At 54.5% G+C, this 57,671-nt stretch carries 52 protein-coding genes and 1 pseudogene (1 of these 53 running past the window's edge); 34 read left to right on the top strand and 19 right to left on the bottom strand.

Annotated elements, in window-relative coordinates:
• From VH187_RS10210 to VH187_RS10160, 11 genes and pseudogenes are all read left to right on the top strand, one after another.
• On the top strand, positions 1–741 hold the 3' portion of the coding sequence (locus tag VH187_RS10210; RefSeq protein WP_329701331.1) for a BamA/TamA family outer membrane protein. Its footprint begins 381 nt before the window's first position; the window shows 741 of its 1,122 coding nt (coding positions 382–1,122); its start codon lies off the left edge, out of view; the stop codon is at positions 739–741.
• 30 nt (positions 742–771) lie between these two features.
• A complete protein-coding gene (locus VH187_RS10205; protein WP_329701348.1) occupies positions 772–1,764 on the top strand; it encodes a hypothetical protein in 993 nt (330 codons plus the stop codon).
• Positions 1,764–2,894 carry a BamA/TamA family outer membrane protein gene (locus VH187_RS10200; RefSeq protein WP_329701330.1) on the top strand — a complete coding sequence of 377 codons (1,131 nt, stop codon included), beginning with the start codon at positions 1,764–1,766 and terminating at the stop codon, positions 2,892–2,894. The genes VH187_RS10205 and VH187_RS10200 overlap by 1 nt, the downstream gene beginning before the upstream one ends.
• Positions 2,894–4,000 (top strand): DUF4056 domain-containing protein, encoded by a 1,107-nt coding sequence (locus VH187_RS10195; RefSeq protein WP_329701329.1) that lies wholly within the window; start codon positions 2,894–2,896, stop codon positions 3,998–4,000. The genes VH187_RS10200 and VH187_RS10195 overlap by 1 nt, the downstream gene beginning before the upstream one ends.
• Positions 4,001–4,177: 177 nt before the next feature.
• Entirely contained in the window at positions 4,178–5,353 is a 1,176-nt protein-coding gene (locus tag VH187_RS10190; protein ID WP_329701328.1) for an OmpP1/FadL family transporter, read from the top strand.
• Positions 5,354–5,645: 292 nt separating this feature from the next.
• The gene (locus VH187_RS10185; RefSeq protein WP_329701327.1) at positions 5,646–6,719 is read left to right on the top strand and encodes a YncE family protein; all 1,074 of its coding nucleotides are present in this window, start codon (positions 5,646–5,648) and stop codon (positions 6,717–6,719) included.
• Between the two features lie 58 nt (positions 6,720–6,777).
• The gene (locus tag VH187_RS10180) at positions 6,778–8,967 is read left to right on the top strand and encodes a TonB-dependent receptor (protein WP_329701326.1); all 2,190 of its coding nucleotides are present in this window, start codon (positions 6,778–6,780) and stop codon (positions 8,965–8,967) included.
• 105 nt (positions 8,968–9,072) lie between these two features.
• A complete protein-coding gene (pheP, locus tag VH187_RS10175) occupies positions 9,073–10,464 on the top strand; it encodes a phenylalanine transporter (protein WP_329701325.1) in 1,392 nt (463 codons plus the stop codon).
• Between the two features lie 95 nt (positions 10,465–10,559).
• Positions 10,560–10,916: a TehB family protein gene (locus VH187_RS10170; RefSeq protein WP_329701324.1), complete on the top strand. Its 357-nt coding sequence runs from the start codon at positions 10,560–10,562 to the stop codon at positions 10,914–10,916.
• Positions 10,917–10,918: 2 nt separating this feature from the next.
• Positions 10,919–11,251: pseudogene (locus tag VH187_RS10165) on the top strand (TehB family protein).
• Positions 11,252–11,261: 10 nt separating this feature from the next.
• Positions 11,262–11,600, top strand: coding sequence for a DUF1869 domain-containing protein (locus VH187_RS10160; protein WP_329701323.1), 339 nt, complete (start codon positions 11,262–11,264; stop codon positions 11,598–11,600).
• Positions 11,601–11,648: 48 nt separating this feature from the next.
• On the opposite strand, the gene VH187_RS10155 is transcribed toward VH187_RS10160, so the two are convergent.
• On the bottom strand, positions 11,649–12,893 hold the full coding sequence (locus VH187_RS10155; RefSeq protein ID WP_329701322.1) for a mechanosensitive ion channel family protein: 1,245 nt from the start codon (positions 12,891–12,893) through the stop codon (positions 11,649–11,651).
• A gap of 185 nt (positions 12,894–13,078) precedes the next feature.
• Here VH187_RS10155 and VH187_RS10150 point away from each other — a divergent pair, with 185 nt between their 5' ends.
• On the top strand, positions 13,079–14,107 hold the full coding sequence (locus VH187_RS10150) for a DUF2157 domain-containing protein (protein ID WP_329701321.1): 1,029 nt from the start codon (positions 13,079–13,081) through the stop codon (positions 14,105–14,107).
• 76 nt (positions 14,108–14,183) lie between these two features.
• Positions 14,184–14,387, top strand: a complete 204-nt coding sequence (locus tag VH187_RS10145) for a hypothetical protein (protein WP_329701320.1) — start codon at positions 14,184–14,186, stop codon at positions 14,385–14,387.
• Positions 14,388–14,449: 62 nt separating this feature from the next.
• On the opposite strand, the gene nfsB is transcribed toward VH187_RS10145, so the two are convergent.
• From nfsB to VH187_RS10130, 3 genes are all read right to left on the bottom strand, one after another.
• On the bottom strand, positions 14,450–15,103 hold the full coding sequence (gene nfsB / locus VH187_RS10140) for an oxygen-insensitive NAD(P)H nitroreductase (RefSeq protein WP_329701319.1): 654 nt from the start codon (positions 15,101–15,103) through the stop codon (positions 14,450–14,452).
• Between the two features lie 119 nt (positions 15,104–15,222).
• Entirely contained in the window at positions 15,223–15,591 is a 369-nt protein-coding gene (locus tag VH187_RS10135; RefSeq protein WP_329701318.1) for an MmcQ/YjbR family DNA-binding protein, read from the bottom strand.
• A complete protein-coding gene (locus tag VH187_RS10130; RefSeq protein ID WP_329701317.1) occupies positions 15,588–16,169 on the bottom strand; it encodes a TetR/AcrR family transcriptional regulator in 582 nt (193 codons plus the stop codon). Before VH187_RS10130 ends, VH187_RS10135 begins: the two co-directional genes overlap by 4 nt.
• Positions 16,170–16,362: 193 nt before the next feature.
• On the opposite strand from VH187_RS10130, the gene VH187_RS10125 reads away from it, so the two are divergent.
• Entirely contained in the window at positions 16,363–17,463 is a 1,101-nt protein-coding gene (locus tag VH187_RS10125; protein WP_329701347.1) for an MBL fold metallo-hydrolase, read from the top strand.
• A gap of 32 nt (positions 17,464–17,495) precedes the next feature.
• Positions 17,496–17,837 (top strand): RamA family antibiotic efflux transcriptional regulator, encoded by a 342-nt coding sequence (locus tag VH187_RS10120; protein WP_329701316.1) that lies wholly within the window; start codon positions 17,496–17,498, stop codon positions 17,835–17,837.
• A gap of 77 nt (positions 17,838–17,914) precedes the next feature.
• Here VH187_RS10120 and VH187_RS10115 read toward each other — a convergent pair whose 3' ends face one another.
• Both VH187_RS10115 and VH187_RS10110 read right to left on the bottom strand, forming a co-directional pair.
• Entirely contained in the window at positions 17,915–18,160 is a 246-nt protein-coding gene (locus tag VH187_RS10115; RefSeq protein WP_329701315.1) for a DUF1158 domain-containing protein, read from the bottom strand.
• A gap of 92 nt (positions 18,161–18,252) precedes the next feature.
• Positions 18,253–19,368: a YbdK family carboxylate-amine ligase gene (locus VH187_RS10110; RefSeq protein ID WP_329701314.1), complete on the bottom strand. Its 1,116-nt coding sequence runs from the start codon at positions 19,366–19,368 to the stop codon at positions 18,253–18,255.
• A gap of 118 nt (positions 19,369–19,486) precedes the next feature.
• Here VH187_RS10110 and VH187_RS10105 point away from each other — a divergent pair, with 118 nt between their 5' ends.
• Positions 19,487–20,188 (top strand): GNAT family N-acetyltransferase, encoded by a 702-nt coding sequence (locus VH187_RS10105; RefSeq protein ID WP_329701313.1) that lies wholly within the window; start codon positions 19,487–19,489, stop codon positions 20,186–20,188.
• On the opposite strand, the gene entD is transcribed toward VH187_RS10105, so the two are convergent.
• Together entD and VH187_RS10095 are read right to left on the bottom strand one after the other, a co-directional pair.
• Positions 20,159–20,821, bottom strand: a complete 663-nt coding sequence (entD, locus tag VH187_RS10100; protein WP_329701312.1) for an enterobactin synthase subunit EntD — start codon at positions 20,819–20,821, stop codon at positions 20,159–20,161. The genes VH187_RS10105 and entD overlap by 30 nt on opposite strands.
• Before the next feature lie 60 nt (positions 20,822–20,881).
• The gene (locus tag VH187_RS10095; RefSeq protein WP_329701311.1) at positions 20,882–23,107 is read right to left on the bottom strand and encodes a TonB-dependent siderophore receptor; all 2,226 of its coding nucleotides are present in this window, start codon (positions 23,105–23,107) and stop codon (positions 20,882–20,884) included.
• A gap of 177 nt (positions 23,108–23,284) precedes the next feature.
• On the opposite strand from VH187_RS10095, the gene fes reads away from it, so the two are divergent.
• The 3 genes from fes to entF are packed head-to-tail and all read left to right on the top strand — an operon-like array spanning position 23,285 to position 28,588.
• Positions 23,285–24,487, top strand: coding sequence for an enterochelin esterase (fes, locus tag VH187_RS10090; RefSeq protein ID WP_329701310.1), 1,203 nt, complete (start codon positions 23,285–23,287; stop codon positions 24,485–24,487).
• A gap of 26 nt (positions 24,488–24,513) precedes the next feature.
• Positions 24,514–24,729 (top strand): MbtH family protein, encoded by a 216-nt coding sequence (locus VH187_RS10085; protein ID WP_329701309.1) that lies wholly within the window; start codon positions 24,514–24,516, stop codon positions 24,727–24,729.
• Positions 24,722–28,588 (top strand): enterobactin non-ribosomal peptide synthetase EntF, encoded by a 3,867-nt coding sequence (gene entF / locus VH187_RS10080; protein WP_329701308.1) that lies wholly within the window; start codon positions 24,722–24,724, stop codon positions 28,586–28,588. Before VH187_RS10085 ends, entF begins: the two co-directional genes overlap by 8 nt.
• A 55-nt stretch (positions 28,589–28,643) precedes the next feature.
• On the opposite strand, the gene VH187_RS10075 is transcribed toward entF, so the two are convergent.
• Positions 28,644–30,290 carry a YadA-like family protein gene (locus VH187_RS10075; protein ID WP_329701307.1) on the bottom strand — a complete coding sequence of 549 codons (1,647 nt, stop codon included), beginning with the start codon at positions 30,288–30,290 and terminating at the stop codon, positions 28,644–28,646.
• 912 nt (positions 30,291–31,202) lie between these two features.
• Between VH187_RS10075 and VH187_RS10070 the strand changes: the two genes are divergently transcribed.
• A complete protein-coding gene (locus VH187_RS10070) occupies positions 31,203–32,042 on the top strand; it encodes a DUF817 domain-containing protein (protein ID WP_329701306.1) in 840 nt (279 codons plus the stop codon).
• Positions 32,043–32,076: 34 nt separating this feature from the next.
• Here VH187_RS10070 and fepC read toward each other — a convergent pair whose 3' ends face one another.
• From fepC to fepD, 3 genes are read right to left on the bottom strand one after another with little or no spacing between them, the layout of a single operon-like run.
• Entirely contained in the window at positions 32,077–32,877 is an 801-nt protein-coding gene (gene fepC, locus VH187_RS10065; RefSeq protein ID WP_329701305.1) for an iron-enterobactin ABC transporter ATP-binding protein, read from the bottom strand.
• Complete coding sequence (gene fepG, locus VH187_RS10060) at positions 32,874–33,866, bottom strand: iron-enterobactin ABC transporter permease (RefSeq protein ID WP_329701304.1); 993 nt, start codon at positions 33,864–33,866, stop codon at positions 32,874–32,876. Before fepG ends, fepC begins: the two co-directional genes overlap by 4 nt.
• Positions 33,863–34,873, bottom strand: a complete 1,011-nt coding sequence (gene fepD / locus VH187_RS10055; RefSeq protein ID WP_329701303.1) for a Fe(3+)-siderophore ABC transporter permease — start codon at positions 34,871–34,873, stop codon at positions 33,863–33,865. Before fepD ends, fepG begins: the two co-directional genes overlap by 4 nt.
• A 111-nt stretch (positions 34,874–34,984) precedes the next feature.
• On the opposite strand from fepD, the gene entS reads away from it, so the two are divergent.
• Positions 34,985–36,232 carry an enterobactin transporter EntS gene (gene entS, locus VH187_RS10050; RefSeq protein WP_329701302.1) on the top strand — a complete coding sequence of 416 codons (1,248 nt, stop codon included), beginning with the start codon at positions 34,985–34,987 and terminating at the stop codon, positions 36,230–36,232.
• An 83-nt stretch (positions 36,233–36,315) separates the two neighbouring features.
• On the opposite strand, the gene fepB is transcribed toward entS, so the two are convergent.
• The gene (fepB, locus tag VH187_RS10045) at positions 36,316–37,275 is read right to left on the bottom strand and encodes a Fe2+-enterobactin ABC transporter substrate-binding protein (protein ID WP_329701301.1); all 960 of its coding nucleotides are present in this window, start codon (positions 37,273–37,275) and stop codon (positions 36,316–36,318) included.
• Between the two features lie 175 nt (positions 37,276–37,450).
• Here fepB and entC point away from each other — a divergent pair, with 175 nt between their 5' ends.
• The 7 genes from entC to VH187_RS10010 all read left to right on the top strand — a co-directional run bounded on the left by entC (position 37,451) and on the right by VH187_RS10010 (position 44,782).
• Positions 37,451–38,626, top strand: a complete 1,176-nt coding sequence (gene entC, locus VH187_RS10040; RefSeq protein ID WP_329701300.1) for an isochorismate synthase EntC — start codon at positions 37,451–37,453, stop codon at positions 38,624–38,626.
• A 9-nt stretch (positions 38,627–38,635) separates the two neighbouring features.
• Positions 38,636–40,246, top strand: a complete 1,611-nt coding sequence (locus VH187_RS10035; protein ID WP_329701346.1) for a (2,3-dihydroxybenzoyl)adenylate synthase — start codon at positions 38,636–38,638, stop codon at positions 40,244–40,246.
• Positions 40,247–40,256: 10 nt separating this feature from the next.
• The gene (locus VH187_RS10030) at positions 40,257–41,108 is read left to right on the top strand and encodes an isochorismatase (RefSeq protein WP_329701299.1); all 852 of its coding nucleotides are present in this window, start codon (positions 40,257–40,259) and stop codon (positions 41,106–41,108) included.
• The gene (entA, locus tag VH187_RS10025; RefSeq protein ID WP_329701298.1) at positions 41,108–41,863 is read left to right on the top strand and encodes a 2,3-dihydro-2,3-dihydroxybenzoate dehydrogenase EntA; all 756 of its coding nucleotides are present in this window, start codon (positions 41,108–41,110) and stop codon (positions 41,861–41,863) included. Before VH187_RS10030 ends, entA begins: the two co-directional genes overlap by 1 nt.
• Complete coding sequence (entH, locus tag VH187_RS10020) at positions 41,863–42,276, top strand: proofreading thioesterase EntH (RefSeq protein ID WP_329701345.1); 414 nt, start codon at positions 41,863–41,865, stop codon at positions 42,274–42,276. The genes entA and entH overlap by 1 nt, the downstream gene beginning before the upstream one ends.
• Positions 42,277–42,426: 150 nt before the next feature.
• A complete protein-coding gene (gene cstA / locus VH187_RS10015) occupies positions 42,427–44,532 on the top strand; it encodes a pyruvate/proton symporter CstA (protein ID WP_329701297.1) in 2,106 nt (701 codons plus the stop codon).
• A gap of 52 nt (positions 44,533–44,584) precedes the next feature.
• Complete coding sequence (locus VH187_RS10010; protein WP_329701296.1) at positions 44,585–44,782, top strand: YbdD/YjiX family protein; 198 nt, start codon at positions 44,585–44,587, stop codon at positions 44,780–44,782.
• On the opposite strand, the gene VH187_RS10005 is transcribed toward VH187_RS10010, so the two are convergent.
• The 4 genes from VH187_RS10005 to VH187_RS09990 form a co-directional block, all read right to left on the bottom strand.
• Positions 44,779–45,186: a helix-turn-helix domain-containing protein gene (locus VH187_RS10005; RefSeq protein WP_329701295.1), complete on the bottom strand. Its 408-nt coding sequence runs from the start codon at positions 45,184–45,186 to the stop codon at positions 44,779–44,781. The two genes, VH187_RS10010 and VH187_RS10005, sit on opposite strands and share 4 nt — an antisense overlap.
• Positions 45,161–45,478, bottom strand: coding sequence for a type II toxin-antitoxin system RelE family toxin (locus tag VH187_RS10000; protein WP_329701344.1), 318 nt, complete (start codon positions 45,476–45,478; stop codon positions 45,161–45,163). Before VH187_RS10000 ends, VH187_RS10005 begins: the two co-directional genes overlap by 26 nt.
• 213 nt (positions 45,479–45,691) lie before the next feature.
• The gene (locus VH187_RS09995) at positions 45,692–46,435 is read right to left on the bottom strand and encodes a 3-oxoacyl-ACP reductase family protein (protein ID WP_329701294.1); all 744 of its coding nucleotides are present in this window, start codon (positions 46,433–46,435) and stop codon (positions 45,692–45,694) included.
• A 94-nt stretch (positions 46,436–46,529) separates the two neighbouring features.
• A complete protein-coding gene (locus VH187_RS09990) occupies positions 46,530–47,624 on the bottom strand; it encodes an oxidoreductase (protein ID WP_329701293.1) in 1,095 nt (364 codons plus the stop codon).
• Positions 47,625–47,785: 161 nt separating this feature from the next.
• On the opposite strand from VH187_RS09990, the gene VH187_RS09985 reads away from it, so the two are divergent.
• The 4 genes from VH187_RS09985 to VH187_RS09970 are packed head-to-tail and all read left to right on the top strand — an operon-like array spanning position 47,786 to position 52,621.
• Positions 47,786–49,288, top strand: coding sequence for a sugar ABC transporter ATP-binding protein (locus VH187_RS09985; RefSeq protein WP_329701292.1), 1,503 nt, complete (start codon positions 47,786–47,788; stop codon positions 49,286–49,288).
• Positions 49,285–50,283, top strand: a complete 999-nt coding sequence (locus VH187_RS09980) for an ABC transporter permease (protein ID WP_329701291.1) — start codon at positions 49,285–49,287, stop codon at positions 50,281–50,283. The genes VH187_RS09985 and VH187_RS09980 overlap by 4 nt, the downstream gene beginning before the upstream one ends.
• A 35-nt stretch (positions 50,284–50,318) precedes the next feature.
• Positions 50,319–51,383 carry a sugar ABC transporter substrate-binding protein gene (locus VH187_RS09975; RefSeq protein ID WP_329701290.1) on the top strand — a complete coding sequence of 355 codons (1,065 nt, stop codon included), beginning with the start codon at positions 50,319–50,321 and terminating at the stop codon, positions 51,381–51,383.
• Positions 51,380–52,621, top strand: coding sequence for an LVIVD repeat-containing protein (locus tag VH187_RS09970; protein WP_329701289.1), 1,242 nt, complete (start codon positions 51,380–51,382; stop codon positions 52,619–52,621). The genes VH187_RS09975 and VH187_RS09970 overlap by 4 nt, the downstream gene beginning before the upstream one ends.
• A 46-nt stretch (positions 52,622–52,667) precedes the next feature.
• Here VH187_RS09970 and mtnK read toward each other — a convergent pair whose 3' ends face one another.
• Complete coding sequence (mtnK, locus tag VH187_RS09965) at positions 52,668–53,867, bottom strand: S-methyl-5-thioribose kinase (protein WP_329701288.1); 1,200 nt, start codon at positions 53,865–53,867, stop codon at positions 52,668–52,670.
• Positions 53,868–53,986: 119 nt separating this feature from the next.
• Between mtnK and mtnA the strand changes: the two genes are divergently transcribed.
• Positions 53,987–55,012, top strand: coding sequence for an S-methyl-5-thioribose-1-phosphate isomerase (mtnA, locus tag VH187_RS09960; protein ID WP_329701287.1), 1,026 nt, complete (start codon positions 53,987–53,989; stop codon positions 55,010–55,012).
• A gap of 13 nt (positions 55,013–55,025) precedes the next feature.
• Here the strand turns inward: mtnA and VH187_RS09955 are convergent, their stop codons facing one another.
• Positions 55,026–56,675: a GGDEF domain-containing protein gene (locus tag VH187_RS09955; RefSeq protein ID WP_329701286.1), complete on the bottom strand. Its 1,650-nt coding sequence runs from the start codon at positions 56,673–56,675 to the stop codon at positions 55,026–55,028.
• Between the two features lie 422 nt (positions 56,676–57,097).
• Here VH187_RS09955 and VH187_RS09950 point away from each other — a divergent pair, with 422 nt between their 5' ends.
• The gene (locus VH187_RS09950; protein ID WP_329701285.1) at positions 57,098–57,568 is read left to right on the top strand and encodes an SRPBCC family protein; all 471 of its coding nucleotides are present in this window, start codon (positions 57,098–57,100) and stop codon (positions 57,566–57,568) included.
• Positions 57,569–57,671 lie beyond the last annotated feature (103 nt).

Raw genomic sequence — 57,671 nt, 5'->3', positions numbered from 1 at the left:
AGCGGCGATGTACTTGGCTTTGGCAATAATAAGGCCATTAACACCAACACCAAAGGCTACGGCGGCTTGCAAAAATTGCAGTTCCGCGTAGCGGATTCCCCGGTCTTTTTAGGGGTTTCGCAGTTTTATGCCCATACCGATATTTCCGCAGACAACAAAATTATTAATGCCGCCTGGCAGCGATACTTTGGCAATGAGAGCACCTCGTCTGCTGTCGGGCTGCTGGCGGAATATGATACGACGGATAATTTTTTCTACCCGCACAAAGGGTTGTCACTCAGCGCCGAGTACCGTTTTTATAGCTCGTTTCTGGGAGGCGATTACCGTTACAATCAGTTAACATTGGACGGGAAATACTTTTTGCCGCTTAGTTCGACCGTCACGCTGGCAATTGCAGGCAACTATCAGTCGTTGACCAACAGCGATCAGCATCTGCCGCCAATGGCGCGACCGGATATTAATTTGCGTGGGATCTCACGCTATCGCTATCAGGGCGATTATGTGGCGACGGCGCAAACACAGCTGGCCTGGCAGGTTACACCGCGCTGGATCCTGCAAGGCTTTGTCGGCGCAGGCAGTGTTGCGGATGACAACGACGATTTATTCACGACCAGTGAAGTGGCCTGGGGAACCGGTTTCCGCTATCTGGTAGCGCGCCAGTATGGGTTATACACCGGTATCGATGTCGCCTTTAGCGAAGGCGATCAAGCGGTCTATTTTAATGTTGGCTCCGGTCTGTAGTCGGGGCAGTGCTCAAATGAGAATAAGATGATGAGATGGCGTCAAACTCTGGTCCCGTTGCTGCTGGTGTCTGGGGCGGCCTGCGCCGCGAGTACCCCAACGGCTGATACGTCCACCAACAGTAGCGGCACGGCGGATTCGCCCTCCAGCGACAGCATGTTCCCTATCTGGGGCGATGAAGCCCGCGCCCGCGGTTACTCTATTCCGCTGCCGTTTGGCGTCAATGTTAGCTACATGAATATGCGCCAGAACATCAATGTCGACAGCATTTCGCTTACCGGGCTAAGCCTGGCGGGCAGGCCGTTGCCGGACGACATGTTTGATATCGGCATTGGTGATACTCGTCAACGCAGTGAAACCGAGAATTTGCGCCTCGATATGTGGGTATTTCCGTTCCTCAACGTTTACGGCATTCTCGGGCACACCAAAGGCTCGTCGGTATCGAACATTTCGGTGGACTCAGACCCGTCCCGATATGATGCCGGAACCATTCGTAACCCAAACCCGGACCACATTATTTCGCAGGCCGTCCATGCCGGTTATGAGAGTGGGGCGTTGCAGGATCTTGACTTCAAACTCAATTTTGAAGGCACCACTTACGGCGCGGGTGTGACATTGGCGGGCGGCTACGGTAACTGGTTTACCATTCTGGATACCAACTATACCCAGACCAGTTTTGATATCCTCGACGGCAAAATTTCTGCGCTAACCGTATCACCGCGTGTTGGCTATCGTTTTGAGATGCAAGGAATTTCCGGGCCTTCGCATTTGAGTATTTGGGTAGGCAGTATGTACCAGGATGTGCAGCAGGAGTTTAAGGGCAATCTCTCCGATTTAAACCTGCCTTCTGCCCTGGATAGCGTCGTAGATAACGGGCGCTTTGACGTTAAACAGCACCTGACCTCGCCGTGGAATATGCTGGTGGGCGCGCAGTATGAGATCACCCAGAATTTCAATGTGTTAACCGAATTCGGTTTTAACGATCGCAACAGCTTCTTTATCGCGGGTGAATACCGATTCTGATGAACAGATGGGGAATCATGCTGGCGGGGCTGGTGGGCGCAGGGTTGGCGACACCGGCTATGGCTGAGGTAAGCCAGCAATCTATCGATGATTTTCTCGGGAAACTCGGTGCCGATAACCACTACGATCCCAACAAAGGGATCGACTGGAGCGTGCTGCCGGGGCCGTTTTATACCCCGGAGCTTAAGCTTGGCTTAGGCACGGCGGTCGCGGGGATCTATCGCATGGATCCTCAGGATAAAAAGACGCAAAACTCGTCAATTTCCTTCACCGGCTTTGTCAGTACCAGCGGGGCGTTGGGATTGGGGCTGCATAATTACACCTTTTTCACCGACGATCGCTGGCGCTTTTTTCTGGATGGCGCGGTGGCGAAAGTGCCGACCAAGTTCTGGGGCGTAGGCTATGACGCCGCGCAGGGCAGCTCGCAAAAATACGACAACAATTCCATCGAAGTGCACCCACAATTGATGCGTCAAATTGCGGAAGATTTGTATTTCGGCGTCGGTTGGGATTTCTCATCCATGAACGCCAATGTGGATGAGCGTAAACCCGGAGATGAATTCTCGCAGTATGCGTCTGACACCAACCCGTTAAGTTCTGGGGCGACGGTTAGCATCAATTATGATTCGCGCGACGTCATTACTCAGCCGCATCACGGGCAGTTTATCAGCGTGGAATACAGCTATTTTGACCCATCGCTGGGGTCCGATACCCATTTCACCGCCACCAAATTGCAATATAACTATTACCATCCGATTGATGATAAACGGGTGCTGGCGTTTGATTTATGGGGGCGTTTCACCGACGGCGATGTGCCCTGGGACCGACTTTCTGAGGCGGGTGATGACAATCGACTGCGCGGCTATTATCAGGGGCGCTACCGCGATAACGACGTCGTCAGCGGCCAGGTGGAATACCGACAGAAACTGAACTGGCGACACGGTTACGTGCTGTGGGCAGGCGTAGGTGCGCTCGGAAGTTCGCCATCAAAATTAGATGATAATCCGTTGTTGCCGTCAGTCGGCGTGGGGTATCGTTTTGAAGTGAAGCCGGCGATGAATATCCGGTTAGATTTAGGCTTTGGCCGGGAAAGTGCCGGTTTCTATTTTCAGGTTGCGGAGGCGTTTTGATGCGGGGCTGGCTGTTAAGTCTGTTGTTGGTCACAGGAATGGCGGGAGCGAGCGATACGCTGCTGCCGGTGGAGCAAGCCAGACGCGTCGTGCCCGTCACCGATCATCTGGTGCCGCCGGAGTCGCTGCGTCCCTGCTGCGCTTTTGGCTATGATTTAAACGTGCGGGCCATTGGCGTGCCGATCCCGGTGTATCAAATTGGCAACGTGTTGACGCTCGATACGCTGGGCCACCATCACTACAACGATAGCGCGTTGGCGGCAGTGAAAGATATTGTCGGTATCAACGATGAGAAAAGTGGGTTGATTTATACTCATCGCGGCGGCTTTATTGATATTGCCCATGTGCGCGATACCGCCGATAACACCTTCTATTTGTTCTCAAAAATCTATCCAAAGCTTGGTCAGCAGTGGCGTTTCTTCTATAGCGAAGAACTCGGCCTGCGTCGTATTCAGCTCAAAGCATTCACTCCCCCAGCCGCAATGCCAGAACGTTTTACCCTCGCGGCATGGTTGGCGGGGAAAATCGCCTTTGAACTGGCGCAGTGGCACGAGATTGCGCAGTGGTACGGTTTCCAGTCTGTTCCCGGTTTTTCGGAGGAAATCTCTGCTTTTTCGCCGGAAGATCTCTACTCGAATCTACTCGGCGCGAGGCTTGCGATTAACGTCATTCTTCAGGGGAATGCCGGAAGCATTGATGCTTATAACAAGGCTATGGATGTGCAAATCCACCAGGCATTAGTGGGTCTTGGCGTCGTCACGCGCGAAGAAACGGAAAGAATGTTCCGTGAAGTAGATGGCGACTGGTGGAACAGCAAGCGCCGTGTACCGGATAAATTTTTGGTACTGAAACGCAATTATCATCTCAGCGATAATCGCCTGCCAACGGCAGTGCCGTTCGAAAAGGTTCAGCCGTATGAGCTACATATGCCAGCGACGATGGCCGGTTTTACCCTTTCAGATCTGGGTGAACTGCAAATCTATAGAGGCCACGATATGCAACGTCTGCCGCTGCCCGTAGGACATTACACGCCATCGCAATTCCAGCATCTGGCAGATAAAGCGCAGGCAGCAGACCAGACGCAACTTGATCGTATGCAGAAATAATTCATCTGTTTAATAATAAACAGATCTCTTGCTGAAGAAGTAACCACCCCTTTGCTATCCTTTCGCCCCTTCAAAATGAAGGGGTTATCGGCGCTTTTGCAGTGGCAAAATCACCGTAGATAACTATGCTCTTCTTACTAATAACAATGCATAAACGCTTATTTTGGCAGGTGGCAAATGAAAAAAATCGCCCTCGTATGCTCTGGACTGCTTTGCTCATCGCTTGCACACGCCAGCGCACTCTATTTCTATGAAATTGGTACTGAAGATACGGCACTCGCGGGAGCCGGTCAGGCTGCGCGTGCGCAGGATGCTTCAACAATTGCCACTAACCCAGCCGGGATGACACGTTTACCGGATCACATGATCACGGGTGGATTGCAGGGGCTGGGCGGTAATATTGATTATCAGCTTGATAACGATAACCGTAAAAGCCCGGGCAATGTGATGAACTTCATGCCTAACGGCAGCGCGTTCTACAGCCAGAAAATTAACGATAATCTGTACGCTGGTATCGGCATGTACGGTAACTTTGGTCTGGGTATCGACTTCGGTAACTGGGCTGGCGATGGCTTAATCAAAAAAAGCAGTCTGCTGGCGCTGACCGTCAGCCCCTCTATCGCTTATAAACTGAGCGATAAGGTGTCCATCGGTGCTTCCGTTAACGCTAACTATGGCTTCCTGAGCCTGACGCGTGACGTGAATGGCAGCGATGAAAAGCAGAAAGATCACGACTGGGCGCCAAGCTATCGTCTTGGCTTGTTGATGCAGTTGACTGACCAGACTCGCGCCGGGCTTACCTGGAACAGCAAAACGGATTACGATTTCAGTATCGATGGCAAAGCACGTCTGCCGCAGGGCGACTACAATCTGCCGATTACTGCACAGGTAAATGCGCCGCAGTCACTGATGTTCAGCCTGGTTCACGATATCGACAAGCAGTGGTCGGTGATGGGCGATTTGGGTTGGCAGGACTGGAGCCAGTTTGGCGCGCCTCAGATTCAGGTCAACGGTCAGCAGATGAGCAAAACCAACCGCCTGAAAGACACCTGGCACACCGCAGTGGGCGTACAGTATCGTCCAACGGAGTTGTGGCGTCTTAATGCTGGCGTTGCCTTCGATAGCACGCCGTACCACACACAAAGTGATGTGGCGATGACGCTGCCGACCGGCGACGAATGGCGCTTCGGGACTGGCGCGCAGTACCAGTTGACGCCTGCGAGCAACGTGGGTGTTGCGGTGGAATATCTGCATATGCAGTCGTCGAAAGTGGCTTCGCCTGGCGTGTTCTCCGGCAGCTATGATCATCCGTACCTGTGGTTTGCAAGCGTGAACTACAGCTACCAGTTTTGATGATTCTGCCCGGCGGCGCTGTTACCTGACAGCGTAATTTTTACCCGGCGACAAAGTTGATAAAGCCCGATGATTTTATATCATCGGGCTTTTTTATTGATTAAAGGACGGGTGATTCCGACACACGGAATGCCGCCGCTTAGGATCTCTCTTTACCGCGATATCCGCGTATATCCCCTTACACACACCGCTTTTCCGCCCAATATCCCCTGCATATTTATGCTTGAAGAAATAAAGATAATGCGTATAGTTCTCATTTCTTTTTTTATTTGTGTCTTGCAGGGAACTTTTCATGAAACGTCAACTCACCGCGATGGCCCTGGCTTTCGTGTTGGCGGGATGTGCTTCGCAGAGCACTTCCGTTGTACCAACTGCTTCACAAACTGCAGCGCCTGCTGCCGCTGAAAATCTGACACAACGCGATTTGGCCGCTGGCCTGTATGAAATGGCGTTAAGCCCGAAAGGCGATGCGCTGTATGTTTCCAGCGCCGAAGGTTTTAAAAACGTGCAGGGCGGGGTGGTTTATAAGCTCGATCCTCAGACCCTGAAAACGATCGGCAGCAGCCATACCGATCTGAAAAACTTCGGCATGGCGATTTCTGACGACGGTCAAACTGTGTATGTGACCAACTCACTGGACGGCGGGATCAGCGCCCTGAATACCGCTGATGGCAAAGTGAAAGCCCGTCTGCTGTTCCCGGAGCGGAACGAAAAAGGCCTGCCGTATGGCGCGCGCCAGGTTTTGATACATAACGACACGCTGTACGTCGGTGCGGTGGCTGATCCTGCGGTGATTTGGGTGGTTGATGCGAAAACGCTGAAGCTTAAAACGCGCATCAAAAACACCGGTAAGTGGATGACTGGCCTGCATTACTCCAGCAATACCCAGCGTATTTATGCAGCCAACGGCGGCGGCGAAATACTGGTGATTAATCCTCGTAACAATCGCATTGAACAACGCTGGAAGCCGCTCGGTGATAAACCGGCACTGTTGCTGAATATTGCCGAAGACAACGACACTGGGCGTCTGTTCGTGACCGATAACTCCAAAGCGAAAACCACGCTGGTGCTGGATATTCAGAGCGGCAAAGTAATTAAACAGCTCGATATCGGTGATTCTCTGGGCATCGTTTTCAATCCGAAACGCCATGAAATTTACGTCTCACAGCGCGAAACCGGCAAGGTGCTGGGCCTTGACGCGACCTCATACGCGGTAAAAAAGAGCTGGGATCTGAAACCGAACCCGAACAGTCTGCTGCTCTCTGCCGACGGCCAGACGCTGTATGTCACCGTCAAGCAGGCTTTCAACAAAGACAGCTCTACTGACGGGCCTGACCGCGTCGTGCGCATTGCATTGAATAACTAAAAAAGAGAGGCCCGGCGACGGGCCATTTGAATCACTTAGACTCATAAAAAAGCTAATCATGAATAACACCAACACAACTGCATTTCGTAAAACGCTGCTTGCCCTGGCGATCGGCGCTGTTTCTCACTCCGTTCTGGCGGCTGACGCGACCACCCCTAAAAAAGCTGAAGAAACGATGGTGGTGCAGGCCACCGAAGGCAGCGATTTTAAAGCTGGCGGCGATGACCTGGTGCCGGCATACCTCGACGGACAAATCGCCCACGGCGGGCGCATGGGGATGCTCGGTGAACAGAATGCCATGGATGTGCCGTTCAACGTCATCGGCTACACCTCGAAGTTAGTCAAAGACCAGCAGGCGAAAACCATCGCTGATGTGGTCAGCAACGATGCCAGCGTGCAGCCGGTACAAGGCTACGGTAACTTTGCCGAGACCTACAAAATCCGCGGTTTTGAACTCGACGGCGATGACATGACGATGGGTGGTCTGTCCGGCGTGGTGCCGCGTCAGGTGATGGATACGCAGATGCTTGAGCGCGTTGAGATTTTCAAAGGCGCGAACGGCCTGCTGAACGGTGCATCCGGCAGCGGCGTGGGCGGGATGATAAACCTTGAACCTAAACGCGCAGAAGACACGCCAACGGCCAGCGTCGGCGTGGATTACACGTCGGATTCACAGGTCGGCGGCACGGTTGATCTCGGCAAACGCTTTGGCGATAACAACCAGTTTGGCGCACGGGTAAATCTCGTACACCGTGAAGGCGAAACGGCGATTGATGATGACAAACGCCGCACCACCATGGCCTCGCTTGGTCTCGACTATCGCGGTGATCGCTTGCGCACGTCGCTTGACCTCGGCTACCAGAAGAAAACCTTCCACGGCGGCGAGATGGGCGTCAACATCAGCGGGATTGATTTCATCCCCGATGTGCCGGACACCAGCAAAAACTACAGCCAGAAATGGGGCTACAGCGATATCGAAAGTGAATTCGGTATGGCAAAAGCGGAATACGATCTGACCGATAACTGGACAACCTACGCGGCGTTTGGCGGTCAGCATTCGCATGAGGTGGGTACTTACTCTGCACCGAAGCTGATTGATGAAAGCGGTGATGCGACAGTAGGCCGTCTGGATACCAACCGTATTATCGACGCCTGGAGCGGCATGGGCGGCCTGCGCGGTAATTTTGATACAGGTCCTGTCTCTCACAAAGTTAACGTCGGCTATGCCGCGCAGATTCGTACTGACGCTACCGCGTGGCGCATGTCTGCCAATAACCCGACCACCAACATCTATGACAATCATGAGGTGGCGAAACCGGATAACGCCTATTTTGGCGGCGACTATTTTGACCCGCTGACCACCTCCCGCAGCCGCACGCAGGGCTGGTTACTGGCTGATACGCTCGGTTTCTTTGACGATCAGGTGCTGTTCACCGCCGCCGCCCGTCATCAGAAAGTGGTGGTGCGCAACTACAGCAACGCCACCGGTCTGGAAGACACCTCTTCCCGTTACACGGAAAGCCGCTGGACGCCTACCTACGGCATCGTTTACAAGCCGTGGAAAGAGATATCGCTCTACGCTAACCATACCGAAGCGTTGCAGCCGGGCGATAACGCCCCGAAAGGCGCATCGAACTACGGCGAAAGCATGGGCATTCTGCATTCCAAACAAAACGAAGTTGGCGTGAAGATGGATTACCAGCGCGTGGGCGGCTCGCTGGCGCTGTTTGAAATCAAAAAGCCTTCAGCGTTGCTCAACAGCGATAACAAATACGTACTGGACGGCGAGCAGCGTAACCGGGGTATTGAGCTGAACGTGTTTGGCGAACCGATGCTGGGTTTACGTTTGAACGGCAGCACCACCTGGCTTGATCCGGAGATGACCAAAACCGCAGGCGGCACCAACGACGGGAATAATGCCATCGGTGTTTCCCGTTTCTACATGGTGCTGGGTGGCGAATATGACATCAAACCGGTTGAGGGCCTGACCGCAACGGCGAAAGTAAACCACACTGGTTCGCAATATGCCGATGCGGCCAACACCAAGAAGCTCGACAGCTATACCACGCTTGATCTCGGTGTGCGCTACCGGATGCGCGTCAATGCTGACCAAAACGACATGGTCTGGCGTGTCGGTGTAGATAACGTCACCAATGAGAAATACTGGTCGGGTGTAGAGAGCTACGGCACTTACATTTTCCAGGGCGAACCGCGCACCGTGAAGGTGTCAATGAGCTACGATTTCTGAGTGTGACCGTCATTCCGGCGGGGCGGCTCGCCGGAACGAAACTTGCGACACCTCTTTCGAAGTGTTAAAAGGTGCCCCTTCTAAAAAACGCTACAGGGGAAAGACGTGAAAAACGCGTCATCGGCATCCGACACTTTGCCAACGGATGCGGCGTCGGAGACTCAACCGACGCTTCACCGCGGCCTGCAAAACCGCCATATCCAGTTAATCGCCCTCGGCGGTGCTATCGGCACCGGTCTGTTTCTCGGCATCGGTCCTGCCATTCAGATGGCCGGGCCTGCCGTCATTCTCGGCTACGCCATTGCCGGGATCATCGCTTTTCTGATCATGCGCCAGCTCGGCGAAATGGTCGTTGAAGAACCGGTTTCCGGCTCGTTTGCTCATTTTGCCTATAAATACTGGGGGCCGTTCGCAGGCTTTCTTTCTGGCTGGAACTACTGGGTGATGTTCGTGCTGGTAGGGATGGCGGAGCTGACTGCCGCCGGGATTTATATGCAGTATTGGCTGCCTGACGTGCCGACGTGGGTGTGGGCCGCTGCGTTCTTTGTCATCATTAACGCCGTGAACCTGGTGAACGTGCGGTTGTATGGCGAAACGGAATTCTGGTTTGCGCTTATCAAAGTGCTGGCGATTTTGGGCATGATCGGCTTCGGGCTGTGGATGTTGTTCAGCGGTCATGGTGGTGAGCACGCCAGTTTCGACAACCTCTGGCAGCACGGCGGTTTCTTTGCCACCGGCTGGCACGGCCTGGTGCTGTCGCTGGCGGTGATCATGTTCTCGTTCGGCGGTCTTGAGCTGATTGGTATTACTGCCGCCGAAGCGCGCGACCCGGAAACCTCGATCCCGAAAGCGGTGAATCAGGTGGTGTACCGTATTTTACTGTTCTACATCGGTTCGCTGGTGGTTCTGCTCGCGCTCTATCCGTGGGTGAACGTCAAATCTGACAGCAGTCCGTTTGTGATGATTTTCCATAATCTGGACAGTAACGTAGTGGCTTCTGCGCTGAATTTCGTCATTCTGGTGGCATCATTGTCGGTCTATAACAGCGGTGTTTATTCCAATAGCCGGATGCTGTTTGGCCTGTCTGTTCAGGGCAACGCCCCGAAATTCCTCACCCGCGTGAACCGTCGCGGCGTGCCGGTGAATTCGCTGTTGCTTTCCGGGGTCGTCACGTCGCTGGTGGTGCTGGTGAACTATTTGCTGCCGCACGAAGCTTTCGGCCTGCTGATGGCACTGGTCGTGGCAACGCTGCTGCTGAACTGGGTGATGATTTGCCTCGCGCATTTGAAATTCCGTTCAGCCCAACGCCGGAAAGGGCGTGAGCCGAAATTCCGTGCGCTGTGGGCGCCGGCCAGTAATTACGTCTGCATCGCGTTTCTGCTGATGGTGCTTTGCCTGATGCTGACCATCGATGGTATGCGACTGTCAGCCATCCTGCTGCCGGTGTGGGTCGTATTCTTGTTTGTGGCCTTCAAAATGCTGAGAAAGCGGGCCTGATAAAAAACGCCCCTTTAAGAGCACGGTACGGAAAACGGTGCAAAATAAGGGGCGTAGACTTATGTCTATCCCGTACAAACCCAAGGGGAAAGACAATGAAACTCACTATTCCTGCGAATTATGTGCACACTCGTGCGACCCAATTTTTCGATAACGATACCGCCCCTGCTGCGCTACTCAGCCACCACAACACCAAAGCGGGCGTCTATGGACGCTTATCCGTGATGCGTGGGGCGGTAAAGTATTATGGTTTTCCCGATGCCGAAAGCACCACGCCGGACGTTGAGCTTGTGATTGAGGCCGGGCATTTTGGCATCAGTCCACCACAAAAATGGCACCGTATTGAGCTGCTGACCGACGACACTTATTTCAATATCGATTTCTTCGCTGAACCTGATGCTCAGCTGAGCGGCAAAGGCTTTGGTCAGGTTGTGAACACGCACAAGGAGTAATCATGGAACAGATTCATATTCCTTCGCACTACATTCATACCCGCAGCACGCCTTTCTGGACCAAAGAAACCGCGCCTGCGGGTATCTGGCGCAGACATCTGGATGCGGGCACCCGTCAGGGCGTTTACCCGCGTTTATCGGTGATGAGTGGCGTAATTTTGTATGAGAATTTTGTCGATGAATTCAGTCCGGAACCACTAGAAATGCTGCGAATTGAAACGGGGTAGTTTGGCGTTTTCCCCCCGGAAAAATGGCATCTCATCATGCCGCTGACCGACGAAGTGCTGTTCAGCGTCGATTTCTACGTCGATCCACAAATTTTAACCGAAGAGTAAGGCATTCAGAATGGACAATAATGACGAAAACAAAGGTTACACCTTAGGAGTTCAGCATCGCGCGAGCAAAGCACTAGCCGAAAAAGTGTATCTGAAACCCATGGCGCTGTACGTACCGACTATGGCGAGTCAGGAGGTCACCGCGTTAGTCGAAAGTTTTGATAAAGCACAAGACGGCATGTATGTGCTGACCGTTACCAATAACAATAACGGCGTATCGGTCGATAAAGATTTCAACACGCTGGCAGATCTGATTGATGCGGATAACGCCGCCGATGCGGTAAAAGATCTGATCAATATCGTGCGGGGTTACGACGAAGATGTCGAGCACAACGTCTGCGGTTGGTGAGCGATTGTGCTGAAAAAAGGTCTGAGCATGGCCCAGACCTTTTGCTGTTTATTGTGCAACTGCGCCGGAAAGCGCGCGAATATCATTCCCGGTTGGTGCCTGGTGAATACGCAAGCCAAATTCTTCGACGACGGCAAAAATATGGTCGAAAATATCAGCCTGGATCCCTTCATATTCTGCCCACACCACCGTACTGGTAAAGGCATATATTTCCAGCGGTAATCCGTTCGCGTCGGGTGCTAGCTGACGCACCATCAGGGTCATATCTTTACGAATTTGCGGATGATTACGCAGATATTCATTCAGGTAAACGCGGAACGTACCGACGTTGGTCATTTTACGTCGATTAAGAATCGACTCATCACCGCCTTGCTGTTCATTCCACTGATTGATTTCCTGATGACGGCTGTCCATATACGGCTTTAACAGTTTGGCCTGAATAAGACGCTGCTGTTCGTGCTCATCGAGAAAATGAATGCTGGTGGTGTCGATATTAATGCTGCGCTTAATGCGTCGCCCGCCAGAGGCTGACATCCCGCTCCAGTTTTTAAAGGAATCCGACACCAGTGACCAGGTTGGAATAGTGGTGATAGTGTTATCCCAGTTGCGCACTTTCACGGTGGTCAGGCCAATGTCAGTCACCGCGCCATCAGCGCCGTATTTCGGCATTTCCAGCCAATCGCCTAGCCGCAACATATCGTTAGCAGAGAGCTGGATCCCCGCCACCAGTCCGAGCACCGGATCCTTAAACACCAGCATTAAGACCGCGGCCATCGCGCCGAGGCCGCTTATCAATATCGCTGGTGACTGCCCGAGCAGCAGCGAAATAATCAGAATGCCGACCAGAATGGCACTGACCAGTTTAATCCCCTGGAAAATGCCTTTTAACGGCATATGCGCGGAGAAGGTGAATTTCCGCGAAAGATTCAACAACACGTCGAGCAGCGAGAAAAATGACAGCAGAGAATAGAGCATCACCCACAGCTCGGCGCAGGTGGTCAAAATGTTAGCGGCATCAGTGCCTTTTTTCAGCCACAAGGCGGCCTGAGCCAGAACGACAATCCCCTGAAGCGTAAACGCCAGTCGATGAAATAATTTATTCTGCGTAATGATTTGCAGCCAGAAATGCTGGCTGGCCTGCGCGCGTTTTTCAAAGGTGCGAAGCACAACTTTATGCAATATAACGTGCAGAATAATGGCGGTCAGAAAAATAATACCGAAAACAATGATCAGCGATGTAGTTTGGTTTATCTCAAGGCCCCACTTTTTGAGGGCTACTATAATTTCCTGCATAACGTCTCCTCTTTATCAGCGGTCATGATGACCGCTGAGGAAATGAGATGCAACTTAGTAGGATCTCTGGCGAGAGCAGTGGGTTTCGGTTTTAATGGCGGTTCCGCTGTGTGAAGGCATAAGTCCGGGCACACGCACGCTCGATAGCCCTGTGCCCCAACTCTCTCGAATTATCAAGGAAAGCAATGAACGTTACCCGTAAGCAGGAACGCATTATTCGCCGGGCGTTGGCCAACTGGCAAAGTAGCGGGGCGCTCAGTACCGCTGAGGAAGAACGGCTTGCTGCCACGCTTAAAACACAGGCTTTCGACTGGCGACGTTTGAGCCGTTATGCCTTCTGGACCGCACTGGCCTGCGTGCTGATTGCCCTGGGTAGCCTGTTTGCTGACAGCTATCTGATAGCGGTGCTCTCTTCGCTGTTTTCGCATTCCGGCTTGTTGCGAATCGTCGTGCCACTCTTGATGGCCTTGGCCTGCTATCTCTGGGGATTCAGTCGCCAGCGGCGAGAGACGCAATGGCATTACAGCACCGAGGCGATCCTGTTTCTTGGCGTGGTGTTTACCGCGCTGATGCTCTGGCAAATTGGCGAACGGCTGGATGATGGCAGCGGTCACATTGCGCCGCTGTTTCTGCTCGGCTGCGCCATTTACGCAGCCGTCGGTTGGTTCGGGCGTTCTTCGCTGGTGTGGCTGTTCTTTTTGTTGGCACTGGGCAACTGGTTTGGCGCGGAAACCGGTTATGTATCCGGCTGGGGCGCGTATTGGCTGGGCATGAATTTCCCGATTCGTTTTGTGATGTTTGGCGGAGTATTGCTGGCGGCCTGTTTGCTGCTGAGCCGCATTTTGCAACCGCGAAATTTATTTACCGTCAGTAAAGCAATGGGGCTGACTTATCTGTTCATCGCCCTGTGGATCATGTCGATTTTTGGCAACTACGATCTCGATAGCTGGAGCAGTTCGTCGCATGCGTCACTCTTGCCGTGGGCGCTCTTGTTCGCCGTAGCTGCCGGGATCTGCATCTATATTAGTCTGAAAACCGATGATGGCATGCTACGTGGTTTCGGCCTGACTTTTCTCGCCATCAACCTCTACACCCGTTTCTTCGAATACTTCTGGGAGGGCCTGCACAAAGTGGTGTTTTTCCTGATCCTCGCGATTTCACTGGCGGCGCTCGGTAAATACGCCGAGAAAATCTGGCATGCAGGGCGCGCGTAAATATAAAGGGATTGAACCTCACAGGATCGTGGCGATGGATTATGCTTTATAGGGTTCTGTAAAACAGGCATTAAAAATGAAACTGACACCGTCGCTTATCAAGAAAATGCATCTGATCAGTGCGGGGGCATGGGTTGTACTCGCCATCCCTTCGGTTATCTGGTGGAAAAACAGCGTGCTGTGGGTCATTATCATCAGCATTTATGCCAACGTGGTGGGGCATTTGTCGGGTTACACCGCGGCGCGGGCAGATGAAGCCGCCGAGCAGAATAATGAGTGATCTGCTTATGGTGAATCAAAAAAGGCCGCCTGAACGTCAGGCAGCCTTCTGCTGCTTAAAAATTAAATTACCGTCATCGTGGTGCTCTGCGGCAGACGAGATTTTGGCAATTTCGCGTTAAAGTCTTCGACGCTGTGACGACCCACCGCTACTACAACCACGCTGGTGAAACCTTTTTCGCTCAGACCAAATTCCTGGTCCATAATCGCCGCATCAAACCCTTCAATCGGCACCGCGTCCAGACCCATTGCCGCGACACCCAACAGGAAGTTACCGACGTTCAGGTAAACTTGTTTCTGCATCCAGTGTGCGTCATCGTTCAACTCTTTACGGTGTAAATCGGCGAAGAATACGCGGCCTTTATGGTTACCCGCTTTCGCTTCCGGGGTAGCAAAACGACCATCAACATCTTCCTGATCAACCACTTTTTCCAGCCAGGCATCGTCCATCGCCGTTTTGGCACAGAACACCACGACGTGGGAAGCGTCGAGCATTTTGCGTTCGTTAAAGACGAAACCGCCAGCTGCGGATTTTGCCACGCGCGCTTTGCCTTCGTCGGTGCTGGCGACGATAAAGTGCCATGGCTGCGAGTTGGTGCTCGACGGGCTGAACTGCAACAGCGTTTTCAGGTTTTCGTCCTGCTCAGCAGTGAGTTTTACGCTGGCGTCGAAAGCTTTAGTTGAGTGGCGTTTTAAAGCAACGGAAATGATGTCCATGATAACTCCTCGAAAGATAACAGCCCCTTAGGGCGCATTCAATGGGAGCAGAGTACAGGGAGAAGGGGAAAATGATAAGGGTCAAAAATGCGATAACACTTGTTGTTTTAACGCGATAATCACGTTGGTCGCAGGCGTTTCTGATCGCGTTTCGGCAGCTTATCGACCACGTTGTGCCAGGAATCAGTGATGAGATCTTCCACCAGTTCCGGGCTGATGTCATCGCCGCCGTAAACGGTTATCCAGTGTTTCTTGTTCATGTGATAACCCGGCGTAATGCTTTTATAAATCTCCTGATGCAGCAGGGCTTTTTGCGGATCTGCTTTCAGATTAATCAATGGATTGCCGCGCAGTGTCATGGCGATCATGAAGATTTTACCCTCGACCCGATAAACATCGTATTCGGGGCCAAAAGGCCAGGTTTGCTCGGTGAAGGGCAGTTCCAGTGCGAACTGGTGCGCGTGTTTGACTAACGCGTCGCCGTTCATGCAGCGGTTTCTTCTGCCAACGCCAGCCACATGGCTTCAAAACCCAGCGCGGTTAAATCGTTGGCGCGTTCTGGCTCATGGCTGGCAAATTCAATGGTCGTCTCAGCAAGTGATAAGAACAGCGCATCACCAAAGGCCCGAAAAGCATCTGAGAGAAAAATAGTGCGCACAGAACGCTGACACAGATTGAGCAGTTCCGGGAACATGTCGGTCACTTGCTGTTTGGTCTCAGCGGTAATTTTCTCGCTGACCGCCATACGACGAATCGCTTTGTGGCCGATTGGGTTACGTACACCCCACGAGATGTAGCTGTTCCAGATGCCGCGCGTAAGATCTTTTGGCGTGACCGCCTCGCTAATGCCCGCGAGCATGGTTGCACATAACGAGCTTTTCAGATGCAGGTAAAGCGCGTTCAGCAGGTCGTCTTTGGTAGCGAAATAACGAAACAGCGTCCCCTCTGCAACCCCCGCATTGCGGGCGATCAGGGCCGTAGAAGCCGCAATACCTTGCTGAGCAACAGCAGCCGTAGCGGCTTCCAGTAACGCTTGTTTTTTGTCTTCACTCTTCGGACGAGCCACTACACTTTACCTCTCGGGCGGGGAAAAACAGTGATTGAAACATGCCCATTGCAGCACTTCAACGCTGAATGTCAAAAATTGAAAATCGCCTTGACGGCTTTCTCACTCTTTCTATAATGAGTGCTTACTCACTCATAATCAAGTTTCCCCCAACAGTGTCTCCATTTGGATGGAGCGTGTCGTCGGTCAGGATATGCAGCGTCTTCTTTTAAGTGTGGTCGTCATTATGTTAATTGCCAGTGCAGCAAGTTTACCGTTCGTGTTGAATGCCGGTTTCGGCAAGGCCCCGCAGGGCGCACAGTTGAATGCTGTCGAAGGCTCCGCGCATTATCACGACGGCCAGTTTCACAACCAGCAACCGACCCCGAGCTGGTCAGGGCAGAAAAGCATGCCCCGTGCGATGTGGGAATTTCTGACCACGAAGCGCCCAAATGCGCGCCCGGATGCGCCATTGCCGATGGTGAAAACCGATCTGGCGAGTCTGCCAATACAACAAGAAGTGATGATTTGGCTCGGACATTCTTCATGGTATTTGCAGCTTGCTGGAAAACGCATTCTTATCGATCCGGTGTTCAGCAATTACGCCGCGCCATTTTCTTTCCTCAACAAAGCCTTTGAAGGGGAGTATCCGTGGCAGCCGGAAACGATGCCTGAAATCGACCTGCTGATCATCTCTCACGACCATTACGATCATCTGGATTACGCCACCATTAAAGCGCTGATGCCAAAAATTAAACGTGTAGTGACGCCGCTTGGCGTCGGGTCGCACCTGCGTTATTGGGGAATGGACAGCGCGATCATCACTGAGGCTGACTGGCAGCAACAGGTGAAAATCAGCGACGAACTCACCGTACACGTGCTACCTGCGCGTCACTTCTCAGGACGTGGTCTCAAGCGTAACCAGACATTGTGGGGCAGCTTCATGTTTGTCACCCCTGAGCAGAATATTTATTACAGCGGTGACAGCGGTTACGGCCCGCACTTCAAGGCGATTGGCGAGCAGTTTGGTCACGTCGATCTGGCGATTATGGAGAACGGTCAGTACGACGAAGACTGGAAATACATTCATATGCTGCCGAATGAAACGGCGCAGGCAGCGGTCGATCTTAACGCTCGCGCTGTGCTACCGGGCCACGCCGGACGTTTTGTTCTCGCGAAACACACCTGGGATGACCCGTACAAACAACTGGCGAGTGCCAGTGAAGGGAAAAATTATCGCCTGTTAACGCCAGTACAGGGCGAGCCGGTATGGGTTGCCAACCGCGATCAACAGTTCCATGCCTGGTGGGAATAACCACCGTGCAGTCCAAAGTAGGGGAGGAAGGTATGACGATTTCTGTTCAGGTCATTGACACCATCGTCGAGTGGATTGACGACAACCTGCACCAGCCGCTGCGCATTGATGACATTGCCCGTCATGCGGGTTATTCGAAATGGCACTTACAGCGCCTGTTTTTACAGCAAAAAGGCGAGAGTCTTGGACGCTATATTCGCGAGCGTAAGCTCCGGTTAGCGGCAAAAGATTTACGCGACACCGATCAGCGCGTGTATGACATTTGCCTGAAATACGGTTTCGACTCACAGCAGACATTTACGCGGGTGTTTACGCGGACGTTCAAACAGCCGCCCGGTGCGTGGCGCAAAGAAAATCAGACCCGTGCTCATTAATGCACCGCTCGCAATAGCCCGATAATTCGGGCTTTTTTTTGAGCGTATTTTAAGCGATAAAGGTTATTGTGTCAGTTTCAATGCGTATTCAGGCGACGCCAGACGAAGCGTAGAACGAAGAATTCAATCGCGCCGAGCACTAAAAACCAGATGCAAAACAGAATGGTATACAGCTGACTGAGATCCATCAGATGGAAGGTGCTCACCATTTTCTGCGCTAGCGTCAGCCCAAGAGAAGGCGCTGGCAGCAACAGACAAGACAGAAAAGCCATCAGCAGAATGCCGCCAGCGGTGAGTAAAGATTCAAGCGGATGCTTAGTCATAATGTTCTTCAAAGAGTTCTGAATGGACTGGCCAGGTTCTAAAGTAAGTACGCATTTTCGCTCACCCAAGGAATAATGAACAGTCCAAAAAATCACGCCGCCCAAATCTCACAATGCTTTTCGACAAGCGAAATCAACGACCCGCCATCGGCTATAAACTCGCGCATCCGGTCGGCTTCGCTATGCCCCTGTTTCACTAGCCGGGCAAGATCGTCAACGGCACTGCTGGCCTGGAGCGTATCCGCCCATGGCGCAACATTGTCCAGCAAACGCTGAATGTCATCGGCAATCGTGCATTGCTTGCCGGTGTAAACGTCCGTCAGCATGCCCGTAAGCCCATAACGGCAGGCCTGAAAGCGGTTAAATTTATACAGCAGATAGTCTTGCTCCTGATGTTTGAACGGACGCGTTTCCAGCAACCAGCAGGAAATAGCCTGAATCAGCCCGGCAATATTCACCGCATGGGCGAGCGTCAGCGGCGTATCCATGACGCGCACTTCCACGGTGCCAAAATGTGGACTCGGGCGAATATCCCAATGAATATCTTTAATGCTGTCGATGGTATCGGTGTAGCAGAGGCGGCGAAAAAGCCCTTCGAACTCTGGCCAGTTGGACACCCACGGCATCGGGCCCATATCAGGAAAGGCAGAAAAAACGTTTAGACGCGAAGAGGCAAATTTGCTGTCAGCGCCTTGTAGATAAGGGGACGCGGCACTTAATGCAATCAGATGTGGCACATAGCGCGAAAACCCATGCAGCAGATAAATTGCGTCATCGCCGTTGGTACAGCCGACATGAACATGCTGACCAAACACCGTCGCCTGCTGAATGAGATACCCGAATTGCTCCAGTGTGCGCAGATAGCGCTCGTTATCGCACACCTCCTGACGCTGCCATTTCTGGAATGGATGCGTCCCGCCGCCGCAGATTTGCACATGCTGGCGCGAAGCGGCTTCCAGCACCGTCTGGCGAATCGCGGAAAACTGGGTGCTGGCCTGATGAATATCGTGACAAACCCCGGTGGCAATCTCCAGCATGCTTTCGGTGATATCGTGTTTGATCTCACCGACGCTCACCGCCTCTTTAATCTGCGCAATCAGCGCCGAAGAGTCCTGACTCAAATCGAAACCCGGCGGGTTCACCACCTGCAATTCCAGTTCAATGCCGAGAGTATAAGGATCGGAAACATGAAAATCGGGTAGCGACATGGCGGTATCCAATGATGGTTTTTTGTCAGTATAGGAGAGTCTCGCTTCGTTGCTGAATCTGGGCTGTCGTCGGACCTCCGTGCTATAACAGAGGCAAACAATAGCGTCAGGGGGTTGCGTGGCAGAACTTAATGAGTATGGGCAGTTGGTGGGCGATCCAGTGCCCAACTGGCAGGGCGCGGGACTGTTGATGCGCAAGCTGTTACAAGGCAGAAGTTGTCGACTCGAACCGATGAATACCACACAGCATGCTGCCGATCTATTTGATGCATTTGCTCAAGCCGAAGATGAACGCGACTGGACCTGGCTGGGCAGCGTACGTCCGATCTCTGTGGCGGCCACCGAAGTCTGGCTACAAGGTAAAATCGATGATGCCGGACTGGTGCCGTTTGCGGTGATTGATGTGCATACCGGGCGCGCGGTGGGTGTGGTGTGCCTGATGGCAATCGATCGCGCTAATGGCACGGTTGAAATCGGACACGTCAGTTGGTCTGCACGCATGAAGCGCAGTGTGATAAGCACTGAAGCAGTCTGGCTGTTGCTGCGCGAAGCCTTCGCCTGCGGTTATCGTCGTGTTGAATGGAAATGTGATGTGCTAAATACCGCGTCACGGCAGGCGGCGGAGCGCATCGGTTTTACCTTTGAAGGCCGTTTCCGTCAGCGCATGGTGCGCAAAGGCCGTAATCGCGACAGTGACTGGTTGTCGATTATTGATGGCGAATGGCCTGCGCTTGATGCCGCCCTTCAGGGCTGGCTTGCGCAAAGCAATTTTGACGCTAATGGACAGCAGTTACGCAGGCTGGAGAGTTTCCGTCAATAGCGTGATGACTCGTTGACCGTCCTGATGCCAGACCAGGTCAAAACAGTGTCTGCCAAGAGCGGGGGAGAAGCTCTCGTCTACATGCAGCGTAATGTGCTGGTCGTTTAGCGCAACGATTTGTGCCGAAGCAAATCCCGGCAGCCCGTCAGTCGCAAATGAGAGGGCTTTGTACAGACTCTCTTTTGCGCTAAATACCAGGGCTAGCGCCAGCGGAAAGGGCAGACTGCATTCTGTTAATACTGCACGTTCTGCCGAATTAATGATGCTATTGGCGATCTTTTTTGTCAGCTCCGTGCTGAATATTCCTTCCAGATCGATACCCACAGCTTCCCGTGCCACCACTGCCAACGCTGTTGTACCACTATGGCTGATACTGCCGTACCAGCCTGGTCGCCACAGGGGTTGACGGTTGTCGCCGATATTCGGGATCTGCCGAAGGCCATGCTCTTTCAAGGCATGAAAGGCTGCTAACCGACCCGCCAGATGTTCAGCTTTACGCTTTTTCCCTGCAGGCAGCAGTTTGATATGGTGAGGCAGCCAGAGAAGATCGGCGTCGGTAAACGTCGTGGGATCGAAATCGATGCGATGAACGGTAATGTTGGCGAGAGTAAACGTGCTGTGATGCGTTTGCATGTGTTAGCTTCCTTTCTTATTGGCCCTCCCCGATAAAGCGAGAGGGCCAGCCATTCAACCTTAGAAGTGTGTATTGACGCTCATATAGTACGTACGACCCGACTCGTTGTAGGTTTCGGCTCCAGCGCCATACATATAGCCCGTCGCGCCGCCTGTGGTCTGGGCGTTGCCCGCACGCCAGTGACGTTTGTCGAACAGATTATCGATACCCGCGGTGAAGCTGACGTATTTCGTCGCATCCCAGGTGCCGCTCAGACCGACAATACTGTAAGGGCTGACTTCGTTCAACTCGCTGCCCGTCGCTGGTTGGCCTTTGTAGTTGTACTTTTTCGGTTGCTGCTTGCCATACCAGGTGAAGGTCGACTGCACGGAGAAGTCCTGATACATCTGCCAGCTCAGGGTTGAGTTCAGTGTATATTCCGGAATAACCGACAGGCGATCGCCAGTCTCTTTATTCTTACTTTGCAGCATATAGGTGATGTTGTTGGTCCAGTTGATGCTTTCACTTACTGGCACATTCAACGTTCCTTCCAGACCTTCCACCACTGCTTTTGGCACGTTCTCCCACTTATAAACATCAGTGCCGTTGCCGTTGGTGTACACCGAGGCATAACCTGCTTCAATCTTGTCGCGATAATCGTTACGGAACCAGGTCGCGCCCGCCAGCCAGCCGTCATGTTTAAATTCCAGACCGACTTCTTTATTGATGCTGGTTTCTGCTTTCAGGTCTTCATTTCCTTGCAGATAACAGCCGCTGGTGCTGGCGTAGCAGCCCTGACCTTTACTGTAGAGAATGTAGTTCGGGTTGGTCTGATACAAGCTCGGGGCTTTATAGGCCCGCGCGATGCCCATTTTCAGCGTGAAATCATCGCCTAAACCTTGTGACAGGTTCAGCGACGGACTCCAGTTATCGCCAACGATACTGTGATGATCGAAGCGCAAAGCCGGCGTTAGCATCGTGGAATCGGTCACTTCGATATTGTCTTCCGCAAACAATGAGAAGATTTCCGCTTGTGAATACGGGCTGCGATCAGTGCTGCTATAACCCGGGATCGTGCCGCCCATAAAGGTCTGGGTATTAGAGCCCATATCCTTCATCTTCTGCTGGTTCCACTCGGTGCCGAGCGTCAGCGTCTGGTTGAAGACGACATCAAGAGGCAGGTTGATTTCGCTGTGCAGCAGCACATCGTCCAGATCGATATCAACAAACTTATCGGAGTTGAAAATCCCTTCGGTCCCGCCCGCCAGACCTTCGCCTTTACGCGAGTTGCGAGTGTGTTCGTACTGCGCCCAGGTGCTGGTGGTGATGCCGTTATCCCAACCGCCATTCCAGGTCAGCGCGAAGTTTTGACGGTACAGACGGTTGGTCTCTTTGCCGTAGTTTTCCTTCACGAAATTGTTGGTATTGGTGTTCTGCGTATCCCCGGCGTAAAGGTTATTCTGACGGGTATAGCCCGCTTCCAGCTCCAGCGACTGCATCGGCGCGAAGTCCCAACGCAGCAGGCCGTTAATGGCTTTGTTCTCAACCCCTTCGCGCCCGGCGGGCAGGGTGTTCTGGTAGATGCCGGTACGTTCAGATTGATGACCCTGGTTGATGTCCCAGGCGTCGGCCTGTGTTTTATCGAGGTTACCAAACAGGCGGAAGCTGAAATCGCCGCCCATCGGGCCGGTCAGGCTGAAGTTGGTACGTTTAGTGGAACCTTCTTCATTGTGTTCCGGCAGGTTCATGTAGGTGTCCCATGAGCCGTGCCACTCGTTGCTGGCTTTTTTGGTGATGATGTTCACCACGCCGCCCGCCGCACCGTTACCGTAACGCGCTGCTGCCGGGCCACGGATCACTTCAATGCGCTCAATCATTTCTGGCGGCACCCAACCCGTATCGCCACGTGTATCGCGCTCGCCGCGCCAGCCCAGACGCACCGAGTTACGGCTGGTGACCGGTTTACCATCAACCAGAATCAGCGTGTTTTCCGGGCCCATGCCACGAATATCAATCTGGCGGTTGTTGCCGCGCTGGCCGCTGGTGGAGTTCCCGGTCAGGTTCACGCCTGGCATGGTGCGGATAATTTCAGACACGTCACGAGCGGGCGGTCTTTTCCGAATTTCATCAGCGGTAATGGTGGAAACGCCCGGCGCCTGCAGGTTCTGCTGCGCGGCGGTGACCACCATCGTTTCTTCTGCTTCTGCTGTTTTTGCCTTTGCGGTCTCTTCTGCGTGCAGAGGGAATGCCACCCCGTAAATACCAAGATTAACCAGTAAGGTCAGGGACTTAAGTTTGTTATTCATTGTAAGCCAACATCCTGCTGTAAAAGTAAAAACCTCGTCATACGTCAGAGGTTACGAAGGGAAATAAAACGCGCGCCAATACGCTATTGCAAATGAAAATAGTTATCAATAATATTATCAATTAATTTTGAGGTGTAACAAAAAAACCATAAACAGGGCGGGGTTAAGGTGGGCGAAATGGAAAGAACAGGGAGTGCAGCCTGGTGGCATCGCCTTGACGGGCCGCAGTGGCGGCGGGAAGGGGATTTTTGTTATGTCACGTTTTACTGGCGAGATCCGGCAGGAACAGAGTCACATTCTGCTATCCAGCGCGTATGGATTTTCATCACCGGGGTTACCGATCATCACCAGAATGCGGTGCCGCAGACGCTGTCCCGTCTGCCTGGCACCGACGTCTGGCAATGGCAAACCCGGCTGCCTGCCAGCTGGCGCGGCAGCTACTGTTTTATTCCCACTGAACGCGATGATGATTTTGCATCGGCATTGTTTGACGCCGAATCGCCCGACCGCCAATTACTGCGCGAAGGCTGGGGAAAACTGCTGCCACGGGCGATTGCCGATCCGCTTAACACGCAGAGCTGGCAGGGCGGTCGCGGGCATGCCGTGTCTGCACTTTCGTTACCGGATGCGCCCGTGCAACCCGGCTGGGATCTGCCAGAAGTGCCCTCTACGCCACCTGTCTGTTTTCACTGGCGTAGCCAGCGGCTGGGCAATGTGCGGCGAGTATGGATCTACACCACGGGCGAACATTCACAACGCGATCGCCCACTGGCGTTACTGCTCGATGGTCAGTTTTGGGCGGAAAGTATGCCCGTCTGGTCGCCCCTCGCGCGTTTAACCCGAGAAGGGCAGCTTCCGTCGGCGGTGTATGTGTTGATTGATACCATAGATACCGCGCATCGCAGCGCAGAACTGCCCTGTAATACCGATTTCTGGCTGGCGTTACAGGAAGAACTTCTCCCGCAGATTCAGGAGATTGCCCCCTACAATGAGCGCCCCGAACACACTCTGGTTGCCGGGCAAAGCTTCGGCGGACTGGCGGCGATGTTTGCCGGACTGAGTTTTCCGCAGCGTTTCGGCTGCGTGCTAAGCCAGTCCGGTTCCTACTGGTGGCCCCAACGCGGCGGCCGTCACGGTGGCGTTATTCTCGAAAAACTTTCTCGTGGCGAATTTTCGCCGCAGGGTTTGCGAATCTGGCTTGAGGCCGGACGTCGTGAACCGCTCATCTTTGAGGCCAATCAGGCCCTCTTACCACAATTACAACACACACAGCAGCCGGTTTTCTGGCGTCAGGTTGACGGCGGACACGATGCGCTGTGCTGGCGCGGTGGGTTGACTTCGGGGCTGATTGCGCTCTGGCAGCCGCTGCTTAAAGCATAAAGCGCGCTTTACGACAGGAGTTTGGTATGCAAATCAGTAACCCTTTCGATGATGCGCAAGGGCAGTTCTATATTCTGCAAAATGCGCAGCGGCAGTACAGCCTGTGGCCGCAACAATGCGCATTACCTGCGGGCTGGACAATCGTCTGCGAACCGCAAAGCGCTGAAGTGTGCAACGCCTGGTTGTCGGCACGCTGGACCACCCTGAATCCTGCTCATTTCGCTGGAGTTCGTCATGACTGAACGTTTACCGCTGGTGGCCGCGCAGCCAGGGATCTGGATGGCAGAACAGCTTTCGACGCTCCCCAATGCCTGGAGCGTCGCGCATTATGTTGAGCTGGAAGGCGAAATCGACGCGCCATTATTACAGCAGGCGATAGCGCTTGGCCTGGCGCAGGCAGATACGTTGCGGATGCGCTTTTCCGAAGACAACGGCGAGCCGTGGCAGTGGATCGACAACAGCCTGAAACCCGGTGTTTCTGCGGTATTGGATCTGCGACATGAAGCCGATCCTCACGCCGCTGCGACAGCCCATATGCAGGCTGATTTAGCGCAAAACACCCGCGTCGACAGCGGCAACCCGTTGCTATGTCATCAGCTGTTCCGCGTGGGAAATCATCGCTGGTACTGGTATCAGCGTTATCACCATTTGCTGGTGGATGGCTTCAGTTTCCCGGCTATAACCCGTCAAATCGTGCAAATTTATCGTGCGTTATCCCGCCACGAAGCACCGCCAGAATCCCCTTTCACCCCCTTTGCTGAGGTGGTCGAAGAGTATCAACGCTACCGTGAAAGCGACGGCTGGAAACGCGATGGCGCATTCTGGGCTGAGCAGCGTCAGCAACTACCGCCTCCGGCTTCGCTTTCTTCCTCACCTTTACCAGGCCGCGCATCTACAACGGCTATTTGGTGGCTGAAATTAACCGCAGACAGAAGCGCATTCTCTCGATTAGTTACAACATCCTCAAGTCCGCGCACCGATCTGGCACTCGCGCTGGCGGCATTGTGGCTGGGGCGTTTGTGCGGGCGTAACGACTATGCGGCAGGCTACATTTTCATGCGCCGCATGGGTTCTGCGGCACTAACAGCTACCGGCCCAGTGCTGAACGTATTGCCGCTGGCGGTGAACATCAAGCCAGAAGAAACGCTGCCGGAGCTGGCTACACGTCTGGGTGCACAGCTGAAAAAAATGCGCCGTCATCAGCGTTATGATGCCGAACAGATCGTGCGTGATGCAGGCAAAGCGGCGGGGGAAGATCCACTGTTTGGGCCGGTGTTTAATATCAAAGTGTTCGATTATCAACTCGATATTGACGGCGTTCACGCCACAACGCACACGCTTGCGACCGGGCCGGTCAACGATCTCGAACTGGCATTGTTCCCGGATGAAGAGGGTGGGCTGACCATCGAAGTGCTGGCTAACCAGCAGCGTTACGACGAGCAGACGCTGCAACAGCATGTTGCCCGTTTGCAGGCGTTACTGGCGCAGTTTGCGGCAAATCCAGTTCTGCGCTGCGGTGAAGTGGACATGGTGTCGGGTGAAGAATATCAGCGTCTGGCGCAGATAAATGACACCGCCAGAATGCTACCGGAAACCACGCTCAGCGCGTTAGTGGCGGCGCAGGCGGCGAAAGCCCCAGATGCTCCGGCGCTCGCCGATGCACGCCTGCAATTCAGCTACCGCGAAATGCGTCAGCAGGTGGTAGCGCTGGCTAATCTGCTGCGTGAGCGTGGCGTAAAACCGGGTGACAGCGTGGCGGTGGCGTTACCGCGTTCGGTATTTTTAACCCTCGCACTGCACGGCATTGTCGAAGCTGGCGCGGCGTGGCTACCGCTTGATACCGGTTACCCGGACGATCGTTTGCAGATGATGCTTGAAGACGCGAAACCCTCGCTGTTGATCACTTCCGAAGATCAACTGAGCCGTTTTTCTGGCATCGAGACGCTGTGCTACAGCGCGCCGTTGGCGGCGGGCGATAATGCGCCATTGGCGCTGTCTCAACCGGAACATACCGCCTATATCATCTTTACCTCCGGTTCGACCGGGCGCCCGAAAGGGGTGATGGTCGGGCAAACGGCTATCGTTAACCGTCTCCTGTGGATGCAGGATAAATACCCGCTAACTGCCAGTGACGTGGTGGCGCAGAAAACGCCGTGCAGTTTTGATGTCTCGGTGTGGGAGTTCTGGTGGCCGTTTATCACGGGCGCGAAGCTGGTGATGGCCGAGCCAGAGGCGCATCGTGATCCGCAGGCATTGCAGCAGTTCTTCACCGATTTTGGCGTGACCACGACGCACTTTGTGCCGTCAATGCTGGCAGCGTTCGTCACTTCGCTAACAGAAGAAAATATCGGTTCTTGCCGCACACTGAAACAGGTTTTCTGTAGCGGTGAAGCGCTGCCGACCGTGCTGTGCCGTGAATGGGAACAGCTTACTAACGTACCGCTGCACAATTTGTATGGGCCAACGGAAGCCGCAGTGGATGTCAGCTGGTATCCCGCATTTGGCCCGGAACTGGCAGCCGTTTCTGGCAGCAGCGTGCCTATCGGTTTCCCGGTGTGGAATACCGGGTTACGCATTCTTGATACGCAGATGTATCCGGTGCCATTTGGCGTGGCGGGCGATTTGTACCTCACCGGTATTCAACTGGCGCAGGGATATATGGGCCGACCGGACCTCGCCGCCAGTCGTTTTATCGCCGATCCGTTTGCGCCCGGTGAGCGTATGTATCGCACGGGTGACGTCGCACGCTGGCTGGACAACGGCGCGGTGGAATATCTTGGTCGTAGCGACGATCAGCTGAAAATTCGCGGGCAGCGTATCGAGTTGGGTGAAATCGAACGCATGATGCTGACATTGCCGGATGTGGCGCAGGCGGTCGCTCATGCCTGCGTGCTGAATCAGGCCGCAGCGATAGGCGGCGATGCGCGCCAACTGGTGGGTTATGTAGTGTCAGATTCCGGACTCCCGCTGGATCGCGACGCTCTGCAAGAAAGTCTGCGCGGCAAACTCCCGCCGCATATGGTGCCAGTGACGTTAATTCAGCTGTCGTCATTGCCGCTGAGCGCTAACGGCAAGCTCGACCGCAAAGCCTTACCTTTGCCGGAACTGACGCAAAAAGCACCAGGTCGTGCAGTGGAAAGCGCCACAGAAATCAAGGTATCGGAGGCGTTTAGCGCGCTGCTGGGCTGTGAGATTAACGACGTGGACGCCGATTTCTTCGCGCTCGGCGGTCACTCGCTGTTGGCGATGCGTCTGGCGGCGCAACTCAGCCGCACTTTTGCCCGTCAGGTCACGCCAGGGCAGGTGATGGTGGTGTCAACGGTCGGCAAACTGAGTCATTTACTCGATTCGGTCGACGACGCGCAGGCACAGCGTCTGGGCTACGAGACCATTTTGCCGCTGCGAGAAAGCGACGGGCCGACGCTATGGTGCTTCCATCCGGCGTCCGGTTTTGCCTGGCAGTTTAGCGTGCTGGCACGTTGGCTGAACCCGCGCTGGTCGATAACCGGTATTCAGTCGCCACGCCCGGAAGGGCCAATGGCGAGCGCTGAAAACATTGATCAGCTTTGCGACCAGCATCTGGCGACGCTACTGCAACAGCAGCCGCACGGCCCTTATTATCTGTTTGGCTATTCTCTCGGCGGCACGCTTGCGCAGGGCATCGCGGCGCGACTACGTGCGCGCGGGGAAGCGGTCGCGTTTCTCGGTCTGCTCGATACCTGGCCGCCGGAAACACAAAACTGGTCAGAGAAAGAGGCAAACGGTCTGGATCCAGAAGTACTGGCAGAGATCAATCGCGAGCGCGAGGCGTTTTTGGCGGCGCAACAGGGGCAGGCGTCCGGCGAATTGTTCAGCGCCATCGAAGGCAATTATGCCGATGCAGTACGTCTGTTAACCACCGCGCACAGTGTGAAATTTGACGGCAAAGCGACGCTTTTTGTCGCCGAAAAAACACTCACCCCAGGTCAGGATCCGCATCGCGCCTGGGCACCCTGGGTAAAAGAGCTCGACGTTTATCGTCACGATTGCGCTCACGTGGACATCATTTCTCCACAGGCGTTTGAGGCGATTGGTCCGGTGCTTAAGGAAATATTGAGGTAAGACCGGTAAAAAAATGCCCCGCGATAGCGGGGCATTCATCAAGCACGGAAGAGAGTTACCAGCCGTAGCTTACGCCACCGCCAACAACAAAATTCTGTTGTGTGTCATCCGATACCGACGCTTTCACGACAACATGTTCAGTCGCGCGAGCGGAGAAGCCAACGGCTAACGCACTTTCGCCGTCAGTCGTACCTGCACCCGCACCGACGCTAAAGGTTTGCCCCTGAATCACCTGCGGAATGTTCGCCATCGCGGCTACGCCCGAAATAGCGGCTGAAGCACGTTCGCGGTTGTCATCAACCTGTTTGTTCAGATCCGAGAACCTGGCATTGGTGCTGGTTTGCAGGGACTGGATTTGATGTTCGTTTTGAGCGATAGCAGCACTGTTATCTGCCACCCGATGGTTGGTCGCTACCAGTGCCTGGCGGTTGGCTTCGGTATTAGCGAACGCTGCGTTTGCGCGAGACTCGGCGTAAGCTCCGGTGTTTTGAGCCTGCTGAATATCAGATGCCAGCTTCTTAACGTTATTGCTGGTTTCATTACTTTGCGTAATCTGATCTTCGCGGCTGCGTTCTGCAACCTGCGCATTCACGTTGGTGCGATAGGCAGATGCATTCACCGCAGGAGCCGATGAGGCCGCTTCTTTTTCTGCATCATTCAGGGCAACAATCTGTTCAGCGCTACGCGCCCGGTTTGCTGTTACCAGGGCATCGCCTTTCAGCTGCGCATAACGCTGTTGGAGGGAATTCTGCAGCGCGTCTTTTTGTTCAGCGGTACGTTCCTGATTGGCTTTGGCCAGTGCATCACCTTTCAGCTGCGCATAACGCTGTTGGAGGGAATCCTGCAGTGCATCTTTTTGTTCAGCGGTACGCTGCTGATTGGCTTTGACCAGTGCATCGCCTTTCAGCTGCGCATAACGCAGTTGGAGAGAATTCTGCAGCGCGTCTTTTTGCTCAGCGGTACGTTCCTGATTAGCCGCGACCAGAGATTCGCCTTTCAATTGTGCGAAACGCTGTTGGAGGGAATTATGGAGTGCGTCTTTTTGCTCAGCAGTACGTCCCTGATTAGCCGCGACCAGAGATTCACCTTTCAATTGTGCAAACCGTTGTTGGAGAGAATTCTGCAGCGCGTCTTTTTGCTCAGCGGTACGTTCCTGATTAGCCGCGACCAGAGATTCGCCTTTCAGAATCGCGTCGTTTTTCAGTTGCTGGAATTTAGCCAGACGAGCAGCGTTAAGGGCCTGCTTCTGTTCAGCAGTACGTTCCTGATTGCTTTTAATCAGGTCAGCACCTTTCTGTGCTGCCGCTGATTCACGCTGCTGTTTCTCGGCAGTTATCTCGATATAGGTATTTTCATCCTGGCGGTATTGTCGTGGATCCTGCTGATGAGCTGCAGCTTCATCAGAAAGAGTAGAGGCAACCGGTTGTTGCACTGGAACGGTGACAATAGGCACTGGAGTTAGCGGCGGGAGTGGAACATTTGTGTGTCCGTCGTAGTAAGTATTGGTTTTCATATAGTCTTCTACGGACTGCAGATCATTTCTGGAGCTGGCTTCCATCTCGTTGATTTTATCCTGAGGGACTTCAGGATGTGCCTGATGGTAGGCTTCAACAACAGCGAGATCGGCGGCGCTTAATTGCGCATGAGCCATACCAGAAGCAGCACTAGCCATAATAGCTAATGCAATCAGTTTCATTTTCATATTAAATAAGCCTGTTAATTCGATGTCTAGATCATTTAACGCCGGAGTCATCTGTTTTCGCGAACAAATGACTCCATCCTCTACGCGACTGATACTTGCCGGTATCAGTCGCGTAACTTTTTTTACTTTTTATTTACCTTTCCCACAAAAGAAATCCTGCACTAAAGTCGCTTTAGTCCATTCTTAATAAGTAATCTTTATCTTTCTGGCTAGCCGTGCATCAGAAAAGGAATGATTGTCTAAACATCATTTCTTGAGGCGCGTATCCGGGGCGAGTAAACAATTCTTCAACGACGCTGATATTACAACGTTGCTTACATATTTCAATAACTCACCGTGAATTATTTGTTCTGTTATTCTCATCTTGTTGTATTTCAACATTAATATTTTGAATTTTCTATTCATCATTATTTGTGTGGTGATTTATTTAGTTCTTGGTAATCATTATCACCTTATTTGTTTCTTTATGTTGAAATATTGTTTTGTTTTTATTTTTGAACTGTGTTTTTCTCCTTTATTTAACCCGGAGGAAAGTTTTGTGAATGAAATGAAAATTAAAGATGGGAGGCAATTGTTCAGGTTGTCTAATGTTTTTGGTGTTTTTGCTCTTTCAAATGAAATCGCCGCTTGCTGGAAGTTCTATTGAAATAATTTTTACTGTAGAAATTTAAAATCATTTTAAGCGTAATTAATGGAATTAATGCCTGCTTTAACGATCTTACTGTAGCGCTTAAGGTTGAGTAATCGTCAGTGTGTAGTCGTTTGTGATGATGCGCGGGAATATAAAGTGTTATTTGCTGGTGTAAGTGACGGAGATTTGACATTCCTCTGGAAGGGGGAAATCCCTGTTGCGGCTGTCCTTCTGCAGTGCTTATGGCAGAATGAGCGCTTTGGATTATGGAGTGAAGGGAAGTGCTCAATCGTATCGATCGGTTTTTAATCACACCGCCAGCAACAACAGTACGCGGTGCAAAACGGTTTGGACTGGAATTTCTTTGGTTCGGTGTAAAGGAGTTACGTGCCTGTTTGTTTGCAGGTCTCTTCTTCGTGGCGATGTTTTGCGTGCCGCACACCGGGCTGATTGGGATTTCGCGTTACGATCTGCTGTTGCTCATCGCGGTCGCCATTCAGCTCATCATGTTTATCACCCGCCTCGAAAGTCTCGATGAAATCAAAGCTATCACGCTCTTTCACGTGCTGGGATTTGCGCTCGAACTGTTCAAAACCTCTTCCGCGATTGGCTCGTGGCACTACCCGGAAGCGGGCTGGAGTAAGATTGGTGGCGTGCCACTATTCAGCGGCTTTATGTACGCGGCGGTGGGCAGCTACATCATCCAGTGCTGGCGACTGTTTGATTTGAAAATCCGTCATCACCCGCCGATTCTGCACGCTGTTCTGTTATCGCTGGCGCTGTACGCCAATTTCTTCACGCATCATTTTATCGGCGATTATCGCGGGTATATCGCAGCTGCGGCTCTGGGGATGTATGCGCGATCGACCGTGATTTTTACTCCGTACGACAAGCCGCGCAAAATGCCGTTGTTACTGGCCTTCGCGCTGATCGGTTTCTTCATCTGGCTGGCGGAAAATCTCGGCACCTTCTTTGGCGTCTGGCGCTATCCGAATCAATTAGGCGCATGGGCGACAGTACACGTCGGCAAGTGGGGATCGTGGACGCTGCTGGTGATGATGACCTTTACCATCACGCTGTTTTTGAAAGACATCAAAAAGCGTATTCATGTTGCGCAGTAGCGCTTATTTTCGCTTCACAAACATCGGCCTGATTTTAGGCTGATGTTCGTCCTAGCGGCACCACCAGCGGTGTGCCTGCCACTGGGTCGTCAATAATCAGGCTGCGCAGGCCGTAGATCCTCTCGATCAATTCCGCAGTGACAATCTCTCGCGGTGCGCCCTCGGCAATAATTTTGCCGTCGCGCAGCGCAATCAGATGAGTGGCATAGCGGCAGGCCTGATTAAGGTCATGCAGCACCGCCGCCAGCGTGTAGCTCTGTTCACGATTGAGTTCACTCAGCAGTTCCAGCAGATCAATCTGATGGCTGATGTCGAGCCAGGTGGTCGGCTCGTCGAGCAACATGATCGCCGTTTCCTGTGCCAGCACCATCGCAATCCATGCCCGTTGGCGCTGCCCGCCGGAGAGCGTATCCACGCTCTGATTTGCCAGCTCCGTTACGCCCGTCGCTTTCATCGCGCGGTTTACCGCGTCGTCATCTTCTTTACGCCAGCGGCTGAACAACGGTTGGTGCGGATAACGCCCGCGCGCCACCAGTTCCTGAACCGTAATATCGCCCGGCGTGGTGGCGTTTTGGGCCAGCAGGCCGATACGCCGCGCCACGTCTTTGCTGGCGAAACGCTGGATCTCCTCGCCATCGAGAAATACCTGCCCGTGCTGCGGTGTCATCAGACGACTGAGCGTGCGTAACAGCGTCGATTTTCCGCAGCCATTGGGGCCAATAATCGCCGTAAAATGGCCGTCAGGAATGGCGACGTTCAGCTTCTCGGCAATAATTTTTTTGCCGTAACTCAGCATGAGGTGTTCGCCGTGCAGGCGGGCAGTGGATGCGGTCATTTTTTACGGGACTCCTGAATAAGCAGGGCGATGAGATACAGGCCGCCGAGGCTGACGGTCACCACGCCCACCGGCAACTGATAAGGCATAAACAGTTGTTGTGCGCCGAAATCAGCCAGCGCTAACAGGAGTGCGCCGCACAATGCGGATTGCGTTAATCCCCATCTCGCGGTGCCGCTGATGCGCCGGGCGATGTGCGGAGCTACCAGCGCAATGAAGGAAATCGGGCCAGCCAAAGCCGTTGCTGCGGCGGTTAAAACCACTGCCACCAGCATCATCAATAAACGTGAACGCTCAACGCGAACACCTAACGCGCAGGCACTGTCATCGCCCATTTCGAGCAGCCGTAATCGCCGAACCAATAGTGCGGCAAAAACCAGCATCACCAGCAGAATAGGGGCCGACGGGAAGATTTTCGCCCACGTCAGGCCGTTGAGCGACCCGGCAAACCACAGGCCAGCCGACTGCGCGGTTTCAAGCGTTGCACGCAGCAGCAGCCAGGTATTGAACGCCATCAGCATCGCGCGGATGCCAATGCCGATAATGATCAGCCGGAAGGTGTCGATGCCATTGCGCCACGCCAGCAGCCAGACCAGCAGCGAGGTGATGATCCCGCCCGCCATCGCGGCAAAAGCAATGGCCGTTTGATGTTGACCGAACAGCACCATTGCGACCAGTACGCCGCTCCACGCCCCAGTGTTGAAGCCCATTACGTCTGGGCTGCCGAGCGGGTTGCGCATTAAAGACTGGAAAATCGCTCCACTGACGCCGAGCGACGCGCCGATCAGCAGCGCCATCAACACGCGCGGTAATCGCCATTCGGTGACGACCATCGTCACGTTACGCGGGGCATCGCCAAACAGTGCGGCGATCACCTGTGGGGCATCAAGCGTTACTGCGCCGCTGCGTAGGCTCCAGAGCGTAATGAGCAGGCTTGCCAGAATTAACAGTAAACAGCTGAGGATCAGCCGACGGGAAGGGGCAGTCATGCGACACCTCCGCGCGACGGCTGACGACGCACCAGCCAGATAAGCACAGGCGCGCCGATAAACGCGCTGACGACTGACACGCGCAGTTCGCCCGGCACCAGCAGGCGGCCAATAATATCGGCAAACAACAGCAGGGCAGGCGTGGCAATCAGCGTCACCGGCAACGACCAGCGGTGATCGCCACCCACTAACCAGCGTGACATATGCGGCATCATCAGCCCGATAAAGGCAATCGGCCCGACCAGCGCAGTCGCACACCCGCTCAATACGGTGATAGTCAGCAGGCCCAAAATTTGCGTACGCGCGACTTTGTTCCCGAGCGCGGTGGCGGTGTCTGCGCCGAGGCTCAGGCTGTTGAGCGAACGGCTCAAACCCAACGCCACGGCGGCGGCAATCGTGATTGGCACCAGCACCACTTTCAGGGTTTCCAGCGAGCGAATATCAAGCGAACCGGCCTGCCAGAAACGCAGCTGATCGTAAACGTCCGGGTTGAGCAGGGCGATACCGTTGGATAATCCTTCGAGCACCGCGCCAAGCGCCACACCTGCCAGCGTCAGGCGAACCGGACTGAGCTGCCCGCCGCCCTGACTGCCGGTGAAAGCGACTAACAGAGAAGCGATTAACGCGCCGCAAAAGGCGAGTAATAACTGTTCTTGTGGCAGTGTCAGCCCAAACAGCGCCGCGCCGAGTACGATGGCAAAACTGGCTCCGGCGTTAACGCCGAGAATACCGGGATCGGCGAGTGGATTACGTGTGAGGGTTTGCATCAGCGCGCCCGCGAGGCCCAACGCGCCTCCGGCTAAAATGCCGGCCAGCGTGCGCGGCAAACGGGCGTCGAGAATAATGGTGCAGTCGGCGCTCTGGCAACTGCCTGATAGGGCGTCGAACACCACGTTCAACGGCAGCGGTTTTGCGCCAATCAACAGACTGAGTGCGGCGGCAATCACGAGCAGAATGAGTAATCCGGGCACGGCGACGGCGCGCAGCGTGGCGGGAGAAAACGACATAGCAACGTCCATGATGTGATAATGATAGTAATTATCGTTCTCGATCTTATTCTCTCATGTTAGCATGTGCGACCACAAAAATGGTATCGAAAGTTCGTTGAAGGCCCTGTGATGCAAAGACAATCCTGGCTGTTGAACCTCAGCCTGCTGAAAACTCATCCGGCGTTTCGCGCCGTCTTTATCGCCCGTTTTATCTCCATTCTTTCCCTCGGTTTGCTCGGCGTTGCAGTGCCTGTGCAAATTCAACATCTGACCCAATCCACCTGGCATGTGGGGCTTGCGGTGACACTGACCGGCGGGGCGATGTTTATTGGCCTGATGCTCGGCGGCGTGCTGGCTGACCGAGTCGAGCGCAAAAAACTCATTTTGCTGGCGCGTGGCACTTGCGGAATTGGCTTTCTTGGCTTGTGGCTAAATGCGCTGTTGCCAGAACCGTCGCTGCTGACGATTTATCTGCTCGGCGTCTGGGATGGTCTGTTTGCCTCGATTGGCGTGACCGCGCTATTAGCGGCAACGCCTGCGCTTGTTGGGCGCGAAAACCTGATGCAGGCGGGCGCGATCACCATGCTGACAGTGCGCTTAGGTTCGGTGATTTCGCCAATGGTCGGCGGTCTGCTGCTGGCGAGTGGCGGGTTCTCCTGGAACTATCTGCTGGCGGCGATAGGCACGTTTATCACAACGCTCACGCTCTTGCGTTTGCCAAAGCTGCCGCCACCGCCGCAGCCGCGTGAACATCCGCTGAAATCGTTAATGACTGGTCTGCGCTTTTTGTTTAACAGCCCGCTAATTGGCGGCATTGCGCTGCTTGGCGGTTTGCTGACGATGGCGAGCGCGGTGCGGGTACTTTACCCAGCGCTGGCGATGGGCTGGCAAATGTCGGCGGCGCAGATTGGTTTGCTGTATGCGGCGATCCCGCTCGGGGCTGCGTTTGGCGCGCTGACCAGCGGCAATCTGGCGCGCAGCGAAAGGCCGGGGCAGATCATGCTGATCTCGACGGTGGGATCCTTCGTGGCGATAGCGTTATTCAGCGTAATGCCCGTCTGGGCACTTGGCGCGCTGTGTCTGGCGCTATTTGGCTGGCTGAGCGCCATCAGCTCATTGTTGCAATACACCCTGATTCAGACCCAAACCCCGGAGGCGATGCTCGGGCGAATCAACGGCCTGTGGACGGCGCAAAACGTCACGGGCGATGCCATTGGCGCAGCGTTGTTGGGGGGATTTGGCGCGATGTTAACACCGGTTGCAGCGGCGTCGGTCAGCGGCTGGACGCTGGCGATTATTGGCGCGGTGTTGGTTGTGTTGCTCGGCGAGTTACGTCGATTCCGTCGGGTTCCAGTGAAAGTGGAAGAAGTTGCCTGAACGCCCGGCGGTGCTTCGCTTGCGCGGGCCTGCGTGAAAAAACGTAGGCCGGGCAAGGCGGTAGCCGCCACCCGGCAAGAGGGTTAGCTGAACAGTTTCTCAAGACGCTGCAACACCAGCATGGCGCTGTAGTAATCCAGGCGGAACGTTTCGGTGCCGAGTGCGTATACGTGTTTATTTTGCACGGCAGAAAGGTGCGCCAGCAGCGGATTCGCGCTAATCGCATCGGCGTCTTTCTGGTCTCCTGCGAACACGAACAGCGACTGACCGTTCAGACCCGCAGCCAGATTTTCACCGCCAAGCTGAATGATGTCATGCCGTTTGCCCTGGCTCTGGCTAGTGTGCAGTCCGGCCGGCAGCGGGGCGAGGGTGAAGCCTAATTGTTCAAGCAATTTGCCCTGCGCGGACTCCGGCGTCCACAGATTGGCGCTGTGCGCGGCGGCGGTGTAAACCAGCGCGCTGACCGGCTGCGGCGGGAGCTTCATTTTCTGTTTGAGTGTGGCAAGTTGCGTATCGAATTCATGGATGCGCGCCGCCGCCTGTTTTTCCTGGCCTGTGATAGTCCCGAGTTGAGTCAGCAAGCCCTGCCAACTCTGATCGTCGTAGTTGATGACAAGCGTCGGCGCGATGGTGGAGAGCTGATCGTACAGCGCTAACGCGGAATCGCCACCTGTGGCGCTTATCAGGATCAAATCCGGCATTTGTGCGGCAACAGTTTCGGCGTTCGGTTCGCCGATATACAACCGCGCGAGCTGGCGCTGTTTCGCCACATCACCCCACTGGCGCAGAAATCCTTGTGCATCCGCCACGCGGTTGTTCGGCGTCGTGGCTCCGCTGGCTATAACCGGCGCGTCAATCGCCAGCAATGAGCCGGTGAGCGTCACGCTGGTGGAGACGATACGCATCGGTTTGTGTTCAAGCGTGTGGCTGCCACGGCTGTCGGTGATCTGACGAGGCCAGTCGGCGGCGCTGGCTGAGGTTAATCCTAAAAGGCAAAGCCCGATAAACAACAGGGTGTTACGGAAGAAAGCAGGGGATTTCACGACGTCAGCGTCCTGTTTTGTTGATGTTAATGAATCTCATTTGCACTGTAGCACGACGCAACGGTAAGACGGAAGATGCGTCCGACATTGACAATCGCAGCAATAACTTTTAGCTTACCGAACCAAAATATAAATGATAATTATTCGTAATATCTTTATCGTTTTGGAGGATGATATGGAAACGTCACTGGCTGAGGCCGTGCAGGAAGTTGCCCCAACGCTGTCATCCGACAGCTTCTTTTTTATGTCGCCGTACCGCAGTTTCACGACTTCGGGCTGTTTTCGTCGCATCGCGCAGCCGGTTGAAGGGGGTGAAAATCTGGCGGGGGAGTTTCAGCAAAACATCGCTAAAGCTTTTGCTGACGCCAAAGCGGCGGGTATTGCGCGACCGCTGCTGGTTGGCGCGATCCCGTTCGATACCACGCAGCCTTCCGCGTTGTTTATTCCACAGCACAGCGAGGCGTTTTCCCGCACCGCCAAACAGCACTCGGCTCCTTATGCCGCCAGCATGAAGCCGATGCAGGTTCAGGCGCGTCAGGAGATTCCGCAGCAGGATGTGTTTATGGCGATGGTAGAACAGGCCGCTGCGCTCACCGCCACGCCGAAAGTCGATAAAGTGGTCTTATCGCGGCTGATTGAACTGACTACTGACGTGAAGGTGGACACGGGCGCGCTGCTGGAACGTCTGATTGCTCAGAATCCGGCGAGTTTCAATTTCCATGTGCCGTTGCCCGACGGAGGCGTGCTGTTGGGCGCAAGTCCGGAATTGCTGCTGCGCAAAGAAGGCTCGCATTTCAGCTCACTGCCGTTGGCGGGCTCGGCGCGTCGTCAGCCGGATAGCGTACTGGACAGAGAAGCGGGCAACCGTCTGCTGGCGTCGCAAAAAGACAGACACGAGCATGATCTCGTTACGCAGGCGATGAAAAACGTGCTCACGCCGCGCAGCGAAGCGCTGTCTTTGCCGTCTTCACCGCAGCTCGTCACCACGCCAACGTTGTGGCATCTGGCGACACCGATTGAAGGTGAAGCGAAAGTGGGCGAAAACGCCTTGTCGCTGGCCTGCCTGTTACACCCAACCCCTGCGCTGAGCGGTTTCCCACACGACGTAGCCAAACAATTGATTGCCGAACTTGAGCCGTTCGACCGCGAACTGTTCGGCGGCATCGTCGGCTGGTGCGACGCCGAAGGTAATGGCGAATGGGTAGTGACCATCCGCTGCGCTAACGTGCGCGCCAACCACATTCGTCTGTTTGCGGGGGCGGGCATCGTGCCAGCTTCTTCTCCACTCGGTGAATGGCGTGAAACCGGGGTGAAGCTCAGCACCATGCTGAACGTGTTTGGTCTGAATTAAGGATTGATGATGAGTGTTGCATTTACGCCCTGGCCGGACGATTTAGCGGCCCGCTACCGGGAGAAGGGCTACTGGCAGGATCGGCCGCTGACCGACATTCTGACGCGCCGCGCCAACAGTGATGCGGTTGCGGTCATCGACGGCGAGCGTCGTTTCACCTATCGCCAGTTGAATGAGCGAGTGGATAACCTGGCTTCATCGTTGCAGCGTCAGGGGCTGAAAACCGGTGAAACCGCGCTGGTGCATCTGGGCAACGTCGCTGAGTTTTACATCACATTCTTCGCGTTGCTGCGCATTGGCGTAGCCCCGGTGAATGCACTGTTCAGCCATCAGCGCAGCGAATTACATGCCTATGCTGCGCAAATCGAACCGGCGATCCTGATTGCCGATCGTGCGCATGCTCTTTTTGCCGACGATACGTTCCTCAACGGTTTTGTCGATGTGCACCGCTCTTTGCGGGTGGTTTTGCTGCGCAACGATGAGGGCGAACACAATCTGGCGGCAGCAATGGCGACACCGGCAGACAATTTTGTTCCGTCGAACACGAATGCGGGAGACGTCGCTTTCTTCCAGCTTTCCGGTGGCAGCACCGGCACGCCGAAACTCATTCCTCGTACGCATAACGATTACGACTACAGCATCCGTCGCAGCAATGAGATTTGCGCGTTTGATGCGAGCACTCGCTATCTCTGCGCATTGCCTGCCGCGCACAACTACGCCCTGAGTTCACCGGGTGCGCTTGGTGTGTTCATGGCGGGCGGCTGCGTCATTCTGGCTTCTGACCCGAGCGCCACGCTCTGTTTCCCGCTGATTGAGCAGCATCACATTACGGTCGCCGCGCTGGTGCCTCCGGCAGTGAGCCTGTGGTTGCAGGCCATCCACGAAGGGAACGGCAACGCACAACTGGCAACGCTCACGCTGTTACAGGTGGGCGGCGCGCGGTTGTCTGCCACGCTGGCAGCACGTATTCCGGCGGAAATGGGTTGTCAGCTTCAGCAGGTGTTCGGCATGGCGGAAGGGCTCGTGAACTACACCCGGCTTGACGATCCGCTGGAACGCATCATCCACACGCAGGGCTGCCCGATGTCGCCGGATGACGAAGTGTGGGTCGCCGATGCAGACGGTAATCCTTTGCCGCGCGGCGAAGTGGGCCGTCTGATGACGCGTGGCCCGTACACCTTCCGTGGCTATTACAAGAGCCCGCAGCACAACGCCAGCGCCTTTGATGCCAACGGGTTTTACGGTTCCGGCGATCTGATTTCGATCGACGAACACGGCTACATCACCGTGCAGGGGCGCGAGAAAGATCAGATCAATCGCGGAGGCGAAAAGATCGCCGCCGAGGAGATCGAAAACCTGCTGCTGCGCCACGAGGACGTGATCCACGCCGCGTTGGTCAGCATGGAAGACAGTCTGCTCGGCGAAAAGAGTTGCGCGTATCTGGTGGTGAAAACACCGCTGCGAGCAGTCGTCGTTCGTCGTTTCCTGCGCGAACAGGGCGTCGCCGAATTCAAACTGCCGGATCGCGTGGAGTGCGTAGACGCATTGCCACTGACGCCGGTCGGTAAAGTCGATAAAAAACAATTACGTCAGTGGATTGCGGATCGCGCCCTGGCCTGAGGAGAAGAGTATGGCAATTCCAAAACTGCAGGCCTACGCACTGCCGACCGCCGCAGACATTCCTGCGAACAAAGTCGACTGGGCGTTTGAGCCACAGCGTGCGGCGCTGTTAATCCATGATATGCAGGAATATTTCCTCAATTTTTGGGGCGAAAACAGCGCGATGATGGAAACCGTAGTCGCCAACATCAAAGCGCTGCGTGATTTCGCCAAACAGCACAACATTCCGGTCTACTACACCGCACAACCGAAAGAACAGAGCGACGAAGACCGCGCTTTGCTGAACGATATGTGGGGGCCGGGATTGACCCGTTCGCCGGAGCAGCAGCGTGTGATTGCCGCACTCGCGCCAGACGACGCCGACACCGTGCTGGTGAAATGGCGTTACAGCGCGTTTCACCGTTCGCCACTGGAAGAAATGCTCAAAGAGACCGGGCGTAATCAGTTGATCATCACCGGGGTGTACGCACACATCGGCTGCATGACGACTGCGACCGATGCGTTCATGCGCGACATCAAGCCGTTCTTTGTGGCCGATGCGCTGGCGGATTTCAGCCGCGAAGAACATCTGATGTCGCTGAAATACGTTGCCGGGCGCTCCGGGCGTGTGGTGATGACCGAAGAACTGCTGCCGTTGCCTGCGTCGAAAACCGCGTTACGGGCGATGATCCTGCCGTTGCTGGATGAATCTGACGAACCGTTGGATGACGAAAACCTGATTGATTACGGCCTGGATTCGGTGCGGATGATGGCACTGGCGGCGCGTTGGCGTAAAGTTCACGGTGATATCGATTTTGTGATGCTGGCGAAGAACCCGACAATTGATGCCTGGTGGGCGTTGCTGTCACGTGAGGTGAAGTGATGGCAGGCCTGGATTTTCACGGTAAAACGGTATGGGTGACGGGTGCTGGAAAAGGCATTGGGTACGCCACCGCGCTGGCGTTTGTCGAAGCCGGGGCAAGCGTGACCGGTTTCGATCTGGCGTTCGATAACGCGGATTATCCTTTTACCACGGTCAAAATGGATGTGGCCGATGCGCAGCAGGTGATGCTGGTTTGCAAGCCGCTGTTGCAGGATTTAGCTCGTCTGGATGTGCTGGTTAACGCCGCCGGTATTTTGCGCATGGGTGCGACGGATGCGTTGAGTCTCGCCGACTGGCAGCAGACGTTTGCGGTCAACGTTGGCGGTGCGTTCAATCTGTTCCAGCAGACAATGGCAACATTTCGTCAGCAGCAGGGCGGGGCGATTGTCACCGTCGCGTCTGATGCGGCGCACACGCCACGCATCGGCATGAGCGCTTACGGCGCGTCAAAAGCGGCACTGAAAAGTCTGGCGTTGACCGTCGGACTGGAACTGGCGGCCAGTGGCGTGCGCTGTAATCTGGTTTCGCCGGGGTCAACCGACACCGACATGCAGCGCACACTGTGGGTCAGCGATGACGCGGAACAGCAGCGCATTCGCGGCTTTGCCGAGCAGTTCAAGCTCGGCATTCCGCTGGGCAAAATCGCGCGTCCGCAGGAGATCGCCGATACCATTTTGTTCCTTGCGTCTGATTTAGCCAGCCATATCACCTTACAGGACATCGTGGTGGATGGCGGCTCAACATTGGGGGTATGATGATCTGGGTCCGTCATTTAAATCTTGAAGCGTTAAATGCCACCAGTGAGGCCACGATGGTGGCGCATCTGGGGATCGTTTACACCCGGCTCGGCGACGACACGCTGGAAGCTGAAATGCCAGTAGATGCCCGCACTCATCAGCCGTTCGGTCTGCTGCACGGTGGCGCGTCGGCGGCGCTGGCGGAAACGCTCGGCTCGATGGCCGGTTATCTGATGACTCGCGAAGGGCAGTGTGTGGTCGGCACTGAACTGAACGCGACGCATCATCGCGCGGTGTCGCAGGGTAAAGTGCGCGGCGTGTGCCAGCCGTTGCACCTCGGCAAACAAACGCAAAGCTGGGAAATTGTAGTGTTTGATGAACAGGGGCGGCGCTGCTGCACCTGCCGTTTGAGCACTATGGTGCTCGGCTAATCTTGCTTTAACCAGAGAGTGATCCGCTTAACAATGTCATGTAAATCCCGGGCATAAATCCCTTTTTCTCGGTTATCAAGTTGTTAAATTCAGAAGGGGTGTTATAGATACAAAATGTAACATCTCCCCCTTCACTGATGGAATTTGACCATGAATAACCCAGGGAAATACCTGATATGGGCCATCCTCTCTGTCGTCGGCGCGTTTGCCCTCGGCTACATTGCACTCAACCGTGGTGAGCAGATAAACGCGTTATGGATTGTCGTTGCGGCGGTCTGTATCTATCTCATCGCTTACCGCTTTTACGGTCAATTTATCGCGAAGAGAGTGCTGTCTGTTGACCCGACGCGCATGACGCCAGCGGTGCGTCATAACGACGGGCTTGATTACGTGCCGACCGACAAAAAAGTGCTGTTCGGTCACCATTTTGCGGCGATTGCCGGGGCGGGGCCGTTGGTTGGCCCGGTGCTGGCAGCCCAGATGGGCTACTTGCCCGGCATGATTTGGATCCTGGCAGGCGTGGTGTTAGCCGGTGCGGTGCAGGACTTTATGGTGCTGTTTGTCTCCACTCGCCGCGATGGGCGTTCGCTCGGCGAGCTTATCAAAGAGGAAATGGGCACGACCGTCGGCGTGATTGCGCTGGTGGCGACTTTCATGATTATGGTCATCATCCTCGCGGTGCTGGCGATGATTGTGGTGAAAGCCCTGACCCACAGCCCATGGGGGACCTACACCGTGGCGTTCACCATTCCGCTGGCGATTTTCATGGGAATTTATATTCGCTATCTGCGTCCGGGCCGTATTGGCGAAGTGTCAGTGATTGGCCTTGTTCTGCTGATTTTTGCCATTATTTCCGGCGGCTGGGTGGCGGCGAGTCAAACATGGGCGCCGTGGTTTGATTTCACTGGCGTACAGTTAACGTGGATGCTGGTGGGCTACGGTTTCGTGGCGGCGGTGTTACCGGTGTGGCTGCTGCTGGCCCCACGCGACTACCTCTCAACCTTCCTGAAAATCGGCACCATTGTCGGACTGGCGATCGGCATATTGATCCTGCGCCCAACATTGACCATGCCCGCATTGACCAAATTCGTTGACGGCACTGGTCCGGTCTGGACCGGCAGCCTGTTCCCGTTCCTGTTTATCACCATCGCCTGTGGCGCGGTTTCAGGTTTCCACGCGCTGATTGCCTCCGGCACCACGCCAAAAATGCTCGCTAACGAAGGCCAGGCCTGCTTTATCGGCTACGGTGGCATGTTGATGGAATCTTTCGTGGCGATCATGGCGCTGGTCGCGGCTTGTATCATTGATCCGGGCGTATACTTCGCGATGAACAGCCCGATGGCGGTACTGGCTCCGGCGGGAACCACTGACGTGGTGGCGTCTGCCGCGCAGGTGGTCAGCAGTTGGGGCTTTGCGATAACGCCAGATACGCTCACGCAAATCGCCAATGAAGTGGGCGAGCAGTCGATAATCTCGCGCGCAGGCGGTGCGCCGACATTGGCTGTCGGAATGGCGTACATTCTGCACGGCTCGCTCGGCGGCCTGATGGATGTCTCGTTCTGGTATCACTTCGCGATCCTGTTCGAAGCGCTGTTTATTCTGACGGCGGTCGATGCCGGGACGCGTGCGGCACGCTTCATGTTGCAGGATTTGCTCGGGGTGATCAGCCCGAACCTGAAACGCACTGATTCGCTGCCAGCGAACTTGCTGGCAACAGCGCTGTGCGTGCTTGCGTGGGGCTATTTCCTACATCAGGGCGTGGTGGATCCGCTCGGTGGCATCAACACACTGTGGCCGCTGTTCGGTATCGCCAACCAAATGCTGGCAGGTATGGCGCTGATGCTCTGCGCAGTGGTCCTGTTCAAAATGAAACGCCAGCGTTATGCCTGGGTAGCATTGTTGCCCACCGCGTGGCTACTGATTTGTACCCTGGCGGCGGGCTGGCAGAAAGCGTTCAGTGCTGACACCAAAGTCGGTTTCCTCGCCATCGCTAACAAGTTCCAGGCGATGATCGACAGTGGTAAAATTCCGGCGCAGTACACCGAATCGCAGCTCTCACAACTGGTGTTCAACAACCGCCTGGATGCCGGATTGACGATATTCTTTATGGTGGTCGTGGTTGTCCTGGCGCTCTATTCGTTGAAAACGGCGTTGGCCGCGTTGAAGGAAGACAAACCGACGGCGAAAGAAACGCCATACGAGCCGATGCCGGAAAACTACGAGCAGATTGTTGCTCAGGCGAAAAGCGTGCATTAAGGATGTGTATGCCTCTCCTTACAAGGGGAGGCTGATATCCACTGGAGTTCTTATGTTTGACACACTCTCGAAAGCGGGAAAATACCTCGGTCAGGCCGCCAAAATGATGATTGGCGTGCCGGACTACGATAACTACGTGGCGCACGTGCGTCTGACCCATCCTGATCAGACGCCCATGACTTATGAAGAATTTTTCCGCGAGCGCCAGGACGCTCGTTACAGCGGGAAAAACGGCGGGCGCTGTTGTTAACCTTCTTTTGGCAGATACAGGCTGATTTGTTCCTGGGTGCACCCATAGATGGCCGCCAGCTTTTCGCGGGTACGTTTTTGCGGTCGTGAGTCCGGGGATTCCAGCTGTGAGATTGCAGACTGGGTCACGCCAAGTTTATCCGCCACTTCTTGCTGTGAGAGACCACGGAAAAGGCGCCAGGCAGCTTGCAGGCTGACCTCGTCTCTGTCCATCAGGCGCGCGACCTCATGGGGAATGGGCACACCGTCATACTCATCGTGTTCGGAGGGGATCTCCTCCCAGTTATTCTCTTCGCCTTCCGCTTCAACGGGTACGCGGTCAAGCATCATGTTGAACCAGACGTGGTAAGGCACTACGACGTATTGGGTGTTGCCCTTTTCATCTTTGATAAATTGTATATTCATAGCGTGCTGGCTCCTCCTGGAAGGAATAGGTTTTCGAGGTTCTTCGCCGTACATCGACGATATAACAGGCCTCGTTGTTCTCACCCGTCCGGGTAAAAATGATCCGATAATCCCCGACCCTTAACCGGTAAAGCTCGTCTTTAACACGTAGCCTTTCGATATCCAGTGGGGGAGCACTGATATCCCCGAGCATGTCTAATTTTTCGATGATCCGCTGCCGGTCTCGCTTCTCGAGCCTGGGGAAATGTCTTCTCGCTGCCCTCGACCAAAGGATCGTTAATTTCGACTGCATCTGCATGATACGCCTCATTGGGTATTAGTAAATAATTAGTTTATTAGGTGCTGTTGTATTAGATAATTAAGGCAGAGTGTAAAAGAGGTCGTGGACAGGAGAAAGGCACGATTGTTTAGCTTGCGAGGCAGGCTGCAAGCGCCTCTGTCGGGTGACAGAGGCTTGCAGTGAAATTCGAAGGAAGGCAGCAAAAGGAAATGTACGGATTCGGACTCAGGCGTTAACGCCCCCGTCAACGTCGAGTCCGGTGCCGGTGATTTGCCCGGCGGCGGGGCTGGCGAGGAAAGTGACGGCGGCAGCAATATCTTCCGGTTTACCGTAGTGACCGACGGCAATTTGTTTGACCTGTTCTCTGCCCTGTTCGCTGTCTGCCGGGTTCATGTCGCTGTCAGTTGGGCCCGGATGCACCAGATTCACGGTGATGCCTTTCGGGCCTAAATCACGGGCCAGCCCACGAGTGAACGAATTCAGCGCCGATTTACTCATCGAATACACCGCAATTCCTTCGAACGCCACGCGGTTTGCCAGACAGCTCCCGATGTTAATAATGCGTCCACCTTGCCCGAGGTGCGCCAGTGCCGCCTGGGTGGCAATCACTACGCCGCGAATGTTCACGCCAATCACCGCATCAATATCTTCCAGCGACATCGACTCCAGCGGACCGCCGCGTGCGATCCCGGCGTTGTTGACCAGAATATCCAGTCCACCGAGGGTTTCAGCCGCCTGATTGACGGCTTGCACGATCGCTTGCGCGTTGCCGCTGTCAGCCTGAATAGCATGGGCTTTGCGATCCAAAGCGCGGATTTCATCCGCCACCGCCTGCGCCTTATCGGCTGATTTTTCATAAGTAATGACCACATCAGCGCCAGCTTTCGCCAGTGAAATCGCTATTGCACGACCAAGACCACGGCTGGCGCCGGTCACCAGCGCGCGTTTACCCGTCAAATCGATATGCATAGATGCCTCAGAGTTATGGATAGGAGTCATCATTAGGTATAGAGGGCGAAAACCCCCCGTCAATGGACGGGGCGGGGGATTTTAAACGAGGCGTTCAGAATGAAGCGCTTAGGGATTCAACTTTTACAAAGGCGGCGTGTAGCGACTCGGGCGTGACGGCAACGGGCAGGGCGTGAATGGATTCCACCGGGCGCAGGGTATGTGCAATCACTTTGTTGAGCGCCGGGCGGTCATGAATATCAACTTCAAGCTCGGCGAGAGTCGTCGGTAGATGAAAGCGCTGATACGCCGCTACCAGTTGCGCGAGCACGTCATCCTGACCGAGTAATGCGCTTTGCACCAGAATGCCGTAGGCGACTTTGGTGCCGTGAAGGTATTTTTCGGTTTGCGGTAGCACAGTCAGCCCGTTATGCACCGCATGTGCGGCGGCAACGCGGGTGTAACGCTCGCCCAGCCCACCCACCATGCCGCCCCCGGCGATGATGGCATCCACGACATCGAGAAACGCCTGGCTCAATTCCCCTTGCTGTTGATTTGCCAATGCCGCTTCGCTGTTTTCCAGCAGAACATCGCGAATGGCCTGTGCACCGTTCAGCCCGAGCCGAACCGTCAGCGGAAGTTGTTCAGGATTCGCTGCCAGCACGACAGCCTCATACCATTTCGCCAGCGTGTCACCGATGCCAGCCAATAAATAGTCTGCCGGGGCGTTGAGGATGATTTCTGGTTCGACCAGTACCAGGAAATTGGCGTCATCGAAAATTTCAAACTGCAATGCCTGTCCGGCCTCGTTGTACCACACCGACAGCGGCGTCCACGCGGCGCAGGTGGCGGCAACCGTTGGCAATCCGACAAATGGCACACCTAAACGTCGCGCTACTGCTTTGGCCGTATCAAGCACTGTTCCGCCACCTACACCCATCACTACCGCCGGATTTTCGCCCGCACTGTCTGCAAGGGTCGTCACGTCACGCTCGCTGCAATGGCCCGTGAAAAGCAGATGTTTCGCCCCTTCAGTATCAAAAGATTCAGGCAGAAAAGGGCGTGCGCCAGCGATGGCACGTTCGCCGTAAATCCAGACCGCGCGGGAAAGTTGCTCCGGGCTGAAGAAGTCATTCAGGCGCTGAAAGCTGCCACGGTGCGAGAAGTAATTGGCAGGGCCGACCACCACACGAATATCGGTGTTGCTCATTTGTTATTTCCTTGTGTATTATCGCTACCCCGATGGTATGTCTGGACATCTGGATGGCTAATATTATTTTGCTTTATCTTATGCCTTTTACGCCGTTGTCAGTCAAGCACGGCTGTGGAAGAGTCCACAAATCAGACGATTAACGATAAGGGTTTCAGCGGATGGCAGCCAATCGCCTGGAGATGCGCGGCATCAGCCTGGCCTTCTCCGGATTTAAGGCCTTAACGCAGGTGGCGTTTACGCTCAACGGCGGGTCGGTGCACGCTCTGACGGGCGCTAACGGCGCGGGGAAATCCACGCTGATGGCAGTGTTGTGTGGGACTTATGGTCATTACGAAGGTGAGATTGTTATTAACAATCAGCCGGTGGTGATCCGTTCACCGCGCGACGCTAAACAGCTGGGTATCCATCTGGTGCAGCAGGAAGTGGATGTGGCGCTGGTGCCGGGATTGTCGATTGCAGAAAACATCATGCTCGATCGGCTGGCTGAACCGGGATACCGCTTCAACTGGCAGCAGGTGCGCCAACAGGCGAAAGCGGCGCTGGCACAACTGGACGTTACGCTCGATGTAAAACGCGCCATCGACGGCTGTACATTGGCAGAAAAACAGCAAATTTTACTCGCGCGTGCGCTTTCGCATCACTGCCGTTTTCTGATCCTCGACGAACCGACCGCGCCGCTCGACAGTCACGAAAGCGAACGCCTGTTTGCGGTAGTGAAACGCTTGCAACAGCAGGGGATTGGCGTGGTGTTTATTTCCCATCGCATTCACGAATTAAAAGCGATTTGCGACACCCTGATGGTGTTGCGTGACGGCAAGCTGATTGAAAGCGGCCCGATGGCGGCGCTGAGCGGTGAGCAGATTGTGGAGAAAATGCTGGGGCACGAGTTGACCGATATCTTCCCGCCTCGCCGCACTGCGCACAGCGATGAGGTGGTGTTGCAGGTCGATGGTCTGCATGACGAACATCTTTTACAGGATATCTCGTTGCGGCTACGCAAAGGCGAAATTCTCGGCATCGCGGGGCTGGCGGGAGCCGGAAAAACGGAACTCTGCAAAGCACTGTTTGGCGCGAGTAAAAGCCGCGTTGGCAGCGCCGAGTTGAACGGGCAGCCGTGGCGACCACGTGACCCGGCAGATTCAGTCACTCGTGGGCTGGCGCTGGTGCCGGAAGAACGCCGCAAAGAGGGCATTTTTATCGATGAGTCGATCGGCATGAATCTGGCGATCGGCGCGGACAACAGCTTTTCACGCTGGAGCCTGTTCGGGCATCGTCAGGCATGGCGCTGGGCGGAAGAGGTGATCGCCCGCGTGGGGATCCGCACCACCGGTCCGGCGCAGACACTGCGGCGTTTGTCCGGCGGTAATCAGCAAAAAGTCGCCATCGGCAAATGGCTGCGCGGCAATGCCAATGTGCTGATTTTTGACGAGCCAACCAAAGGTGTGGACGTCAAAGCCAAAACCGATCTGTTCAACCTGATCGACGGCCTCGCCCGTGAAGGCAAAGGCGTGATTTATGCCTCCGGCGAATTCGCCGAACTGGTCGGTTTATGCGACCGCATCTGCGTGTTGTGGGATGGCAAAATTGTGGCAGAAGTGGCGGGCGCTGAAGCCCGCGAAGAAACCCTACTTTATTACTCCACCGGAGGAGCGGCGTCGTGAGCAAGGCCCTGACAGTAAAGGCGACGGCATCAGGCCGTCAGCAGTTTTTCGATTTTCTCTATAAGTGGGGCATGTTGCTGACCGTGGTGGCGCTGGTGGTGATTTTCGGCCTCGCGTCGGACAACTTCCTCGATCCGTTCAACATCATCAACATTCTGCGCTCGATTGCCATCGTGACGGTGATTGCCATCGGCGTGTCAATTTCGCTGACCGTTGGCGGGTTCGATCTTTCTGTCGGATCCACCGCGTCGCTGGCGAATGCGCTGGTGATTTCATTGTTCGTCTGGCACGGCTTTGGCACCACAGAAGCGATTGTGATTACGCTTCTGCTCTGCACGCTGGTCGGGCTGTTTAACGCCTTTCTGATCGTCATTCTGCGTATTCCCGACATGCTTGCGACGCTTGCGAGCCTGTTTGTAGTGCAGGGTGTGGCGGCAACCTACAGCTTTGGCGGATCAATTACCGAAAACATGGTGCTACCGAGCGGAGACATGGCTGAGGGCACGATCCCGGCGGCGTTTGGCCTGCTCGGGCAAGTGCCGACGATTGTGATCATCATGCTGGTGGTGACGGTGGTCGCGCAGTTGGCGCTCTCGCTGACGACACACGGACGCCGGATGTACGCCATCGGCGGGAATCCGGAAGCGGCGCGCCTTTCCGGTTTACGCACCACTCGCTACAAAGTCGCGGCCTATGTGATTGCTTCGCTGCTCGCCGGACTAGGCGGCATTTTACTGGCATCGCGCATCGGTTCTTCGCAGGTGAATGCGGGCAGCGGTTATCTGATGGATGCGGTTGCCGCGGCATGGATTGGCTTCTCACTCGCCGGTTCCGGCAAGCCTAATGCGCTCGGCACGCTGGTCGGGGCGGTGATCCTCGGCGTGCTGTCGAACGGGCTGGTGATGCTTTCAGTGCCGTACTACGCGATGGACATTATCAAAGGTCTGGTGCTGGCTGGCGCGCTGGCTCTGACCTATTTTCAGCGCCGAACATAACAACATCGTACATAACAACAATCAGGGTAAACACAATGAAAAAAATCACGCTGTCGCTCATTGCTTTGGGATTGCTGAATTCCGTTGCCGCCTTTGCTGAAACGCCCACGCCAGTTCCTGCAGCCATAGCTAACCACAGCGGCCCCATCCGCATTGCGATTATTCGTAACCTCGGTTCGGACGATAACACCACGCAGTTTGTTTCGGGCGCTATTCAGGAAGGCAAAAAGCTGGGCTTTAAGGTCAGCACATTTTTAAGCAACGGCGATGACGCCAAATTCCAGGATTTCGTCAACCAGGCCATCAGCCAGAAATATGACGGGATCATTTTGTCGCAGGGCCGTGACCCTTATTCCACCGAACTGGTAAAAAAAGCCGTTGCTGCGGGTATTAAAGTCGCGGTGTTTGATACGGCGGTGAACGGTGAGATCCTAGGCGTGACCGTCACGCAACAGGATGACGCCTCGCTGACCGATCTCTCCTTTGGTCAACTGGTGAAAGACTTCAACGGCAAAGCTAACATCATCAAGCTGTGGGTCGCCGGCTTCCCGCCAATGGAACGCCGTCAGGCGGAATACAAAACGCTGCTGAAACAGAACCCAGGCATCAAAGAACTGGAGTCTATCGGCGCGGTGTCCTCTGACGTGCAGGGCGATACAGCCAACAAAGTCGGCGCAGTGTTAGCGAAATACCCGAAAGGCAAAATCGACGCTATCTGGGGCACCTGGGATGCGTTCAGCCAGGGCGCGTATAAAGCGCTGAAAGAGAATGGCCGTACCGAAATCAAACTCTACAGCATTGACGTCTCCAACCAGGATTTGCAGTTGATGCGTGAGGCGAACAGCCCGTGGAAAGTGAGCGTGGCGGTTGACCCGAAACTGATCGGTGCCACCAACGTGCGTTTGATCGCCAATAAAATTGCCGGGGAAACCACGCCTGCGACTTACGATTTTAAAGCGGCGGCGATCCCACAGGCGCTGTTAGCCGCTCAGCCTGGCGCGGTAAACGTGGCGAGCCTGGGCAAAATTATTCCGGGTTGGGGTCAGACCGAAGATTTCATCGCCCCGTGGTTTGCGACTCTCGAAGCCAAAAATAAATGAGTGAACTGCCGACTCCCGACTACAGCCGCAATATGCGGCTGATTGGGCACAGCGATCAGGGCGGTAGGCCGGATGGCGTGCAGCTTATGGTGCATCGCGGGTATGCGTACATTGGACATATGGTGTCGCAGGGCTTTTCCGTGGTCGACGTGCGTGACCCTAAAAATCCGAAGGCGGTGAATTATGTGCCCGCACCGCCGGGGACGTGGAACGTGCATTTACAGGCGCATGACGATTTGCTGCTGGTGATTAACGCCCGCGACCTGTTCGCCGATGTGCGTTTTGCCGATGAGAAGGTGTATTACACCCGCTCCGTCGGTGAAACGGTGAGCGACGTGCAGGACAAAGGCTGGAGCGCCGGGCTGCGGGTGTTTGATATTTCCACGCCGGACAAGCCGCGCGAAATCAGCTTTTTATCGCTCGACGGGATCGGCATTCACCGCATCTGGTACGTCGGCGGGCGCTGGGCGTATGTCTCGGCGCTCATCGACGGCTTTAGCGATTACATCTTCCTGACCATCGATTTAGCCGACCCGCGTAAACCCGAAGTGGCGGGGCGCTGGTGGCTGCCGGGCATGCATCAGGCGGCAGGCGAAACGCCAGACTGGCCTGCCGGAAAACGCTATGCGCTGCATCATGCGATTATCGCGGGCGATACCGCTTATGGCAGTTGGCGCGACGGTGGGTTAACGATTCTGGATGTGAAAGACAGAACCGCGCCGAAGCTGATTGCCCATCGTAACTGGAGTCCACCGTTTGGCGGCGGGACGCATACCGCGTTACCGTTGCCGGACAGGGATTTGTTGGTAGTGCTGGACGAAGCGGTGCTCGACAATCAGGCTGACGGCGAGAAGCTTATCTGGCTGTTTGATATTCGCGACCCGTCGAACCCGGTTAGCATCTCGACGTTCCCGCAGCCGGACGAAACGGATTATGTGGCGAAAGGCGCGCATTTCGGGCCGCACAATCTCCACGAAAACCGTCCGGGGAGCTTTGTCAGTTCAACGCTGATTTTCGCAACCTATCAGAATGCCGGTGTTCGGGCGTATGACATTTCCAATCCGTATCGCCCGATAGAAACCGGCGCGCTGGTGCCTGCCGCGCCGCAGAAAATGATGGATACGCGACCCGGCCGTCCGCAAATCATTCAGTCGTGTGATGTGTTCGTGGATGCGCAGGGGATCATTTACAGCACCGATTACAACGGTGGGTTATCAGTGATCGAGTATTTGGGTTGAGATATTTCGCCCGGCGGCGCTGCGCTTGCGCCGCCGGGCATTAATGCTAGCTGTACTGCCGCACACGGGCGATCAATGCGTCGACGTTTTCGATTTTGTCTGCCAGCACAATCAACGCCCGACCGAGCGAAATCGCGTGATGCAGACATTCGTGGCGCATGGTTTCGTCTTTGATGGTGTCGATATCCGCAACGTGTGATAACCCCACACTGCGGCGAATCAGTTCGGTGCCGCAGAAGCCTACCGCGTCGTGCCACACTTTTTTCAGGAATTCGCTGGCATAACCCGGGAAGGCCAGTGCGGCATCTGCTGTTTTTTCCGTTGCCAGGGCCTGAAAACGTTCGGCAAAGGTGTTCCACAATTCCTGAATATCAGCCAGACGCTGTTCGCGCCCGGCGGCGGCATCGCGAATGCCCAATTGTCCCGGCAGGCCGCAATAGTTCAGCAACAGATTGCCGATGGCTGTGCCGATATCAAACCCGATAGGGCCGAAATAGCCAAACTCGGCATCGATAGCTTTCAGGCTGCCGTCGGCGACAAAAATTGACCCGCTGTGAATATCACCGTGTAGCAGTGCTTCGGCCTGAGAGAAGAAACGGTGTTTGAGCGAAGCCACCGCGCGTTTCAGCTGCGCATCGTCGCGCAGAGCGGCAACTTCGGCTTCGAGTTCTGCCGGATAGTTATTACGTTCGTGCACCTGATACGGATCGTTAAAGAACAGGTCTTCCGTTATTTCGCACATTTCCGGGTTGATGAAGTTGGCGACCTGCGCTTTTTTCTGGTGTGGATGCAGATAAAAATCGCTGGTGTGAAACAGCGTCTGCGCCAGATAGTGACCCAACTGTGCTGCCGCTTGCGGGTAATAAATGCCCTGAATCAACTCGCCGCGCCAGATGCGGTGACCGGAGAGATCTTCCATCACCATCACCGCCAGTTTCGGGTCGAAATGATGGATTTTCACCGTGTGTTCCGGGGCGTGCTGATAATGCTCGACCAGAGTTTGTGCCTCAAGACGGGCACGATCCAGTGTCAGCGGCCAGGACTCGCCGACGCAACGTACATACGGCAGCGCCTGTTTGACGATGACACGGCTTACGCCTTTGGCATCAAAGATTTTAAACACCAGGTTGAGGTTACCGTCGCCGACTTCCTGCGCGGAAACCAGCTCGGACGGATCGTCGAGACCGCCAAATTGCTGCGCATATGCCACTGCATCGTGGGCGGTGAAGGTGTGGTATTGCGACATTGCCTCGATCCTCATGTTCTCTTTATCGGGTAGCCAGAAATAAAGCCATTCAGACGTCTATACATCTGTAATTCATCCTGACACAATGTGATACATCAACGCAACAGGGATTTAACGATATGCAGACATTACAAACCACGAGCCTGCGTGTAAGCGATAATCAGCTGTTTATCCTCGATCAGCAGGCGCTGCCGCAGCAGTCGAACTGGCTGGACGCTAACAGCGTTGAGGCGCTGGTCGGCCACATTCACGCTCTGCGCGTGCGCGGTGCGCCGCTGATTGGCCTTTCAGCCAGCCTGCTACTGGCGTTGTTGGCGGAACGTGGTCTGAACCGTGATGAACTGCTGACCGCACTGGAAACGCTGCGTGCGTCGCGCCCAACGGCGGTGAATCTGATGAACAATCTTGAACGCATGAAGCTCGCGCTGGCGCAGGAAAATTATGTGCCTGCGCTAGTGACCGAAGCACTGCGATTAATCGAAGAAGACAAACTGCTGTGCGAACGCATCGCCCTTGCGGGTAGCGCGTTGGTTAAACCGGGCAGCCGTCTGTTGACGCACTGCAATACCGGAGGACTGGCGACGGCGGGTGTCGGCACGGCGCTGGGGGTGATCAATTTCGCGCATCGGCAGGGCAATGTCGCGAATGTTTGGGTTGATGAGACGCGTCCACTGTTGCAGGGCGGGCGACTTACTGCGTGGGAATTGGGCGAACTCGGCGTGCCGTATCAGTTGATCACCGATTCAATGGCGGCAAGCTTGATGGCGAAAGGGCAGGTGGACGCTGTGTGGGTCGGCGCAGACCGCATTGCCGCCAACGGTGACGTGGCGAACAAAATCGGCACCTATTCGCTGGCGGTGCTGGCGAAATTCCACGGCATTCCGTTTTACGTTGCAGCACCACAGACCACGCTTGACCCGCATTGTCCGAACGGTGAAGCGATCCCCATTGAACAACGGGCCGCCACAGAAGTGACCGGCGTTGCAGGTAGCTTTGGCGCAGTGCAGTGGGCACCGGAAGCTGCGCGGGTTTATAACCCGGCCTTCGATGTGACGCCTGCGACATTAATCAGCGGTTGGGTACTCGACACTGGCGTGGTTACGCCAGAAGAAGTGGCTGCGGGCATTTTTATTGCGCAGAACTAGGCCAGAGGGCCTGTCAGCCAGGTAAACCTTCCACCCGATTTCGACCGTTACGTTTTGCGGTATACAAGGCTCTGTCTGCTTCGGCACTCATCGCGACCAAAGAGCCTTGCCAGGAACTGGAAACGCCAAAACTGGCGGTGATGCGGATTGTCGTTTGATCGCTCAGCGTTACGCACACGCGTCGGCAGGACTCTTGCAGGGCGCTAACGCGCGCGGATACCTGTTTGTTGTCGCCTTCGCGGAACATAATGGCAAACTCTTCTCCACCAATTCGGGCAACGACGTCATCCACTCGGGCTGCTTGTTTTAGCTCATAGCCAAGATTTGCCAGCACTTTGTCGCCGATGGGGTGGCCCCAGGTATCGTTGATGCTTTTGAAAAAATCGATATCCAGAAGTACCAACCAGGCGGGGGATTCAATGCTGGCTTTATTGATAACCAGACGCGCCGCCTTTTCAAACCCACGGCGATTCAGCACCGACGTCAGTTCATCCTGTTCAGCTTTTTGCCGCAGGCGCTCGCTTTGTGCCAGCTGCTCATCAAAATTGCTTTCAAGGTTATCAAGGGTTTCATGCAGCGTTTTGATTTCACACCCTGCGTCAATAGGCTCATTCTCGGGTGGGCGGGTGTGTTGCGTTATCGCTCTGGCTTTTTTATTCAGCAGCCATAATGGTTTTAAAATTCTTGTTCGCAGATAGATGATGCTGGCGAGTGCGAGGGCATAGACAATGACCAACGTTAATAAGGTAAAAATGAGATGTCTTAACGCTTCGTTTTTTTTAAGCAGATAGCTGTTCTTAAGTGCATCAATATACAAATCAAAAAGGTCATTAAAGGTACGTAAACTATAGTGGTAGCGCTTAGCAAATGAATCAACGGTCAAATCATATTTCCCGCCACTACGGCTGACTTCCTGTATGTATTGTATCAGCGCAAATCCCTGGTTTTTAAAATGATGGCGGGTCGTCAGCAAATGTTTGTCAAAAATATAAGGAATGGCGATACCATCGGCATGAATATTTACCGCCTGCCATTGCATTTCAATGCGTGTCTGTCGGGTGTTGATGAGAAACTGTTCCTCGAGCGTGAGGGGGCGTTTGCTGAACAAAGGCAGTAAAACAACAGAGCCTAACTTCCCGGTTAAATCTCGTAACTCTCCCAGTGCCTGCATTCTTAATATGCCCGCTAACGCTTTGGGTTCCATTTTGATGAAGTCATTGGTCTTCAAAAAGATGGCTTTATGATAATAATTCGTCGCATCCATCATCATGGTGATCGCATTAGCCGTAGATTGCGGATCTTTACATGATCTGAATGCACAGTTGGCGATTGCCTCACGTCCTTTTTTCAACGTTGCCAGAGCATCGGCCACTGACTGCGAGGCTTTAAGCCGTTCCGGAAGCTGGTTAAAACTGTCATCTGTTAACGCCTGACTGTGTTGTAGTCGATCAAATACGTTCCAGTTTTGACCCGGTGCGGTGAAGATCAGCTCATTAGCAAAACCACGTTCATCAGCCAGACGATTAGACACGACCAGCACACGATAAAATTCTTCGAACTGTTTCAGGCTGTTGCGGGCATAAGAGTAATGTCCCCAGGAGTCAGAAACCAACCACCAGGATAATATCGACGTGAAGGCGACAATCAGGGAGAAAATCAGCAAAAAACGCCTGAGTATTGTTGAATTGATTGGTAAGGTTTTCTTCATAGGATTTCAACGTTTTTGCTGGACACTCATCATATAGTTTCATTTTTTGGTGGGCGTATTTTTGCACAGTGAATGATGACTCTACCTAATACCGTTAACAAACCCTACCAGTTGATTAATTTAAATTTAAATTTTGAGCGGGTGATCATATTGATAGGTTTAATTAGCAGGCAGTGGAAGATTGTTTTTGTGGCTGATGGCTATGGATAGATGTTCTGCTTAGAGAAGGGAGGAATTCAGGGGCGCCGAGGGTTCTTTGTATTTAAGGTATTCTGGCAATATTAAATCCTGCCTGGAAACATTATTTCCGATGGCGGGAAGGAAAGCTTCCTTGTAGCCAGCTATCTTTAAATAATTACCTAAAAGAGGACGATAAAATGACGCTCGACCCAAACACCGATCTCAAACTGGAGCGCGTAGTAGATGCGCCACGCGACCTGCTGTGGGCTTGCTGGAGCACGCCGGAACATATAAAAAACTTCTTTATCCCCGTACCGCACAAAGTGACCGATTGTGACATCGACCTGCGCGTTGGCGGGCGCTTCAACACGGTATTTGAAGTCGACGGCCAGACGATGCAAAACAACGGTGTGTATCTGGAAATCGATCCCGGCAAAAAACTGGTTTTCACCGACGGATACACCGAAGGCTGGAAACCCGCCGAAAACCCCTTCATGACAGCCATTCTGTTACTCGAAGATGCCGGAAAGGGTAAAACCCGTTACACCGCCATCGCCCGTCATGCGACAGCTGAAAAACGTGCGCAGCATGAACAAATGGGTTTCCACGAAGGTTGGGGAATAGTGTTGGATCAGTTAGTGGAATATGTGAAGGGGTTGGAACGTTGAGTTAGCGGGGTGAGGTGAGTGGATGATTTGACCCTCTCGCTGGGGACGGGGAGAGGGGGGGCGGCTTTGTGCCAGGAGCGGACATCACTAATCAGGGACAGAA

It is taken from the genome of Scandinavium sp. (assembly GCF_036271055.1).
Lineage (GTDB): Bacteria > Pseudomonadota > Gammaproteobacteria > Enterobacterales > Enterobacteriaceae > Scandinavium.
Note: the sequence above shows the minus strand (reverse complement) of the source record. Positions and strands in the feature narration are given on the sequence as shown.

What these genes read in the sequence shown, in the direction of transcription:
- VH187_RS10205 (WP_329701348.1), top strand. Translation starts at nt 772, where the DNA reads ATGAGATGGCGTCAAACTCTGGTCCCGTTGCTGCTGGTGTCTGGGGCG.
- VH187_RS10200 (WP_329701330.1), top strand. Translation starts at nt 1,764, where the DNA reads ATGAACAGATGGGGAATCATGCTGGCGGGGCTGGTGGGCGCAGGGTTG.
- VH187_RS10195 (WP_329701329.1), top strand. Translation starts at nt 2,894, where the DNA reads ATGCGGGGCTGGCTGTTAAGTCTGTTGTTGGTCACAGGAATGGCGGGA.
- VH187_RS10190 (WP_329701328.1), top strand. Translation starts at nt 4,178, where the DNA reads ATGAAAAAAATCGCCCTCGTATGCTCTGGACTGCTTTGCTCATCGCTT.
- VH187_RS10185 (WP_329701327.1), top strand. Translation starts at nt 5,646, where the DNA reads ATGAAACGTCAACTCACCGCGATGGCCCTGGCTTTCGTGTTGGCGGGA.
- VH187_RS10180 (WP_329701326.1), top strand. Translation starts at nt 6,778, where the DNA reads ATGAATAACACCAACACAACTGCATTTCGTAAAACGCTGCTTGCCCTG.
- VH187_RS10170 (WP_329701324.1), top strand. Translation starts at nt 10,560, where the DNA reads ATGAAACTCACTATTCCTGCGAATTATGTGCACACTCGTGCGACCCAA.
- VH187_RS10160 (WP_329701323.1), top strand. Translation starts at nt 11,262, where the DNA reads ATGGACAATAATGACGAAAACAAAGGTTACACCTTAGGAGTTCAGCAT.
- VH187_RS10155 (WP_329701322.1), bottom strand. Translation starts at nt 12,893, where the DNA reads ATGCAGGAAATTATAGTAGCCCTCAAAAAGTGGGGCCTTGAGATAAAC.
- VH187_RS10150 (WP_329701321.1), top strand. Translation starts at nt 13,079, where the DNA reads ATGAACGTTACCCGTAAGCAGGAACGCATTATTCGCCGGGCGTTGGCC.
- VH187_RS10145 (WP_329701320.1), top strand. Translation starts at nt 14,184, where the DNA reads ATGAAACTGACACCGTCGCTTATCAAGAAAATGCATCTGATCAGTGCG.
- nfsB (WP_329701319.1), bottom strand. Translation starts at nt 15,103, where the DNA reads ATGGACATCATTTCCGTTGCTTTAAAACGCCACTCAACTAAAGCTTTC.
- VH187_RS10135 (WP_329701318.1), bottom strand. Translation starts at nt 15,591, where the DNA reads ATGAACGGCGACGCGTTAGTCAAACACGCGCACCAGTTCGCACTGGAA.
- VH187_RS10125 (WP_329701347.1), top strand. Translation starts at nt 16,363, where the DNA reads ATGCAGCGTCTTCTTTTAAGTGTGGTCGTCATTATGTTAATTGCCAGT.
- VH187_RS10120 (WP_329701316.1), top strand. Translation starts at nt 17,496, where the DNA reads ATGACGATTTCTGTTCAGGTCATTGACACCATCGTCGAGTGGATTGAC.
- VH187_RS10115 (WP_329701315.1), bottom strand. Translation starts at nt 18,160, where the DNA reads ATGACTAAGCATCCGCTTGAATCTTTACTCACCGCTGGCGGCATTCTG.
- VH187_RS10110 (WP_329701314.1), bottom strand. Translation starts at nt 19,368, where the DNA reads ATGTCGCTACCCGATTTTCATGTTTCCGATCCTTATACTCTCGGCATT.
- entD (WP_329701312.1), bottom strand. Translation starts at nt 20,821, where the DNA reads ATGCAAACGCATCACAGCACGTTTACTCTCGCCAACATTACCGTTCAT.
- VH187_RS10095 (WP_329701311.1), bottom strand. Translation starts at nt 23,107, where the DNA reads ATGAATAACAAACTTAAGTCCCTGACCTTACTGGTTAATCTTGGTATT.
- fes (WP_329701310.1), top strand. Translation starts at nt 23,285, where the DNA reads ATGGAAAGAACAGGGAGTGCAGCCTGGTGGCATCGCCTTGACGGGCCG.
- VH187_RS10085 (WP_329701309.1), top strand. Translation starts at nt 24,514, where the DNA reads ATGCAAATCAGTAACCCTTTCGATGATGCGCAAGGGCAGTTCTATATT.
- entF (WP_329701308.1), top strand. Translation starts at nt 24,722, where the DNA reads ATGACTGAACGTTTACCGCTGGTGGCCGCGCAGCCAGGGATCTGGATG.
- VH187_RS10075 (WP_329701307.1), bottom strand. Translation starts at nt 30,290, where the DNA reads ATGAAAATGAAACTGATTGCATTAGCTATTATGGCTAGTGCTGCTTCT.
- fepC (WP_329701305.1), bottom strand. Translation starts at nt 32,877, where the DNA reads ATGACCGCATCCACTGCCCGCCTGCACGGCGAACACCTCATGCTGAGT.
- fepG (WP_329701304.1), bottom strand. Translation starts at nt 33,866, where the DNA reads ATGACTGCCCCTTCCCGTCGGCTGATCCTCAGCTGTTTACTGTTAATT.
- fepD (WP_329701303.1), bottom strand. Translation starts at nt 34,873, where the DNA reads ATGTCGTTTTCTCCCGCCACGCTGCGCGCCGTCGCCGTGCCCGGATTA.
- entS (WP_329701302.1), top strand. Translation starts at nt 34,985, where the DNA reads ATGCAAAGACAATCCTGGCTGTTGAACCTCAGCCTGCTGAAAACTCAT.
- entC (WP_329701300.1), top strand. Translation starts at nt 37,451, where the DNA reads ATGGAAACGTCACTGGCTGAGGCCGTGCAGGAAGTTGCCCCAACGCTG.
- VH187_RS10035 (WP_329701346.1), top strand. Translation starts at nt 38,636, where the DNA reads ATGAGTGTTGCATTTACGCCCTGGCCGGACGATTTAGCGGCCCGCTAC.
- VH187_RS10030 (WP_329701299.1), top strand. Translation starts at nt 40,257, where the DNA reads ATGGCAATTCCAAAACTGCAGGCCTACGCACTGCCGACCGCCGCAGAC.
- entA (WP_329701298.1), top strand. Translation starts at nt 41,108, where the DNA reads ATGGCAGGCCTGGATTTTCACGGTAAAACGGTATGGGTGACGGGTGCT.
- entH (WP_329701345.1), top strand. Translation starts at nt 41,863, where the DNA reads ATGATCTGGGTCCGTCATTTAAATCTTGAAGCGTTAAATGCCACCAGT.
- cstA (WP_329701297.1), top strand. Translation starts at nt 42,427, where the DNA reads ATGAATAACCCAGGGAAATACCTGATATGGGCCATCCTCTCTGTCGTC.
- VH187_RS10010 (WP_329701296.1), top strand. Translation starts at nt 44,585, where the DNA reads ATGTTTGACACACTCTCGAAAGCGGGAAAATACCTCGGTCAGGCCGCC.
- VH187_RS10005 (WP_329701295.1), bottom strand. Translation starts at nt 45,186, where the DNA reads ATGAATATACAATTTATCAAAGATGAAAAGGGCAACACCCAATACGTC.
- VH187_RS10000 (WP_329701344.1), bottom strand. Translation starts at nt 45,478, where the DNA reads ATGCAGTCGAAATTAACGATCCTTTGGTCGAGGGCAGCGAGAAGACAT.
- VH187_RS09995 (WP_329701294.1), bottom strand. Translation starts at nt 46,435, where the DNA reads ATGCATATCGATTTGACGGGTAAACGCGCGCTGGTGACCGGCGCCAGC.
- VH187_RS09990 (WP_329701293.1), bottom strand. Translation starts at nt 47,624, where the DNA reads ATGAGCAACACCGATATTCGTGTGGTGGTCGGCCCTGCCAATTACTTC.
- VH187_RS09985 (WP_329701292.1), top strand. Translation starts at nt 47,786, where the DNA reads ATGGCAGCCAATCGCCTGGAGATGCGCGGCATCAGCCTGGCCTTCTCC.
- VH187_RS09975 (WP_329701290.1), top strand. Translation starts at nt 50,319, where the DNA reads ATGAAAAAAATCACGCTGTCGCTCATTGCTTTGGGATTGCTGAATTCC.
- VH187_RS09970 (WP_329701289.1), top strand. Translation starts at nt 51,380, where the DNA reads ATGAGTGAACTGCCGACTCCCGACTACAGCCGCAATATGCGGCTGATT.
- mtnK (WP_329701288.1), bottom strand. Translation starts at nt 53,867, where the DNA reads ATGTCGCAATACCACACCTTCACCGCCCACGATGCAGTGGCATATGCG.
- mtnA (WP_329701287.1), top strand. Translation starts at nt 53,987, where the DNA reads ATGCAGACATTACAAACCACGAGCCTGCGTGTAAGCGATAATCAGCTG.
- VH187_RS09950 (WP_329701285.1), top strand. Translation starts at nt 57,098, where the DNA reads ATGACGCTCGACCCAAACACCGATCTCAAACTGGAGCGCGTAGTAGAT.